Origin of the sequence: Sphingomonas sp. OV641 (genome assembly GCF_900109205.1) — a bacterium.
Taxonomy (GTDB): Bacteria; Pseudomonadota; Alphaproteobacteria; order Sphingomonadales; family Sphingomonadaceae; genus Sphingomonas.
In genome coordinates, this window is the sequence record NZ_FNZB01000003.1 from 1 (window position 1) to 57,671 (window position 57,671).

Genomic DNA, 57,671 nt, shown 5'->3' on the forward strand with positions numbered 1-57,671 from the left:
GCTCAGCTAAAGGTGACGCGGGGTGGAGCAGCCCGGTAGCTCGTCAGGCTCATAACCTGAAGGTCACAGGTTCAAATCCTGTCCCCGCAACCACCTCAAACTGCGTTTCCCCAACCCTGCCTTTGGCGGGGTTTTTTGCGTTTTGGCCCTGCGTCTTGTTTCCCGATGCGGCTGTCAGGATGCCGGCGAGGTCGCCTTCCACATCCACGACCAGCGCGTCAGAACGATCGCCGAGATGAGTGGGCGCAGGATTTCCGTCGCCGCGTCCGTGGCGCGGACGTTTGGTAAACTCGGCGGACGCCATGCCGCCGAGGCTGTTGTGCGGACGCACGGTGCTGTAGTCCGTCCGCCATGGCTTGATGATCCGCCTTGCCGCAGCGAGCGAGGGGAACAGGTCGGGTGCGGTTGGCTTCGACGCACTGCGTATCTCGCGTCGATGTTTGTGCGAGTCCCGCGCCGTGTCACACTCCGCCCTCAGGGGCTAAAACGGCCTTCAGGATTGCCCGAGATGCCGCCGGTTATCCCCCGCTAAATCGATCCGCCAATACACGGGGCCCGTCGGCGCTCCCGAGCACATATCGGCATCTGGCTGAGCGTGAGAACCGTTGCCAGTCGTCAGCTCTGAACCACCCATCTGTCGGCATCGATCGCGGCCGATGATAGCGACAATTGCTCGATCAACCACAAGGTCGCGGGATCGCGCGCGCTATGCTCGTGCCAGAGCACCCAATAATCGAAGCCACCGATCTCCGCCGGCGCGTCCAGACAGGCGAAGTGCTGCGCGGTGGCGAACTGCCGTGCAGCGCGGGTGGGGATGGTCAGGATCGCGTCGGAGGTGCCGATCAGGTCCGAAGCGGCGTAGAAATACGGCAGCCGGGCAACCACGCGCCGCTCGTCAGCCCGATCGCCCAGGCATTGGTGCACATGGTCGACGGCCGGGTCGCCGATGCTGATGCCGATATGCGGCCAGCGGAGATAATCATCCAGCGGCACCGGCCCGTCCTGATGGTGCCTGGCGAGGGGATGATCCGCGCGGACGATCACCGACTGGCTTTCGCGAAACAGGTGGCGTGAATGGGTCGCCGACAAGTCCGGCGCGAACCCGTATACGATCAGGTCTAGATGGCCCGCCGCGCACTTGCGGACCATGTCCGACGTGAAGGGCGTGATTTCGATCCGGCAATCGGGGGCATAATGCCGGATGGTTGGAAGCACCGGCGCGATTACTGACAGCACGCCATAATCCGTCGCTGCGATCCGGAACACGCGCTTGATCTGGTCTGGCGTGAAGCGCGCCGGCTCCAGCACGCTGGAGGTCAGCGCCAGCCACTTCTCCAGCGGTCGGGCAAGCTCCACCGCGCGTGACGTCGGCGTCATGGCTGCTCCCGAGCGGACCAGCAGCGGATCGCCGACCTGACGTCGCAGCTCGCTAAGCGCCCGGCTAACGGTGGGCTGGCTGATCCCAAGCTGCTGCGCCGCCCGGCTGACGCTTCTGGTCTGAAGCAGCATGTGAAGCACGACCAGCAGGTTGAGATCGAAGTGCTTGATCGGACCACCCCTATTGAGAGTGGCTTGCATTAGCGTTGCGTAATCAGCGGCGCAAGGTCGCAGGTTCGCGCCCAAGGACCCACGCTTCGTCCTGCCGATGAGGCAGCGCAGCCGTGCTGCAACCTGGGTGAAATCAAACCTACGTTACCCCGTCACAATCCTCCTCGAGAGCCCTCGCGCACCGGTCCTTCTACCTACGACCGAATATTTGCGACTAAGTCCTGAATGGGGGGAAACATGCGTAAGTCTCTTTTGGTCGGCGGCGTTGCCGCCGCCGCGCTTTGCACGCTGTCCGGGGGGACGGCATGGGCGCAGAGCGCTGCCGAAAGCACGACGCCGACAGCAGGCAATGTCACCATCGACCGCACGACCGATGGTACTGGCGAAGATGCGGGCGCAGGGTCCGAAATCATCGTCACCGGCACCGCGCGCGCACAGCGCCGCTTTGACGCCTCCTACGCGATCAATACGCTGAACCAGGCGGAGATCGAAAAGATCGCGCCGGTGAACTTCGCCGATCTGATCGGCCAGCTGCCCGGCTTCCAGACGGAGATTACCGGCGGCGAGGTGCAGAACATCTATCGCATCCGCGGCCTGCCGAACGATGGCGGCTTTGTCTCCTTCCAGCAGGATGGCCTGCCGCTGTTCCATGAGAATGACGGCGTCTTCTTCCGCGGCGATGCGATCCTGAAGCAGGATCTGATGACCCAGCGGCTGGAGGTGGTGCGCGGCGGCCCTGCGCCGGTCTTCTCCAGCTATTCGGGCGCGATCATCAACGCCATCACGCGCGAAGGCAGCGCCACGCCGAAGGGCGGCGCGCAGGTCACGCTGGGCGACACCGGCCTTTACCGCCTGGATGCCTTCCAGTCGGGCCCGCTCGGCAAGGACACGTATTATGCCATTGGCGGCTTCATTCGCCATCATGACGGCTATCGCGACAACGGCTTTCCCAATGATCGCGGCGGCCAGATCCGCGCCAACATCCGCCACGATCTGGACAATGGCTTTGTCAAGCTGAGCGCCAATTACGTCAACGACAAGAACGTCTTCTACCTGCCGATCCCGATCGCCGATCCGCGCGATCCGTCGGTTAGCCTCGATCCGTACATTGATTATTTCACCGGCACGATGAACTCGCCGGCGTTCCGCAACGTCACCATCCCCTTCCGCAACGGGCAGGGCCAGACGGAAAGCCGCACCACCGATCTGTCGGACGGCCGCTACATGCGGATGTTCAACATCGGCGCGCAATATGAAGGTGATTTCGACGGCTGGCTGGTCTCGGCGAAGGCCGGCTACACTGAGGGCAAGAACCGCTTCACCGCTTTCTATTCGACCACCAATCCGGCCGATGCGGCCAGCTTCGCCGCGGGCTATCTCGCCCGCGCGACGACGGCGTTCGGCCCGGTCGCCTCGTTCGGCTACACGCTGGCTGGCACCAACACGGTCTATGACCCGTCCACCGCCTCCGGCCTCGTCATGCAGGGCCAGTATCGCGACATCGCGTCCGATTTCTATTCGGCGCAGGCCAATCTGTCCGTCGCGAAGCGGCTCGAGACGGGGTTGGGCAGCCATGACCTCACGCTCGGGCTCTACGGCAGCCTTTATGGGCAGGACCGTTTCTACGCCTATCAGAACTATCTGATCGAGGTCGCGGGAACGCCGCGCACGCTCGATCTGGTGGCGTACAATGCTGCCGGGACGGAGATCGGCCGCGTCACCGACAATGGCGTGCTGAATTACGCCGCAACGCTCAACCAGGGCGATTCCGACGCCTCCATGTTCGCGATCTACGCCAACGACACGTGGGAAATCGTGGACGGGCTGCGGATCGATGCCGGCATCCGGCACGAACGCTATGATTACCAGGGCTGGGGTGCGTTGACCGACCAGGTCAATCTGGGCGACTCCACCACTCTGGCGGACGATGCGACCCGCGGCTTCACCGGCGTGATCGTCGATCGCGACCTGAAGACGGAGGCGACCAACTGGACGGTCGGCGCCAATTACGACTTCAGCAACAATGTCGGCATCTACGCCCGCGCATCGCACCTCGAAACGCCGCCCAACGTTCAGTCTGCGATGGATGTGAACCCTAATCCGGTCTACATCACCACCATTGCCGATCAGTATGAGGTCGGCCTGAAGCTGGCGAGCGGCCGCTCCTACCTCTACGCAACCGGCTTCTATTCGAACTTCGATCCGCTCAACGCCTCGTTCCTGGCGTTTGACCCCACGACCGGCCGCAACGACGTGAACGTGCCCTTCATCGGCGAAGCGCAGATCCTGGGCGTCGAGCTGGACGGTGCGCTGGCGCTGACGCGCTGGTTCACGCTGAACGGATCGCTGACCATCAGCGACCCCAAGTATAAGAACTTCGCCAGCACCACCGGCGCCGATCCGGAGCAGGTGGAGGGCAACCAGATCGTCCGCCAGCCCAAGGTATATGGCAATATCCGCCCGTCGTTCGACTTCACGACCGGCGAGACCGACGTCTCGGTCTATGGCCGCTACACCTATATGGGAAAGCGCTTCGTCGATCTTTACAACAACACCGCGCTGCCGGCCTATGGCACGATCGGCGCGGGTGTCACGGTGAACCATGGCCGGTGGAAGCTGCAGGTCGTCGCCGACAATCTGTTCAATGAAAAGGGCCTGACCGAGGGCAATACCCGCACGGACTCGCTCGCTGGGCAGGGGAGCACGGAGGCCATCTACGGTCGCCCGATCTTCGGCCGCAACTTCCGCCTGGTGGTGGGTCTGGACTGGTGATCCGCGCCGGCTTCGCGTGGCAGGCGGCGGCGCTGGTCGCCGCCTGCGCCGTCCCGCCCGGAGTCGCATCGGCCACGCCTGCCGCTGCCGCTCAGGCACCCGTGACGGATGCGGCCTTCGCCGCCCTGTCGCAGCGACTCTTTCCGCTGTTCACGGCGCTCGGCGCTGATCGAGGGGCGACGGAGGCGCTCGCGCGTCAGCCGGCCGTCGCCACGCTGCTCGCTGCTCGCGCTGATCGGGTTGCCAGCTGCCAGCAGGAGCCGGGCTGCGCGGCGCAGGTGCTGGTCTGGCGAGAGGATGAGATCGCTGCGCTGACAAAGGCGTTGCCGGGCAGTCTTCCGGCGTTTGACGACGGTGTCGCCGCGCAGGCGAGGCGGGAGCTTCAGGGCGTCAACATGATCCTTGGCACCTATGGCCTGGGCGAGGTGCCACCCTATCCGGCGATCGACGGCGCGGGCACCATCAGCCCGGCCGAGCGCCGCGCCTGGCTTCAGGCGGCGCATTGGATGGCGCAGACGCCGCGTGCGGGATCGCTCAACGCCGTTGATCCGTCATTCGATTTCACCCTCGCCTTGCTCGATGGCAGCAACCGCACCGATGCGGTTGCCTTCCTGCCGCTGGACGGCGGGATGAACGCCGCTGCCTTTGCCCGTGCGCGGCGGACGAACTGGGGCGCGTTCCGCTACACGGCGCTGATCGTCACCGGCATCGGCCCGGAGCTTGCGGACATGCCGCTCAGCCCCGGTGGCAAATATCATTTGCGCCTCGCGGCTCAGCAGTTCGCGCGCGGTGACGCTGCGTTCATCATCGTGTCGGGTGGACGGGCGCACCCCTTCAACACCCGCTTTGCCGAGGCGGTCGAGATGCGCCGCGCGTTGATCGAACGCTATGGCATCCCGCCCGACCGGATCGTGATCGACCCGCATGCGCGGCACACGACCACCAACATGCGCAATGCCGCCCGGCTGCTGATCGCGATGGGCGCGCCGTTGACCCAGGACACGCTGGTTGTCTGCAATACGGTCCAGAGCGCCAATATCGGCAGCGCCGCCTTTGTCGATCGGAACCAGCGGGAGCTTGGCTATGCGCCGGGCACGGCCGGCACCCGGCTCAGCCCGACAGCGCTAGAATGGCGGCCTGCCGCTGCTGCCGCGCGGATCGACCCGCGCGATCCGCTCGACCCCTAAGGAGGTGCCTGTGCGCCAGTTGCTCGCCGCCGTCACCGCCGGTCTCGTCGCCCTTCTCCCCCAGCCCGCGTTTGCCTGGGGAGAGCGCGGCCATGCGGTGATCGACACCGCCGCGATCCACGCCATTCCGGCGGACGGCCCTGTCTTTCTGCAAAAGCACGTCGATTATATCGCCGCTTCCGCCTCGCAGCCCGATGGCTGGCGCGGCAATGCGGAAGGCTTCTCGAAGATCGTCGAGGATCCCAATCACGGCTGGTTTCGCGAACAATTCACCTTTCTGAAAACGATCCCGCGCAGCCGCTACGAATTCGTGCTGGCGCTCTACGACCAGCATCTGCGCATCCGGGCGAGCGATCCGGAGACGGCGGCGCGCACCAACGTCCGCTGGACCGGCACTTTGCCCTATGCCGCGATGGAGGCTTACGACCGGATCGTGGTGTGCATGCGCCAGGTGCGCAGGCTTGCTGGCGAGGGGCGCGATCCGGCTTTTGCCGAGCGGAACTGCGCCTTTGATGTGACCCGCCTTGGCCATTATATCGGCGATGCGGCCAACCCGCTGCACATCTCGGTTCATTCCGACGGATGGCGCGGTGAAAATCCCGATGGGTTCACCACCGACCGGAGCGTCCACGGCCGTTTCGAAAGCCGCTTCGTCGACCTGATCGCGCTTACCCCGGCGGACGTGCGTGCCCGCATCGGCGCGCCCGCGCGGCAGACGGGCGACATGTTCGATCATGTCCTGCGCTACGTCGATGCCTCGGGGGACAAGGTGCGGCAGGTCTATACGCTGGAAAAGCGCAGCGGCTTCGCCGACGCCAACGACCGGGACGTGCGCGAGCTGGTGCATGAGCGGATCGCCGCCGGCGCTTCCATGCTGCGCGACATGCTGGTTCGCGCCTGGGTCGAAAGCGCCCGCCCACCCGCGCAGATCACGCCCGCCCCGCTCGATTTCGCCAATCCCGCCTTCAACCCCGCCACGGGCTCGGCGCCAGCCGGTCCCCGCTGAGCCTGTTGGCGAGGGCCCGGTCATGGCGCTCGGCACGGATCACGTCATCATTCACGCGGGCGGCCGCTCGCAGGCGTGTCGGCGGTGGGCTGCCAGGTGGCGAGCAGGGCGCCGTCGCCCGGGTTCTGGAACGCCACCTCCTCCAGCGACACCGCGATCAGGCAGATCGGCCGCTGTTCGCGCCCGCCCGCCTCTCGGCAGCGCACCGGGCTGCCGTCGGGAAAGCGATCCACCCTTCCGGTCAGGCGCAGGTGCAGCCCGCGCCCGGGCGCCACGACATTCTCCGTCATGCGGACGACCGCCTCATATGGCTTGTCGTCGCGGCGCATCTGGCGCGGCGTATCGGCCCTGATCAGCTGGACGATGCCCAGCGTCTGGCCCGGCAGCGTCACCGGTGTCGCATCGGGCGCGGCTGACACGGCCGACGCGGCGGGGCAGGTTTCGCTGGAGGACCAGGGGCGGCCGATCCAGAAGCCTTCCATCGCCTCGATCGCGGCCGAGGGCTCCTGCCACCATTGCGCCACCGGCCAGCTCGTCGGGGCGACATGGATGCGCAGCGCCTCCACGTCCGCATCATAGCGCCAGCGCATCGGGAGCTGGGAGTCGCCGGGCGCCGACCCGTCGCAGCCGAACGGCACGATCAGCTCGAACCGCTTGCCGACCGTCGCGGTGGCCGTCGTCGGCAGCTCGGTACCGGAGGCCGCCGCGTCCGCGGCTGCCGCGCCCAGCGCGATCAGGTCGGATCGGCGCAGCACCTGTTCCACCGGCGGCGGCGCCTCCGCGCTCGGCGTCGGGGCAGGGCGCGGCGGCAGCACCGGGGCCGGTGGCGGAGGAACAGTGCTGCGGCCCAGCAGGAAACCGCCGCCGCCGATCGCGACCATTGCCGTGAGGCCGGCGGCGATGGCCAGCCGGCTGGTGCGAGGGGTCGGCTCAACCATGTGGGAACACTAGCAACATCCGTGCGATGCTTCATAGCGTCAATGCACAGGCTTTGCTGGAGGACATGTGACGGTCGACCAAGCCCTGACGCTTGCGACTTTGGTGGCAGTGGTGGCGGCCCTGATCTGGGATCGGGTGCGCGCCGATGTCGTCGCGCTGACCGGCGCGGCGGTGCTGCTGATCACGGGCGTCATCCGGCCGGTCGAGCTGCAGGGCGCCTTTGCGAGCCCCGCCATTGTCGCGCTCGCCTCGCTGTTCGTCATCGCCTACGCGCTGGAACTGTCCGGCCTGCTCGATCGGGCCATCGCCGGCGGCGTCGCGATGTGCCGCCGCATGGGCGCGGCTGGCCTGTGGCTGTTGCTGGCGGCGATCGGCTGCGGGTCGGCGTTCCTCAATTCAACCCCGATCGTCGTGCTTGGCGCGCCGGTGATCCGGGATATCGCCAAGACGCTTGGCCTTTCCCCCAAAAGATATCTGATGCCGCTGTCGTACATCACCGTGCTCACCGGCTGCTGCACGCTGATCGGCACCTCGACCAATCTACTGGTGGACGACATGGCGCGCGTCGCCGGCCAGCCGCGCTTCGGTTTGTTCGAAATCACGCCGGTCGGCCTGTCGATCGCGCTCGCCGGCGGGCTCTACCTGTTCCTCTTCTCTGGCAAGCTGCTCGATCGAAGCCTCGCCGCCAGCGCGGAGCCGCGCGAGACCGGCGACATCGATGTGCCAAGCGCCCAGGTCGGCCATGCGGAGCTATTCGCCGAACCGCGCCCGTATCAGCCGGCCAAGGCCGCGATCGCCTTTGCCGTGTTCGTCGGCGCCATTGCGATCGCCGCGCTCGAGCTGGCGCCGATCGCCGCCACGGCCTTTGCCGGCGCGGTGCTGCTGATCCTCCTGCGCGTCATTTCGGCGGATGAGGCTTATGGCGGGCTGCGGCCGCAGATCCTGATCCTCATCGCCGGCATGGTGGTGATCGGCATCGCCATGGAGGAAAGCGGCCTCGCCGCCGCCGCCACCAATGCGCTCGTCGGCGCGCTGCACGGGATCAGCCCGCTCGCCGCCCTTATCATTCTGTACGGGTTGACGATGGTGCTGACCGAATTGCTGTCGAACGCGACCGTGGCGGTGCTGGTCACGCCGGTGGCGGTCGCTTTGGCGGAAAGCCTGGGGGTCAGCCCGCGGCCGTTCATCGTGGCGGTGATGATGGCGGGCAGCGCCGCCTTCGCCACGCCGTTCGGCTATCAGACCAACGTGATCGTCTATCAGATGGGCGGCTATCGCTACATGGATTTCGTCCGCGTCGGCCTGCCGCTCAACCTCATCACCTTTGCCGTCGCCATTGCCGCGATACGCACCTTTTTTCCGTTTTGACGGTGCACGGCGGGCAGGTCGACCCGCCACCGAATCCTTTGACAAAGGTGTAACGTGTTATAGGTTCTTCCGAAAAGCGGGAGGATGCCATGGCGATCGACTGGGCAGAGAAGCGCGCTGCGTACAAGCGGGACGGTGTGGTCCATATCCCCGGCCTGCTCGATCGCAACCAGCTCGCCGAAACGCTGAAGGCGTGGGAATGGAGCCTCGCCAACCCCACGCCCGCCAACGCGCCGCTGCTGAAGCGTGATGGCGCGCCCCTGTTCTACAACGATTCGTTCCATCCCCGCGTGCTGGATGGCTATCGCGACATGCTGGATGGCTCGCCCATCCCGGCCGCCTGCGCGCAGCTCTGGGGCACCGATCCGGTCTGGTTCATCTACGAACAGGTGTTCCTGAAAGAAGGCGGCGATACGCGGCGCACGCCCTGGCACCAGGACGGATCCTATATTCCGATGGATGGGGAGGATAACGCCGTCGCCTGGATCACCTTCGATCCGCTGCGCCGGGAGGACAGCCTGGAATTCATCCCCGGTTCGCACCACGGCCCGATGTTCAACACCTCCGCCTTCGATCCGAAGGATGATACGCGCCCGATCGACGATCGCCTGCCGCTGCCGCGATTGCCCGATTTCGAGGCGGAGCGCGATCGTCACGAGATCGTCTCCTGGGCGGTCGAGCCCGGCGACGTCATCTTCTTCCACTTTCGTACCATGCATGGTGGCGCGCCGACACGCCCCGGCCAGCGCCGCCGCACGCTGACGCTGCGCTTCTTCGGCGAGCGGACCCATTATGATCCGAAGGCGGCGAAGTCGCTGCCGAACTTTCCCGACATGGCGACGAAGCTGAAGCCCGGTGAAACGATGCGCGCGCCCGGCTTCCTGCGCCTCCACCCCAAGGAAACCATGCCTCTGCCGGAGGCGGCAATGGCTGGCTGAGCCGGAGGCGACTCAGAACAAGGCTGAGCCGGAGGCGACAACAGAACAAGGCCGAGCCGGAGGCGAAAACAGAACAAGGTCGAGCCGGAGGCGACAACAAAACAAGGAGAGGATGGCGATGAAGGACTTCGGCGGAAAGGTGGCGGTCGTCACCGGCGGGGGCACGGGCATGGGCCGCGAACTGGTGCGCCAACTCGTCGCCGAGGGCGCCAGCGTCGCGATGTGCGATCTGTTTGCCGAAACCATGGCCGAGACGGTGAGCCTGTGCGAGGCGGATGGCGTGCCGCAGGGCGTGCGCATCACCAGCCATGTCGCCGATGTCGGCGACGAGGAACAGGTGAAGCGCTTTGCCGCCGAGGTCGCGCGCGATCACCAGACCGATCACATCCACCTCCTCTTCAACAATGCCGGGATCGGCGGCGGCGGCAGCTTCGTGCTCGACGACCGCGAGGAATGGGATCGCGTGTTCCAGATCTGCTGGTTCGGCGTCTATTATTCCTGCCGCGCCTTTTTCCCGATGCTGGAGCGGGCGAGCGAAGGCCATATCGTCAACACATCAAGCGCTAACGGCTTCTGGGCGGCGCTGATGCCCGGCGTGTCGCAGACCGCGTACAGCGCGGCCAAGTTCGCCGTGAAGGGCTTTACCGAGGCGCTGGTGACGGACCTGCGCAACTATGCCCCGCACATCAAGGCGTCGATCGTCATGCCCGGCGGCGTCGGCACCCCGATCGGCCTCAACTCGCGCCGCGTCCTGTCTGGCGAGATGACGGAGGTTTCCCGTCGCAAGCTGCGCCAGCATCTGAAGATGATCGGTGTCGAGGGCGCGGACGCGATGGACGACACAGCGCTGGAGGCGGCGCAGGCGATGCTGGCGAAGCGTTTCCAGGAACTGGCGCCGACCAGTGCCGCGCGCGCGGCGACGATCATCCTTGATGGCGTGAAGGCCGAACGCTGGCGCATCCTGGTGGGCGAGGATGCCGAGCGGCTCGACCGCCGCGTCCGCGCCGAGCCGGAACGCGCCTATGATCCCGATTTCCTCGCTTACGCCGTGGAATAAGGGCGCGGCGACATCATCATCCCAACGATAGAAGACAATGGAGAGGCACGATGAGCAACAGCGACAGCCAGGAGGCAGTGCTCGACGCGGATCTGGACATCGAGGCGCTGCGCGCGCGCTACAAGGCGGAGCGGGACAAGCGCCTGCGCACCGATGCGGACCGGCAATATAAGGAATTGTCGGGTGATTACGCCCGCTATGCCGAGGAAGATCCTTATGTGGCGCCCGGCTTCACCCGCGAGGCGCTGACGGATTTCGTCGAGGTGGCGGTGATCGGCGGCGGCTTCAGCGGCATGCTGGCGGCCGCGCGCCTGAAGGAGAAAGGCGTCACCGATCTTCGCATCATCGAGGCGGGCGGCGACTTCGGCGGCACCTGGTATTGGAACCGCTACCCCGGCGCGCAATGCGATATCGAAAGCTATTGCTATCTGCCGCTGCTCGAGGAGCTCAATTACCTCCCCAAGGAGAAATACTCCTACGTCACCGAAATCTACGAGCACTGCCAGCGGATCGGGAAGCATTACGATCTCTATCCCATCACCCTGTTCCAGACGCGCGTCACGGAACTTGCCTGGGACGATGCGGACAAGAGCTGGATCATCCGCACCAATCACGGCGATGCGATGCGTGCGCGCTTCGTCGTCTCGGCGCTCGGCACGGCGAGCCGCGCCAAGCTGCCCGGTATTCCCGGAATTGAAAGTTTCGAAGGGCACAGCTTCCACACCAGCCGCTGGGACTATGACTATACCGGCGGCGACACGACCGGAAACCTCTGGAAGCTGGAGGACAAGACCGTCGCGATCATCGGCACTGGCGCCACCGCGATCCAGTGCATCCCCGCGCTCGGCCGGCACGCGAAGAAGCTTTATGTCTTCCAGCGTACGCCGTCCTCCGTCGACACGCGCGGCAACAGGCCGACCGATCCTGAATGGGCCCAATCGCTTGAGCCCGGCTGGCAGCGCGCACGGCGGCACAATTTCGCCGACATCATCGAAGGCCGTCCGTTCGAGCATGATCTCGTCAACGACAATTGGACGTCGATCTTCCGCGAGGTGCAGTCCTTCGTCATCCGCAATGCGAAGAGCATGGGGCCGGAGGCGGCCATCCGCCATGCAGAGGTCGCCGACTTCCGCAAGATGAACCGCATTCGTCAGCGCGTTGACGAGGTGGTGAAGGATCCGGAAACTGCGGAGAAGCTGAAGCCCTGGTATCGTCAGTTCTGCAAGCGGCCGACCTTCAACGACGAATTCCTGCCCACCTTCAACCGTCCGAACGTCGAGCTGGTCGACGTCAGCGAAAGCAAGGGGGTGGAGCGGATCACGCCCAAGGGGCTCGTCGCCAACGGCCGGGAATATGCGGTCGATTGCATCATCTATGCCTCGGGCTTCGAGATCACCACTTCGTTCAAGCGCCGCGTCGGCTTCGACATCAAGGGGCGCGATGGCGTGCTGCTGCACGATTATTGGGCCGACGGATATAAGACGCTGCACGGCTTCGCGACGAACGGCTTCCCCAACTGGTTCTACATCGGCGTGTCGCAGAACGGCCTGTCGGTGAACATGACCGCGATGTTCGACGATCAGGCGCAGCATATTGCCTATATCATCGCCGAAGCCCGCAAGCGCGGCGTCACGGAAGTGGAGCCGACTCCCGAAGCGCAGGATGCCTGGGTCTCCACCATCAAGAAGCTGTCGGTGGTGAACCGCGCCTATCTCGAAAGCTGCACGCCCGGCTATTACAACAACGAAGGCGATCTGGAGGGCGGTCAGGCGGGCCAGACCTATGCGCCGGGCATCAACGCCTTCAACGCGCTGCTCGCCGACTGGCGCAACAATGGCGAGCTGGAAGGACTGGCGCTGCGCGGCTGACGCCGGCCGTTTGCAGGTGAGGCGGCGGCGATTTTCCACGCGAACAATCGCCGCCGTTGCCCCTTGCAGATGATGTGGCCGACTCTAATCCGTTACAGGCCGATTTGCGCCAATACTGGTCCGGGCGCTCGGCTGTAGCTGGCCGGACCAGGCCGATCACACGCCGGCTGCGGTCGCCTCGCCAGCCGATTCCAGCGTGTCGACAAGAAACGCGAGTGCTGCCTGGGCGAAGGCGCCCATGTTGACGATCCGGTCGTTCGTACCGCTTTCGAAGGTCATCGATACACATAGGCTGGGGCCGCTCACCGCGATGCAGCTTCGCCCAGCCGGTGCGCCGCGTGGGTGCTGGTCCGGCCCTGCCGCGCCGCTTTCCGCGATGCCCCAATCGGCGCCGAAGCGATCCCGGATCGCCTCCGCCTGAACCCGCGCATAGCGCTCGGTCACCGACTCCATGCCCGCCAGCTCATCGCGCGATAGCCCCAGCAGCACATCGCGCCCGCGCAGCGAATAGACGACGCCCCCACCCCGGCAGAAGCGTGTCGCGCCCGGCACGGTCAGCAGGCCGGCGAGGATGAGACCGCCGGTGGCGCCATCAGCAACGGCGACCGTCTGCCGCCGCTCCACCAGAATGGCGCCAGCCCGCGCGGCAACAGGGGCAAGGTCGTTCAGCATCCTCCAGCCATTCTCCAGTTCGTCGTTGGCGTTACCCTAAACCAGCCCGGATCGCCTGCGTAGCCCGGAAGCGGACTTGTTCGCGCGCCGTCAATACGTTCGTGTTCCTGATACGTTCGCAACGTGGTACAATGGTCGCCATGACCTTGGACTTGTTCGATCTTCCGGTTCTGCCCGGCCTTCGTTCGCAGGCCGATCTTGTCGACAAACATGAAGAAGTGGCGCTGATCGCGGCCATTGATGCCGCCAGCCTTTCGCCATTCCGGTTCCGAGGCTGGGAAGGGAAGCGACTGACGATTTCCTTCGGCTGGAGCTATGATTTCGAGCGCATGCGCCTCGAACATGCGGACGCTTTGCCCGATTGGCTGCTGCCGCTCCGCGATCGCGCGGCGGCCTTTGCCGGGTTGCCACCAGCCGACTTGGTGCAGGCGCTTCTGATCCGTTATGATCCCGGCGCTGGCATCGGATGGCATCGGGATCGTCCCGCCTTCGAACATGTCGTCGGCCTGTCGCTCGGCGCGCCTGCCACCATGCGCTTCCGCCGCCGCGAGGGCGAGCGTTTCGCACGGGTCAACGTTCCGCTGGCGCCGCGCGGCGCGTATCACCTTTCCGGTGAGGCGCGGCACGATTGGGAGCATAGCATCGCCGAAATGGATCAGACCCGCTGGTCGATCACCTTCCGCAGCCTGGCGCGTCGGGAACTCGCCCGTTTGGCCAACGCCGGACCAGCGACGGCGTGAATACAATGACTTGCTGATCGATCGCCGATCAGGCGCAAAATGATCCACCGTCGCGCAATCGTAACCTGACCGCCGCCGCCGTTTCACATTCCCCGTCCAACCGCCGGGCAACAACTCGGGGGATAAAATGGGTTATCGTAAGTCGTTCGCGGTCCTGCTTGCCACCACTGCGTTCGTCAGCGCGCCAGCGTTTGCGCAAGCGGTGATCCAGGATCCGGCGGCCTCGGAAGGGGCTGGCGGCGACATCATCGTCACGGCGCAGAAGATCGAGCAGCGCGCGACGGACGTGCCGATCACCATTTCGGCCGTGACGGGCGAACGCATGGCGGAGATCGGCGTCAGTGATCTGGATGAGCTGTCCAACTACATTCCCGGCCTCAACATCCAGGAGCAGAGCGCCAATAACCCCGGTATCGTGATCCGCGGCATCACCTCGGATTCCGGGTCGGCGCAGCAGGGGCCACGCGTGACGCTCTATTACAATGGCGTCGACATCTCGCGGTCGCGCGGTTCCTACCAGGCGATCTATGACATGGAGCGCGTGGAGGTCATCAAGGGGCCGCAGGCGACCCTGTTCGGCACCGCTTCTGCGGTCGGCGCGATCAGCCTCACTTCCGCCCGTCCGCGCGCCGGCTTTTCCGGTGCGTTGACCGCCGGCTATGGCAATTACGATGCCACGCTGCTTTCCGGCTATATCAACGGCGGCTCGGATACGCTTGCCGGTCGCATTGCCTTCGAATGGAAGAAGCGCGACGGCTATGTCGAGAACCTGTCCGAGCGGCAGGAAGAGGAACTCTATTCACAGGACCAGCTCGGCATTCGCGCGTCGGTGCGCTATGCCCCCACGGACGCACTGACCGTCGACCTGATCGGCACCTATGATCAGCAGCGCAACGGCGGCACTCCCTTCATCTCGCGCGTGCTGCCGACGGAGGCCGGGCCCGGAGATCCGTTTGGCAAGGCGCATCTTGGCGGCTCGCCCTTATCGGCTCAGGTGCTTGGCGACGACCAGCTCGGCCTCAACCGTGAGGTATATGATCTCAATCTGACTGCGACCTACGAATTCGCGCCTGGCTTCACCTTCACGACGGTGAACGGCTATCGCGAGTTCGACAGCCGCGAGGTCTTCGATGCGGACGGCTCCGCGGCCTGGTTCCTTGAATTTGCGGAGATCTCGAAGGGCTGGCAGGCGAGCCATGAGGGGCGCTTCTCCTACAGCGATCCGCAATGGCGCGCGTCGTTCGGCTGGAACGTCTTTGTCGAGGACAATTTCCAGAACGTGCCCTTGTCCTCGGAAGAGGGTACGTTCCTGCAATGCGCCTCATTCTTGCAAGGGGCGCCGCTTCTTCCGGGCCTGGGATGTATCAACGCCGCTGGCGTTGTCACGGCGGCGCAGGCGACGGCGCTGGCGACACGCGGTGCAGCGACCCAGATCCCTTATTCGTCCGAGTTCGAGAACCAGGGCGAGAATGACAGCTATTCCGTTTTCGCGGACACGACCTGGATCCCGACCAGTGCCCTTGAGCTGACCGCGGGCGTGCGCCTGCTGATCGAACAGCGCAAGTCAGGCTATTTCGCCCGCGTTCCCCGTCCGATCCTCAACCCCGCGGCGACGTCGCTCGTCCCGGGTCAGATAGACACGGGCGGCCAGACCTTCACGGCGCAGCGATCCTATGCCGCCGTGCTGCCGCGCTTCAACGCGCTCTATCGCGTCAGCCCGGACGTCAACATCTTCGGCACCATCTCCAAGGGGCGTCGCTCGCCTGTGGTGCAGCTCAATGCACGCCTCTCCGGCGGTGTGGGCGTCCCCAACCTGCAACTGGTGCCGGAAGAAAACGTCTGGAACTATGAGGCCGGGCTGAAGGGTGCGCTGGGGCCGGTCTCCGGCTCGCTGGGTGTCTATTACCAGAAGTACGATGGCTTCCAGGTCAGCGTTCTTCAGCCGAACGGAACTTCGCTGACGCAAAGTGCCGGTACTGCCAGCAATCTGGGCGTCGAGGCCGAGCTCAACGTGCGCGCAGCGTCATGGCTGAACCTCTTCGGCAACGTCGGCTTCATCGATGGCGGCATCGACGAGAACGATTCCTTCGCCTCGACCTTCTCGGGCGCGCGCTTCCGCTTGCAGCCGGAGTGGCAGGCAGCGGCCGGCTTCACCATCGACGCGCCGTTCGGCAACGACATGCGCTTCTTCATGACCCCGACGGTCACGTATCGTAGCCGCATCTTCTTCGAAGTGCCGAACAACATCGCCCTGTCGCAAGGCCCCGTCACGCTGGTCAACGCCCGGGCTGGTGTCAGCTTCGCCGACGAACGCTTCGAGGTGGCCGGCTTCATCCGCAATGCGACGGACGAACGCTATTTGCTTGACGCCGGAAACACCGGCGGCAGCTTCCGGACACCGACGTTCATCCCGGCCGAGCCGCGCTTCTACGGCGTCCAGCTCACCGGCCGCTTCTGAGGAGACGGGATATGACGGTCAATCGACGTGGCGCGCTGGGCCTGATCGGCAGCGGTACGGCGCTGGCGCTGCCGGGCGCGGCTCTGGCAGCCCAGGCGGCGAAGATCCGCTTCGATCATGGCGTCGCGAGCGGCGATCCGGCGTCGGACGGCGCGGTCATCTGGACGCGTGTGACGGCAGACGGCACCACCGCGGACGTGCCGGTGACGTGGCACGTCGCCGCGTCGGCAGATGGAAAATCCATCGCGTCGGGCAAGGTAACAGCTCGGTCGGCAGCCGATCACACGGTGAAGGTGGAAGTCACCCGGCTCCAGCCCGGCCGCGACTATTGGTACTGGTTCTCCGGTGAGGGCGAGGAGCGCTCGCCAATGGGCCAGTTCCGCACGTTGCCGGTGGGCGCGGCCGACGATCTGGTGCTCGCGATCGCCTCGTGCCAGCTTTACCCAGGCGGGCTGTTCAACGCCTATGCCGACATGGCCGCTCTGCCGCGGTTGGACGCGGTGGTCCACCTTGGCGACTATATTTATGAATATGGCGCAGAGGGTTACGGCGTGGAGATCGGGCGTCGGCTCGGTCGCCTGCCGGATCCGCCACACGAAATCCTGACCCTTGCGGATTATCGGCGCCGCCATGCGCAGGTGAAGTCCGATGGCGACATGCAGGCGGCCCATGCCCGCGCGGCCTTCATCTGCGTGTGGGACGATCACGAAGTCGCCAATGACGGGTGGATCGGCGGGGCGGAGAACCACGATCCTGCAACCGAGGGTGATTGGAAAGCGCGCAAGGCTGCTGCGATGCAGGCCTATTTCGAATGGATGCCGATCCGGGATCCCAAGGCTGGCAAGCCATGGGAGGCGATCAACCGCAGCTTCGAATTCGGCGATCTGGCGACGCTCGCTATGGTGGAAACGCGCTTGCTGGCCCGTTCGCGACAAGCCGAGGTGAAGGGCGGCACGCCTGGCAAGGAGCAGTTCGCGGCGGTGATGGCTGAACGCGCGCGGCCCGATCGCGAGTTGCTGGGCCCTGATCAGCAGCGCTGGCTGGAAGGCGTGCTGGCGCAATCCGTCCGAGCCGCCAAGCCATGGCAGCTGCTGGGCAATCAGGTGATCATGGCGCGGGTGGCCGGCCCCGACCTGACCACCGGCCCGAATGCTGCAGCCAGTGCCGCGCGCATTGCCGCGCTGCCGCCTGCGTTTCGGCAGCGGATCGAGCAGGCGGCCGCCGGCTACAAGGCTGGTCTGCCGTTCAATTTCGACGCTTGGGACGGCTACCCCGCCGCGCGAGAGCGCCTGTACGCCGCCTTCCGGCGCGCCGGTTCGAAGCCGGTCGTGCTGGCGGGCGATAGCCATGCGGCCTGGGCGAACGACCTGTATGACGATGGTGGCGCGCTCGTCGCGTCCGAGTTCGGCGCCACGGCGATCACCAGTCCGTCTTACGGCTCGCTGCTGCCCGGCATTGGCGAGGCGCTGGCCGACGCGAACAAGGAGGTCGCGTTCTGCGATCAGGACAGTAAGGGCTACACCCTGCTGACGCTGACCCCGGCTGCGGCGACTGCACAGTTCGTTGCCGTGTCGACGGTGCTGGCCAAGCCGTTCGACCGCCGGGTCGCCGCCACTTATCGCGCGCTTCCTGGTCAGGCGCGAACCACGCTGGAGAAGCTCTGAGCCAGGCGGATCGGCCCGGGGGCGTAGTGCACCGCCGCCCGGGCCTGAACCATGTTGCAGTAAGTGGCCGTCTTCCCTGGCCGGGAAGCAGCTGTGTCGCATCGGCGCATCAAACGCTATTGATAATCCCTCGCATCAATGTAGGAGGCGCCGCACCGGGGCAGGTAATGCCGATGAGTGGGGTGTATGATGGCGAAGTTGATCGTGGCTGCGGGGCTGGCGGGCGTGTTGTTGAGCTCGGCTGCGTGGGCGGAAGAGGGCCTGCCCGCGCCCGCTCAGACCACGGAGCGGGAACAGGCGCCGGGGCAGGTGCCTGAGGACGACATCATTGTCACTGCCGCCAACGCCGGCACGAAGACGGATACGCCGCTAATCGAACAACCGCAGCCGATCACGCTGATCACGGCGGATCAGTTCACTGCCCAAGGCGCAATCAATATCAGCGACACGGTGAAATATGCCGCTGGTGTTCTTGCCAATCCTTATGGCCGCGACACGCGCGTGGACGGGTTCAACATTCGCGGCATCGATGCCCTGCAATTTCGCGACGGCATGCGCGACATCTTTTCTTATTATGCCAGCATCACGTCTGATCCGTACAACTTCTCTCGTGTGGAGATCGTGCGCGGGCCGGCGTCGGTTCTATTCGGTCAGGGCTCGATTGGCGGCCTGATCAATCTCGTGTCCAAGACACCGGAGTTTCGGACAGGCGGCGAGCTAAGCCTCGTTTATGGCAGCTATGACCGCAAGGAGGCGCTGGGCGACGTCAATCTTGCCCTGACCGATAATCTGGCGATCCGCGCCGTCGGCCGGGTGCGTGACGCCGATACCTATGTCGAACACGTTCCCGATGATCGCGTCATGTTCGCGCCCTCGATCCGCTGGCAGCCAACACCGGACACGGATATCGTCCTGACGGGCCTCTACCAGGAGGATGATACCGGCTCGACATCGCAATTCCTGCCGATCGTCGGCACGTTCCTGCCCAATCCCGGCTATCCGACGGGACAGCTCGACCCTGATACCTTTGTCGGAAAGGCTGGCTGGGATCGTTACGCGGGCCGCTCGCTGCAGGGCGGCGGCGCCATCGTTCACAATTTCTCGGATAATGTGCGCGTCAGCCTGAAGGCGCGCTACATCGATAGTGATCTGGAATATTTCACCCATTACGCAGATAGTTACTCGAACCCGACCAACCCTTTCGCCGTGTATGGCACGGACGGGCGGACGATCGGCCTGACCGCCGATGCCAGCGATGCGCGGATGAACGTCTTCTCGACGGACAACAATGTGCAGCTGAAGTTCAACACCGGGGCGAATGTCGAGCACACGTTGCTGCTCGGCATCGACTATAGCTGGAACAAGGTGGGCAAGCGCTACGCCGACACGGCAGGCGAAACGATCGACCTCTACGACATCGATTACGCTTCGCTGCAGACCTATGATCCCAGCGGGCCGTTCGCTTTCGATTCGCAGAAGCAGCTCGGCGTCTATGTGCAGGATCAGATCCGCTTCTTTGATCGCGTGTCGGTGATCCTGGGTGCGCGCCGCGACCATGTCACGAGTTCGACCGGTCAGGAGGACAATGCCACCACCTTCCGCGCCGGCATCATCGGTGAGGTCGGCGCGGGATTCTCGCCCTTCTTCAGCTATACCGAAAGCTTCCTGCCGATCGCAGGTCTCAACAGCAGCGGCGAGAGCTTCACGCCGCAGACGGGCACGCAGTTCGAGGCGGGCGTGAAGTGGCAGCCGGGCCCAGCCACGTTGGTGACGGCGACGGCGTTCCACATCAAGGAACGTAATCGTGTGCTGTACCTTGCCAATGACGTCATCACCCAGTCGGGCGAACTGACGACCAAGGGTGTCGAGTTCGAAGCACGGCATACCTTACCGGAAGACTTCGAGCTCCTGCTCAACTATGGCTATAACGAGCTGAAGTCAGAGGTTAACACCAGCCTTGACTATATGCCGCGCCATACAGCTTCGGTCTGGTCGACCAAGACTTTCGGCGACTTCGACGGGCCACGTCTAAAACTGGGTGCTGGTGTCGTGTATAGCGGCAAGAGCAAGTCCACCGGACCACTTGATCCTTACGGACTTAATCCCGGAATTCCGGTCGGCACGCTCTATACGATCGTGACGCCGTCGCGGACGACGGTGGATGCGCTGGCCGAGATCAGCTGGGACAAGTGGCAACTCGCGCTGAACGCGACCAACCTGTTGAACAAGCGCTATTTTGCGTCCTGCCTGGCGCGCGGTGACTGCTTTATTGCGGCGCCGCGCAACGTGATGCTGTCGCTGGGCGTGCGGTTCTGAGATCCGGTGCGGGCGTGACGATGTCGCGCCCGCCAGCGGGGCGGGATCGGCCACGATCACGGCGCCACCGGCCTGTTTTCAGGTAAGTAACGGCCTGTCGCTGGCCAGTTGTTCCAAGTGACTGGCCAGCAGTGCGACGAGGGAGCCGGCCTGTACGCCCGATGGCAGGCAGAGCAGCATCTGCCTTGTCGCCCAAGTGTCGGAAAGCGGCACCACATCGAGCTTCATCGACGCGGCAAACCCGCGCGCCGCGATCAGCGGCAATATGCCGTGGCCGAAGCCCGCTTCCACCATCCGGCAGACGCCATCGAAGCTGCGGACCTGCATGCGCAGGCGCAGCGACACTTCGGCGCGTGCCGCCTGCTCCACCAGCGTCCGGGTCAGGGCGGTCGAGTTGAGCAGCCCGATGAAATCCTGATCCTGCACTTCGGCGAAGGCGATTTCGGTGCGGCCGGGCAGATAGCCGCGCGGCGCGAGCAACGCGAGGTGATCGGTGCGATAGGGAAGCGTATCGAGTTGCGGCGCCGGCGTGCCGCCGATGATGATGCCAAGATCGGCGCGCCCGTCCGTCACGGCGCTGACGATCTCCGAGCTCATATTCTCCTCCAGATCGAGCCTCACGTCCGGTCGCTCCGCGGCGAACGCGGCCAGATCGGCCGGCAGAAACTGAATGATGGCCGACGGATTGGTCTGGATCCGGATCGTGCCGCGCATGCCGCCCGCGAAATCCGCCAGTTCGCCCTCGATCGAGCGTACCTGTTCCAGCAAAGCCCGTGCCCGCTCGAACAGAACGGCGCCCGCGGGCGTGAGGGCGAGCCCCTGCCGGCTTCTGCGAAACAGGCGAACGCCGAACCGCTCCTCCATCATGGCGATCCGTCGCGACGCCGCGGCGAGCGCGAGATTTGACAGCTCCGCAGCCTCGCTGAGCGTTCCGCTTTCCGCCGCGCGGACGAACAACCGAAGGGTGACGAGATCTCTGATCACCGGCGCACTCATCCCATTGTTTCGCGTTTTGCGAAATCATGATTGTCGATTTGGCGATATACCGCACCTTCTAAGCGTTCAATACGCCCCCTCCTCACGCTTTTCGAAGCGGAAAAAATGCAAGCAAGGGGAGGGGATCGATGAGGGTTCGACATTGCGTGGCGCGGATCGCCGCCACGATGGCGCTGGGGATTGGATCCGCCACGCTCACAACCGCTGCTTATGCACAGGCGATCGATGCCGGCGACTACGTCCCGGCACCCGACGGCACACAGCTCGGCCTCGTCTACCTGCAATATTCGCACGCTGGCGCCCTGTATCAGGACGGAAAGAAGATTGATGACGAGGCGGAGCTCGAAACCGCCATCTCGATCCTGCGCTACGTCGGGTTCACCAAGATCGGCGGCATGACCTTCGACTATCAGGTGCTCCAGCCGTTCGGGCATCTGGCAGGAGGCGGCTCGACCGCGAGCCTGGGCAAGACGACCGGCTTCGGCGACACGATCCTGGTCGGCACGCTGTGGCTGCACGAGGATGCCGAGCGGCAGTCCTATTTCGGCGTCACGCCCTATCTCTATCTGCCGACCGGTGACTATCGCGCGTCGCGCGCGCTCAACCTGGGCGAGAACCGTTGGAAGGGATCGCTTCAGGCCGTCTATTCGCAGGGGTTCGGCAAGCATTTCATCGCCGAGCTTTCCGGCGATGTGATGATCTACGGCAAGAACGATGACGCTGGCGTGGCTTCGGACGATCTCACCCAAAAGGCGACCGTTCGGATCCAGGGCTTTGCCCGCTTCCCGCTCGACGATCGCAACGAGCTCAATGCGCGCATCATGCACGTCACGGGCGGCGAAACGAAGATCAACGGGATCGAGCAGAACAACGTGACGCGCACGACGTCGCTGCTCGGCACGTGGCGCCACAATTTCACGCCCAAGTGGCAGATCATGACCCAGGTCGGCGCCGATGTCGCCGTGCGCAACGGCTTCAAGGAGGGTTTCCGCGGGCAGATCCGCCTGTTGCGTGTGTTCTGAAAACAAAGAGGGGAGAGGCAGATGGACAATATTCTCGACACGCGCCGGCTGACCGAAGCGCTGCGCGACCACGCCGCGGGCAGCATCGACCGGCGTGGCTTCATCAGCCGCGCGATGGCGGCGGGCGCCGCATTCGCTCTGGCGGATGCGCTGTGGATCGGTGGCGGCACGGCCTGGGCGCAATCGACCCGCACGGCAGCCGCGCCGCGCGCAGCCGATTATATCGTGATCGGTGCTGGCTCCGCCGGCGCGACGCTCGCCGGGCAGCTCGCCCAGCGCACGGGCGGCTCGGTGCTGGTGCTGGAGGCCGGCCTGTCGGACCAGACGCCGCTTGTCACAGATCCGTCGCAATGGCCAGCCGCGCTCGCCTCTCCCTTCACCAAGACCTATGCGACGACGCCGCAGACGCATGCGCAGAACCGTGTCGTTCCCTATCCGCGCGGCGAGGGGCTGGGCGGCTGCTCCAGCATCAATTGCATGATCTACTGCCGTGGCGCGACGCAGGATTATGACGATTGGGCCTATAACGGCGCGACCGGCTGGGACTGGAACAATGTCCTTCCCGATTACAAGGAGCTGGAGGATTGGCAGGGAGGCGCGAGCGCGCTGCGCGGGGCTGGCGGCCCGTTGCACGTCACGCGCCCCGATCCCGCCAAGGGACATGAGGGCGCGGTAGCGTTCATGGAGGGCGCAAAATCGCTCGGCTATCGCGAAACCGAGGATTTCAACGGCGGCACGCTGGAGGGGCCAGCCTGGGTGAACTTCACCGTCCATGCCGGCAAGCGACAGAACAGCGCCGTCGCCTTTCTGCGCCCGGCGATCGCGGCCGGCGCCAAGCTGACGGTGCTGACCGAAGCGCCGGTGCTGAAGCTGCTGATCGAAAAGGGCCGCTGCGTCGGCGTGCAATATCTTCACGCGGGCAAGCCAGTGACGGTGCGGGCGAACAAGGAAGTGATCCTGTCTGCCGGTGCGATCATCACGCCCAAGCTGCTGACGCTGTCCGGCATCGGCGATCCCGCGCATCTGCGCCGCCTGGGCATCACGCCGGTCGCCGCGCTGCCGGGCGTTGGCCAGAACCTGCAGGACCATGTGCTGGGCGCCGGCGTGAACTTCGAGGCGAAGCGGCCGGTGCCGCCGACCAACTACAATCACTCCGAAGTCTATTTCTGGTCCAAATCCGCGCCGTCGCAGCCGGTGCCGGACATCAACGCGCTCTACGTCAGCGTGCCGTTCGCCACCAAGGAGCTGAACCTCCAGCAGCAGCATGGCTATGCCATTCTTTGCGGCGTGATGCGGCCCAAGTCGCGCGGCGCCGTGACGGTCACGTCGGCCGATCCGCGCGTCGATCCGTTGATCGATCCCAATTATCTGCAGGTCGAACAGGATATGGTGGCGCTGAAGGCTGCAACCGATCTTGCCCGCGCGATCGGCAACAGCGATGCCTATAAGGACATTCGCAAGGCCGAGCTGCTGCCCGGCCCGGCGGCGGACAGCCCGGCAAGCTACCGCGCGTTCCTGCAAAAATCGGTATCGACCTATTTTCACCCGGTCGGCACGGCGAAGATGGGTACCGACGAGGGATCGGTGGTCGATCCGCAGCTTCGCGTTCGCGGTGTGGAGGGGCTGCGCGTCGCCGACGCCTCGGTGATGCCCACGATCACCACCGGCAACACCAACGCCCCCTCGATCCTGATCGGCTATCGCGCCGCCAAGCTGATCGCCGGCCAGGCTTAGGCATCATTCGTCGGCGGTGACGCAGCTCATGAAGTTGCGCACCGCCGGCGGCAGCGGCCCATCGCGGCGGTGCGCGACGACGAGCTGCGCCCGGGGGCCGTCGCCTGCGATCCGCGCGTAGGTGACGCCCTGGGCGTGCAGCTGCCGCATCGACTCGGGCACCAGCGCCACCCCCACGCCGGCCGCGACGAGATTGACGGTGGACGCCATTTGCGGCGCCTCCTGCGCGATACGCGGCGAGAAGCCGGCGTTGCGGCAGGCGGCAATGATGCTGTCGTAAAGCAGCCGTCCGTTGCTGCGCGGATAAAGAATGAAGGGATCGCCGGCGAGATCGACCAGTTCGATGCTCGCGCTGCCGGCCAGCCGATGCCGTGCCGGCAGCGCGACCCACAGATCCTCGTCGGGCAGCCGCCGCGTCACCAACCCGTCCGTCTCGCCGAGTGCCGGGCGCAGGAAGGCAACGTCCAGCCCGCCATCGGTCATCGCCTCCAGCAGCCGCACGGTGGTCTGCTCGACCAGCCGGATCGTGAGGTCGGGATGGCGTTCACGGAAGCGCCCGATGATCCGCGGCACCAGCGGGTTGAACGATGCCGAGCTGGTGAAGCCGATCGTCAGCGCGCCGATCTCACCCCGTGCCGCGCGCTTCGCCGCCTGCGCGGCCTGCTCCGCCGCCGCCACCGCTGCCTGCGCCAGCGGCATGAACGCCTCGCCGGCGTCGGTCAGTTCCACCCCGCGCGTCAGGCGGTGAAACAGTTGCACGCCCAATTCCTGCTCGAGAAGCTTGATCTGCTGGCTGAGCGGCGGCTGGCCGATGCCGAGACGGGCGGCGGCACGCGTGAAATGCCGTTCCTCGGCAATGGCGAGCGCATAACGGAGATGTCGAAGTTCCATATCCAAATCTAATCGAAAATGCCTGAAGCCGCTATTAGACGTTATGGTATGGCCGCACTACCTCCGTAACCAAGCTTATGCCGGCCGAGCGCCGCAGCGGGTCGGAGGATGTATGAAGGTCGATTTCAGCCGCAATTTCATCGGGGGTGCGTGGGTGGACCCGCAGACCGACGCGACGCTGCCGGCGATCGATTCCGCTACCGGCAAGGCATTCGGCGCCATTCCGGACAGCAGCGACGCCGATGTCGATCTTGCGGTACGCGCGGCGCGGCGGGCCTTTGACGAGGGCGCCTGGGGCCGCACCACCGCGACCGAGCGCGGGCGGATGCTGACCCGGCTGGGTGATCTCATCCTGGCCAATGCGGCGGAGCTTTCCGCGATTGAGGCGAGGGACACCGGCAAGCCGAAGAGCGTGGCGGATGCCGATATCGTCGCGCTCGCCCGTTATTTTGAATTCTACGGCGGCGCGGCGGACAAGCTGCACGGCGAAACCATCCCGTATCTCACCGGCTATCACGTCGGCGTTGTACATGAGCCGCACGGCGTAACCGGCCACATCCTGCCGTGGAACTACCCGGCGCAGATGTTCGGCCGCACGCTGGCGCCGTCGCTTGCGGTGGGCAATGCCACGGTGCTGAAGCCCGCGGAGGATGCGTCGGCCAGCGCGTTGCGGCTCGCCGAGCTGGCGGCGGAGGCGGGCTTTCCGGAGGGCGCGCTCAACATCGTCACTGGGCGGGGCGCAACCGCCGGCGCGGCGCTGGCGGCGCATCACGGCGTCGATTTCATGTCCTTCACCGGATCGCCGCAGGTCGGCCAGATCATCCAGAAGCTGTGCGCGGACCATTACATCACCTGCACGCTGGAGCTGGGTGGCAAGTCACCGCAGATCGTGTTCGCCGATGCCGATTTCGACGCGGCGATCCCGGTGATCGTCAAGGCGATCGTCCAGAACAGCGGGCAGACCTGCTCCGCCGGCAGTCGCCTGCTGATCGAGCGATCGGCGCATGACGCCTTTGTCGCACGGCTGGCCGAAGCCTTCGCCAAGGTGCGGGTGGGCGCGCCGGACATGGACCTCGAGTGCGGCCCGATCATCACCGCCAAGCAGCAGGGGCGCGTGCAGGCGTTTCTCGATCAGGCGCGGGCGGATGGCATTCCGGTGCTGGCGGAAGGCGTGCTGGCCGACGGGATCGCCGCCGACGGCTTTTACGTGAAGCCGACGCTGCTTGGGCCGGTGCCGCGCGACAATGTGATCGCGCGAGAGGAGGTGTTCGGCCCGGTGCTGACGGTGCTGCCGTTCGACGATGAGGCGGATGCCGTGCGGCTCGCCAACGATACCGACTACGGCCTGGTCGCCGCCGTCTGGACGCGCGATGGCGGGCGGCAGATGCGCATGGTGAAGAAGGTCCGCGCGGGGCAGGTGTTCGTCAATTGCTATGGCGCGGGGGCGGGCATCGAGCTGCCGTTCGGCGGCGCCGGCAAGAGCGGGCACGGACGCGAGAAGGGCTTCGCCGCGCTCCACGATTTCAGCAAGACCAAGACGATGGTGCTCAATCACGGCTGATCGCGCCGCAAGATTTTCCAGGAGAGTGTAATGGATTTGAACGGCAGAACCGCGCTGATTACCGGCGCGGCGAGCGGCTTCGGCGAGGCGATGGCGCATCGCTTCGCGGCGCAGGGCGTGCGGGTCGCGATCGTCGACCTCAACCTCGACAAGGCGCAGGGCGTCGCCGATGCGATCGGCGCCGACCGGGCCATCGCGCTGCGTGCCGATGTCAGCAAGCGGGCGGATATCGAGGCTGCGGTCGCCGCCACGACCGAGCGGTTCGGCGTGCCCGACATCGTCGTCAACAATGCCGGCTACACCCACAAGAACCAGCCGGCGCTCGAGGTGGACGAGGAGACGTTCGACCGCGTCCTCGCCGTCAACATCAAGGGCATCTACCTCATGGTGCAATCGGTGGTGCCGGCGATGCGCGATAATGGCGGCGGCGTGATCCTGAACGTCGGGTCGGTGTCCGGCATCCGCCCGCGCCCGGGCCTCAGTTGGTATGCCGGGTCGAAGGGCGCGACCAATGTCCTGTCGAAGGCACTGGCGGTGGAGTTCGCGCCGATGAACATCCGCGTCAACGCGATCGCGCCGGTGATGGGCGTGACCGGCATGCTCGCCGACTTCATGGGCATGGCGGACACGCCCGAGAACCGCGGCAAGTTCCTCGCCTCCATCCCGCTCGGCCGGCTGTGCGAGCCGAGCGATGTCGCCGAGGCCGCGCTCTACCTTGCCAGCGCCGATTACATCACGGGCGTCGAACTGCCGGTGGACGGTGGCCGCTCGGTCTGAACGGAGAAGATAGACATGAAGGAAGGCAAAGCAGCCGTTATCCGCGAAAAGGCGTCGCCGCTCGCGGTGGAGACCGTGACGTTCGGCGCGCCGCAGGCGGATGAGGTGCTGGTGCGGATCGTCGGCACCGGCGTGTGCCACACCGACATGGTGGTGCGCGACCAGGGCTATCCCGTGCCGCTGCCGCTCGTCGCCGGGCATGAAGGTGCGGGCGTCGTGGAAGCGGTGGGCGAGAACGTCCGCAACCTGGCGGTCGGCGACCATGTCGTGCTCGCCTTCGGACATTGCGGCGCGTGCGGCAACTGCAAGGCGGGCAAGCCGGGCTATTGCGTCGAATTCTACGACCGCAATTTCAAGGGCGCGCGCATGGATGGCAGCCAGGCCATCTGCGACCACGGTGGCCATGAACTGGGCAGCGCCTTTTTCGCGCAATCCAGCTTCGGCACCTATGCGATCGCCACGGAGCGCAACGCGGTGAAGATCCGCAAGGATGTGCCGCTGGAGATGATGGGGCCGCTCGGCTGCGGCATCTCGACCGGCGCAGGCGCGGTGCTCAACGCGCTGAAGCCGCATGCCGGCGCGTCGATCGCGATCTTCGGCGCGGGTTCGGTCGGGCTGTCGGCGGTGATGGCCGCCGCGGCGATCGGGTGCACGACGATCATCGCCGTCGACCTGCATGACTCGCGCCTCGACCTGGCGCGCGATCTTGGCGCGACGCATGTCATCAATGGCGGCTCGGCCGACGCGGTGGAGGAGATCCGCAAGCTGACCGACGGACGCGGCGCAGAATTCACGCTGGAGTGCACCGGCAATGCCAAGGTGCTGGTCCAGGCGGTGGAGGCGCTCAGCATCCCTGGCATGTGCGGCCTGATCGGCGCTGCCGACATGGGCGTCGCCGCCAGCCTCGACATGAACACCCTGCTGTTCGGCCGCACCGTGCGCGGCATCATCGAAGGGGACAGCGTGCCGCAGGTGTTCATCCCACAGCTAATCGAATTGTGGCGCGCCGGGCGCTTCCCATTCGACAGGCTGATCAAATTCTACCCGCTCGATCAGATCAACCAGGCCATCGAGGATTCAGAATCCGGCCGGGTGCTGAAGCCGATCGTGCGTCCCTGACCATCATCGCAAGGAGAATAGACGTGAGCGCGGATACCATGGAACGCAGCACCGTCACGGTCGATTTCGCCGGCCCTTATGCGCTGTCGATCGACGGCAAGCTGGTCGAGACCAACAAGAGCTTCGACGTCTTCAACCCGGCGACCAACGCAGTGCTGGCACAGGCGCCCGAGGGTACGGCCGAACATATGGAAGCGGCGATCGCCGCGGCGAAGCGCGCCTTTCCCGCCTGGTCGGCAATGGACGCCGATGCGCGCGGCGCGCTGATCGAGCGATATGCCGACGCGCTCGACGCGCACAAGGATGAGCTGATCACGCTCCTGACGCAGGAACAGGGCAAGCCGCGTCATTCGATGGCGACGGGCGAGGTCGAGGCGGCGATTCACTGGGTGCGCGAGGTCGGCAAGCGTCGCCTGCCGGTGGAGGTGATCGAGGACACCGACGAGCATATCGTGGAGGTGCATCACACGCCGCTCGGCGTGGTGGGGGCGATCACGCCGTGGAATTTCCCGGTGCTGCTGGGCCTGTGGAAGGTCGCGCCGTGCCTCGTCACCGGCAACACGATGGTGATGAAGCCGTCGCCCTATACGCCGCTCTGCACGCTGCGCTTCGGTGAGATCGCGCAGCAGGTGTTCCCGGCCGGCGTGCTCAACATCGTCTCCGGCGGCAACGATCTTGGCCAGCAGATGACCGAGCATCCCGATATCGCCAAGATCAGCTTCACCGGATCCACCGCGACCGGCAAGAAGGTCATGGCATCCGGCTCCACCAACCTGAAGCGCATCACGCTGGAACTGGGCGGCAATGACGCGGCGATCGTGCTGGCGGATGCGGACTGGCAGGCGATCGTGCCGACGCTGTTCTGGGCCGCCTTCGGCAATTCGGGGCAATGGTGCATCGCCTCCAAGCGGCTGTACGTGCACCGCTCAATCCATGCCGAGTTCGTCAAGGCGTTCGTGGATTATGCCAAGGACATCAAGGTTGGCGACGGCATGGATCCGGAAACCGGGCTTGGGCCGATCCAGAACAAGATGCAGTTCGGCAAGCTCAAGGACCTGTTCGCCGACGTGAAGGCGAACGGATATGCCGTGCCGCTGGGCGGCGAGATCGACGAGAGCCTCCCCGGCAATTTCGTGCCCGTCACCATCGTTGACAATCCGCCCGAGGACAGCCGCATCGTCAAGGAGGAGCCGTTCGGCCCGATCCTGCCGATCATCGCGTTTGACGATGTCGAGGAGGTGATTGCCAAGGCCAATGACAGCCCATTCGGGCTCGCCGGCTCCGTCTGGGGCCGGGATCGCGACGCGGCGATCGCGGTCGCCAAGCGGCTGGAGACCGGCACTGTCTGGGTGAACGAGATCCACATCCACGGCATCGACGTGCCGTTCGGCGGGCACAAGCAATCGGGCATGGGGGTGGAGAACGGGCAGGAGGGCCTGGCCGAGTTCACCAACACCAAGACTTATATGTTCAAGAAATAGGCGCGGGCGGCGCTCTCCTGCGCGGAGGGCGCCCCGACCGCCAACATGGATTATCAAATGGGGAGGGACGGGAGCCATGCGCCCGCTCGAAGGGATCACTGTCGTCAGCCTGGAACATGCGATCGCCGCGCCGTTCGCGACGCGCCAGCTCGCCGATCTGGGCGCGCGCGTCATCAAGGTGGAGCGGCCCGGCACCGGGGATTTCGCCCGCGCCTATGACGAACGCGTCAATGGCCTCGCGTCGCACTTCGTGTGGACCAATCGTTCCAAGGAAAGCATCGCGCTTGATCTGAAGAGCGAGGCCGGGGTCGAAGCGCTGCGGCGGCTGGTGGCGAAGGCGGATGTGCTGGTGCAGAACCTCGCGCCCGGCGCCACCGCGCGCATGGGCTTCGACGGGCCGACGCTGGCGGAGCGCCATCCGCAGCTGATCGTGTGCGAAATCTCGGGCTTCGGGCAGGACGGCCCGGATCGTGACCGCAAGGCCTATGATCTGTTGATCCAGGCGGAATCCGGCTTCCTGTCGGTGACGGGCACGCCCGACGAGGTGGTGAAGGCGGGCTGCTCGATCGCCGACATCGCCGCGGGCATGTATGCGTACACCAACATTCTCGCCGCGCTGATCGAGCGCGGGCGTACCGGCAAGGGGCGGCACATCGACGTGTCGATGCTGGAGGCGATGGCGGAGTGGATGGGCTTTCCGCTCTATTATGCCTTCGAGGGCGCTCCCCAGCCGCCCCGCACCGGCGCCGCGCATGCCACCATCTATCCTTATGGTCCGTTCGAGACGGCGGACGGCGTGGTGCTGTTCGGCATCCAGAACGAACGCGAATGGGCATCCTTCTGCGACAAGGTGCTGGGCCTGCCCACCTTGATCGCCAATCCGCTGTTCGCGACGAATTCGGCGCGCTCCACCAATCGCGCGGCGCTCGCAGAGACGATCGCGGCGGTGCTGGGCAAGCTGCCGACCGCGCAGGTGATCGACGCGCTCGATGGCGCCAACATCGCCAACGCGCCGGTCAATGACATGGCCGGGCTGTGGTCGCATCGGCAACTGGCGGCGCGGCAACGCTGGCGCGAGGTCGGCACACAGGCCGGGGCGGTGCCCGCGCTTCTCCCGCCGGGAAGGGACGATGCGCGGATGGATCCGGTGCCCGCGCCGGGCGAGCACAGCGCGCGCATCCTGGCCGAGATCGGCATGGCGCCAGACGCCGACGCATGAAGGTGCCCGCGGCGCGCGACAATGGCGTCGCCGCGGGCATTCCTGTTCGTCACGGGCAAGCGCGCCGGCCGAACGCAGAACTTCGGCCACTTGCCTTTGCTACAAAGCTCCTTCCGGATAGCTGGCTGACGGGTCAGAAACTCGCCGTGACGCCGAAGGTGAAGATCCGCCCGCTGTTGGTGTTCACCAGGATGCGATCGGCCTCGATGTCGGTGAATTGCTCGATCGCCTGATTGGTGATGTTGATGCCCTCCATCACGAAGCGCAGGTTCGGCGTCGCGCTGTAGCGGATCTGGAAATCGACATTGTTGGTCGGGCGGATGCCGGTGCCGATATTGGCATTGCCGCCCGCGCCCGTCAGGTAGCGGCTGCGGTAAGCGGTGGAGACTCGGGCGCCGAACCGCTCCGTCTCGAAATAGAGCGTCGCGTTCGCGGCCCATTTCGACAGGTCGTACAATGCGATCCGCTGGCTGACGCCGTTGAACACCGCATTCTGATTCCCGTCGATCCAGGTGCCGTTGGCGTTCACGCCGAAATGGTTGAACGGCTCGGGCAGGAAGGTGAAATCATGCTGTGCGGCCAGCTCGATGCCGCGGATGCTGGCGCCCTCGCCATTGATCGGGCGGGTGTAGTTGTACGGCGTGGTGCCGTCCTGACCTGGCAGCAGCAGCGACACGGGGAAGCCGGTGGCGCTATATGGCACCTGCGACGTCTCCGAGGTGATGTTGCTTTCGATGTCCTTCCAGAAGAAGCCGGCGGATACGAAGCCGTGGCGGCTGGGGTAATATTCGAGGCCAGCCTCAGCCATCGTGGCGCGATAGGGCTGGAGATAGGGGTTGCCGACCGAGACGGTGCCGCCGAACGGCGCGACCGTCAGCGTGCCCGCCGCGGCGAGCTGCGGCAGGCCGGGGCGGTTGACGTTGCGGCTGGCCGAGACGCGCGCGATCAGGTCCGGGCGGATATCAAGCGCGACGTTCAGCGCGGGCAACCAGTCGTCGCTCTTGTTCACCACCGTCACCGGCTCCAGCGTGGTCACGCCGTTGGTGGCCGTGGCGAGCGATCCGCTGGAGGTGAGATCGGTGTGGTAATAGCGCACGCCGGCATTGCCGCGCAGCCGCATCGAGCCAAGGTAGGTGTCGAGATCGAATTGCGCGAAGCCGGCCCAGGTCTTCTCGACGATGCGGAAGTCGCTGCCCGCGGTCAGGTTCGCGCGGGTGAGGTTCCGGTTGTTGCCGAGCAGGGCGTAGATCGCGTCGACGTCGCCGCCGATATACGGGATCAGGCTGTCGCGGTTGATCACGTATTTCATCGCATCCGGCACGGCGCGGTCGCTGGTCGCTGCAGTGCCGTAGAAGATGTTGGTGAGATACTGATAGCCGCTGTTGGTGAAGCGCTTGTACTCGCCGCCCAGCTCAAGCTTCAGGATCGGCGTCAGCTCATAGGCGGCGGTCAGCTGGCCGTTGGTGTAATCGCTGTCGATCGCATTTTCCTGCGTCACCAGCCGCTGCACGTTCCAGTTGGCGGGATTGGTGAGGTCGAAGCCGTAGCTGTTGACCGGCATGTCGGGCCGCATGTCATAGCCGAAGCCGGTGTTGCGCGCCTGAAGGAAGATCTTGTCGAAGGTCGGCTGCACGAACTTCGACTTTTGGTAGCCGGCAAGGCCGGTGATCGTCAGCCGATCGGTCGCCTCCCAACTGGCGTTGGCGACCGCCTGGTAGAAATCGGTCGAGTTGACGACATGGTGGTGCTCGGTGCGCTGGTCGACGCCGGTGTAGGTGGCGGCGACGAGCGAATTGCCCTGGATCGTCGCCGAGCGGATCACCTGCGTGCCGCTGACATTGCCGGTCAGCGCGTTATAGCCGCCGGTCGCAATCGCCCAGTCGTCGCGATCGTCGGCCAGCCGGCCGTAGAGCAGGTCAACGTCCAGCTTGAAGCGGTCGCCGGGGTGATATTGCAGCGCTGCCGTCACGCCGATCCGCTCGCGATCGGTGTACCAGGTTGAGGGCGACTGCGCCTGGGGCGCGAAGATGGTACCGCCGCGCAGCAGCGCGCGCGTGTCGGCGTCGATCTCCGGCCCGATATTGTTCGCGCCGTAGGTGACCTTGCCCCAGTTCCAGTTGCGATAGCCATATTCGTTGTTGCGGATCTTCGAATAGGCGACCGACACCAGCGCGCCGAAATCGCCCTGCCGCTGTGAGAAGAGCCCGACGAGCCGCGGCGTCACGCCTTCGGTGTTGGTGTTATGCTGCGCCTTGGCCGACAGCACGATCTTCTGCCCGTCATAGTCGAAGGGCTTGGCGGTGAAGAGCCCGACGGTACCGGCGATGCCGCCCTCGTCCTGATTGGCGGCGTAGCTCTTCTGGATCGTGACCCGGTTGAACAATTCGGAGGCGAACAGGCTGAAGTCGAAACCGCGCGTGCGGCTGACATTGCCGCGATTGTCCATGCCCGAGGCGGTGTTGCCGAGCACTTCCATGCCGTTGAGCTGGGTGCGCGTGAAGTCCGCGCCGAGGCCGCGCAGGGCGATCTGGCGGCCCTCGCCGGTGTCGCGCGTGATCGCGACGCCGGGCACGCGCTGCAGCGCCTCGGCGAGGTTCAGGTCCGGAAAGGCGGCGATGTCGGAGGCGAGAATATTGTCCTCGGTGCCCACCGCACGGCGCTTCAGGTCCTGCGCGGCGACCAGGCTCTCGCGATAGCCGGTGACGACAATGTCTCCGCCCAGCTCCTCGCCGGCCGGGACGGCCTCCGCCTGCACCGGCGCGGCTTGGGCGACCGGCGCCGCCGCCGCGATCCGCTTCGGCGCGGCCTTCTCCTCGCCGGCGCGCAGCACCATCACGCCGTTGCTCGATACCAGCCGCAGCCCGGTGCCGCGCAGCAGCATGCCCAGCGCAACGCGCGCGGTGTGGCGCCCGCTGACGCCCTGCGTGCGGCGGCCGTTCACCAGCGCAGGCGCGGCGATGACCTGCAAGCCGGTCGTGCTCGAATAGGCCGACAGCGCCGGCGCGAGCGCGCCCGCCGGAATGGCGAAGCTGCGCGTCGCCGCCTGTTCGCTGGGCTGCGCCTGCGCCACTGTCGGCGCGACGAGCGCGAGTGCCATGCTCAGTGCCGACGCACCATGAAACCGCTTCATGTGAAATCCCCCAGAGCGGCGCTCCCGAGCGCCTTACGGGAAGAAGACGGGTGAGGGTGGACGATCCGGACAGAGTTTTTCTGGGGAGTTCGATTTTTCGCACGGGTTGCTTCGCCGGCGAAGGCCGGGGCCCAGTTGGGAAGGCCGGAGTAACGGAGTGCAGCGCCAGCAAACCCGCGTTCCGTAGCTGGGCCCCGGCCTTCGCCGGGAAAGTATGGGATGTGGCTACTTTGCCGCTTCGAGCGACAGCCGACCGTCCTGCTCCCGCACGGTGAAGCCGAACCCCTCGCCGATGGCGCCGAGCAATTGGCGCGGATTGTCCGTCCGGAACCGCCCGAGCACCCTCACCGATGCCAGCGGCTCCGCCGGTCGCGCGATGCGCACATTGCCCTGGCGATCAAGCGCCTCGACCAGATCGTCGAGCCGCATGCCCGCGGTGTCGATCCACCCCTGCCGCCAGTCGGGCAAAGCGGCGTCGAATCGCGCCGGTGCGCTCGCCACGCCGCCGGTGATCGCGCTGCGGTAGCCCGCCCGAACCACTGTGCCAGGCGCCTTGCCGACGGGTTCGAACCCCACCGCGCCGCGGTACACCGCCAGCGCGACCTGCCGCCGCGTGAGATCCACGTCGAACGCCGTGCCCAGCACGCGCGCCTGTCCCGCGCCGGCATAGACGGTGAACGGCCGTGCCTTGTCGTGCCTCACGTCGAAGAAGGCCTGCCCTTGCAGCAGCCGCGCGGTGCGCCGGTCGCCCCGGTAGCTCACCTGCACGCGCGTCGCACCGTTCAATCGCACGGTTGAACCGTCCGCCAAGGTCAGCGTGCCCTGCTGTCCGGCCTTGGTAGCCACCTCCCGCGACCAGCCCGCCGGCACGGCCGGCGTGGACGTCAGCCATGGCCCGCCGACCAGCGCCAACACCGCCGCGGCGCTCGCCGAAGCAACCGCCGCCGTTGCGGTTCGCCGCTTGTGCCGCATCGCGCGCACCTGCTCGTCGGAAAGGCGCCCGAACCTGCTCGCCGCCGCCTGCAGCGCATCATTCAGCGCATTCGGATCGACAGTGGGCTGGCGCGCGGCAGGCATCATGCGCCGTCCGCCATGCTGAAGCCGCGCTTTGCCAGCGCAGTCCGCAGATCGCTGAACGCGCGCACGACGTGCTTTTCCACGGCGCCCAGACTCATGTCGAGACTGCCGGCGATCTCCGCGGTGGTGAAGCCGTCCAACCGCTTGCGCAAAAAGATCTCGCGGCGCAGCGGCGGCATCGTTTCCAGCGCGCGCAGCATGATCTCCACGGCGCGGCGGTACGCGAGAATGCGCTCTGCAGTCGGCTGCGGGCAGATGATCTCCTCGTCCAGTTCGATCGGCGCGCCGCGCCGTGCGGCACGATGATGATCGAGCAGCAGGTTGCGGGCGATGGTGAAGCACAGCGCCTTCACGTCGTTGACGCGCGATGCCGCCTGATAGCCGAGCAGGCGCACGAACGTTTCCTGCACCAGATCGTCGCCGTCGGCATGCTGGCCGACGCGGCCATGGACGAAGCGGCGCAACGCCTGCGTCAGCGCGGCGTCGGGAAAGGCGCCACTCTCGTCGCGATAGATCGCCTCGCCTGCCACCATGCCCTCGCGATGTCCCGTTCGCGGGCGAACTATGAGGGGATCGTGAAGCCAGCGTGACGCACCTGTCACGGCACCGCAATGATTGGCCGCCACCAGCCCGCGCATGTCGCATGTCAGAACCACGCTCGGCCTGATGCTGAGCCTCGCCGCCGCTCCCGCTATCGCCGCCGACAAGCAGGAACCGCTTCGGATCAACGACATCGCGGTGATCGGCACGCACAACAGCTACAAATTGCCGATGCCGGCGGAAACGATGGCAAAGGTCCGCGCCGCCGCGCCGCAGATGGCCGACGCGCTGGATTATGGCCACCGCCCGCTTGTGGAGCAGCTCGATGCCGGCGCACGCCAGCTGGAGATCGACGTCAATTACGATCCGAAGGGCGGCCATTATGCCGCCGGCTCAGCCGATCCGCGGCTGGCGAAGCCGGGCTTCAAGGTGCTGCACATTCCCGGCATCGACAATTCGTCGAGCTGCGTGCTGCTCACCGAATGCCTGACGATCATCCGCGACTGGTCGGCCGCGCACCCGCGCCATGTGCCGATCCTGCTGATGTTCAACGCCAAGGACGAGCGCAACGCCGCGCGCGGCGGCATCGATGCGCTGCCGTTCGACGAAGCGGCCTATGACGCGCTCGACGCGGAGATCCGCAGCGTCCTTGGCCCGGACAGGCTGGTCACGCCGGACGACGTGCAGGGCCGCTACCCGACGCTGCGCGATGCGGTGCTGGCGAACAACTGGCCAACGCTGGAGCAATCGCGTGGCAAGTTCCTGTTCGCGCTCGACGAGCCGCCCGCCAAGGTCGCGGTATATCGCGGCAAGCGCCAGTCGCTGGAGGGACGAGTGTTCTTCATCAACACGGACGAAGCATCGCCCGCCGCCGGCTATCTGACGCTGAACGATCCGGTGAAGGAAGGCGATCGCATCCGCCGCGCCGTCGCGGCGAACTACATCGTCCGAACCCGCGCCGACGCCAACACCCGAGAGGCGCGCGCCAATGACACGAAGCCGCGCGACGCCGCGCTGGCCGGCGGCGCGCAATATGTATCGACCGATTATCTCTGGCCCGATCCCCGCCTTGCCGGCGGCTATGTCGTCGAGAAGCCCGGCGGCATGGTCGCGCGCTGCAATCCCGTCCGCCACCCGGCCGGCTGCGGCGATCTGGAGGCGAAGTGATGCGTCGCCTGTTCCTTCTCGCCGTCCCGCTCGCGCTGACCGCCGCCGATCAGGCGCCGACGCCCTATCTCGCCGGCGCAAAGGTGCCCGATCTGGTGCGCATCCTTCCGCCGCCGCCCGTGACCGGCGATGCGCGGAACGAGGACGATCGCGCCACCTTCACCGAAACGCGCAAGCTCGCCGGCACGCCGCGCTGGAAGATGGCGACGAGCGACGTCACCGACGATCGCTACACCGTCTATGCCTGCGCAATGGGGATGCGGCTCGACGCGGCCAAAGCGCCGGCGCTGGCGCGCGTGTTCGCCCGGCTGGGCGACGGCGGCATGGTTGGCCGCGCAAAATCGACCTTTGCTGTGCGCCGCCCGTATCTGAACCAGCCGGGCGAGATCTGCGAGGCGAAGAGCGATCACCTGGCGGGCAACGGCGACTATCCGTCGGGGCACACCAGCAACGGCTGGCTGACCGCACTGATCCTCGCCGAACTGCTCCCCGACCGCGCGACCGAGATCCTGCAGCGCGGCCGCGAATATGGCGAAAGCCGCTACCTGTGCGGCTCGCACAGCCGCAGCGCGGTGGAGGCGGGGTATATGGCCGGCGCGGTGGTCGCCAGCCAGCTCCATGCCAGTGCCGATTTCCGTGCGGACATGGATGCGGCGCGTGCCGAACTGGCGCGGCTGGCGAAGGATGCGGCGCCCGTCGCCGGATGCGCCGCCAACTAACGGGACTTCCGATCCGTTCGAACGATCTTTCGCGATCGTACTGAGCCTGGCGAAGTACGTGCCCGGAACACGCGCTTCGACAGACTCAGGGCGAACGGATCGGGGATGGCAAGAGGAACGACGGGCCGGCAGGATCTGCCGGCCCGCCTGCCCGATCAGAATTGCGCGCGCAGCCCAAGGCTGATGCGGCTGCCGGAAAATTCGTAGGTGGTCGGGAAGCTCGGGTCCATCGTATAGCCCGTCGTCTTCTCGTTGCCCACGTTGATGCCCTGCAGCTCGACCCGGAAGTTCGGGGTCAGCTGATAGCTGGCTGCCACGTCGAACTGGCCATAAGCATCGCGGTACACCGGGTACATGTTGCGTTCGATGCGCTCCACATACTTGCCCTTGCGATTGTACGACACGCGCAGCGACAGTGGGCCATTTTCGTAGAACATCGTGGCGTTGTACGTCTTGTCGGCAAGGCCGATCGGCGCCGTATCGATGCCAAGGTCTGACTCACCCGTAAGCGAGCTGTCGAGGAAGGTAGCATTGGCGTTGATGCCGAAGCCGTCCGCCCAGTCGGCGAACATGCCGAACGGGATCACCGCGTTCAGCTCGACGCCGCTTACCTTGTACGACCCCTCGGCATTGACCGGCTGATAGACGTCGAAGTCATAAACGCCGTTCACCGAACCGTTGGCGTTGTACACCGTCACGTCCTCAACCACGCCGGTCAGTTCGCTCTGTACCACGCCCTTGATCTTCTTCCAGAAATACGACGCCGCCAGGATGCCACCGCGGCCGAGATACTTCTCGACGCCCACTTCCCATTGATCGGCATAGGTGGGCTTCAGCCCCGGATTGCCATCGGTGTAGCGGTAGCTGCTGTAGCTGGCCGTCCGCTTGTAGGCGAGGTCAGTCAGCGCCGGGCGGATCAGCGTCTGCGAGGCGGCGGCGCGCAGGAACAGCGTGTCGGTCAGCTCGGCATGCGCGTTGAACGAGGGCAGGAACTTCTCGTAGCGGCCCTCGCTCGAAATCGGCTCCGGTGACAGTCCGGTGGTGCCGTTCGGGTTCTGGACCTGGTGGAAGCCGGCCGAGTTGATCGTCGTGCGCAGATAGCGGCCGCCCAGGTTGACGAACACCGGCACCGCCACGTCGAACTCGGCGTCGATCATGGCATAGCCGGCGATCGTCTCCTCGGTGACCTTGTAGTAATTGGCATCGCCGAACGGCGTCACGAAGCCGTCAGGGCGGAAGAAGTCGCGGGCGTAATCGTTTGAGACCTGTGCCCAGCTGAGGTCGCGCGCCTGGTAATCCTTGCCGCCGACGATTTCCGTAACGTTGGTGAGGGGGCTGTCTGCCAGCGTGCGCTTGTTCACGTAAGCGGTGCTGCCGCGCGTCGGGCCCTGGATCTTCTCCTCGCCATATTGGCGCTCGTTCGACTTGTTGGTGTAGCGGCCGCCGAAGTTGAAGCGCTTCAACACCGAATTGTCGAAATTGTAGCTGAGATCGACCTGAGCGGCGTATTTGTCGTCCTCGATCCGCTCGCGCGTCGTCTCATACGCCTCGAACAGATACGATGCTGGCGCATTGTACATGTCGATCGTGCGCGGATTGGCGCTGGGGATCGTCTCGCCGCCATTCTCGGTATAGCGGGTACGCGACGGCGCATAGGCGACGTGCTTCAGATTGGCATAGTCGAGCGTCTTCTTTGCGCCCGAATAGCCGCCCAGCGCATTGATCTTCCAATTGCCGGTGACCCAGTTCATCTCGCCGCCGAACTGGCGATAGTCCGTTCCGTTGAGATATTCCTTGCTGAGGAATTCATGCTGAGTGTTGGTGTAGGACACGTCGCGCAGCACGATCAGCCCGTCCTTCGACAGCGTGGTCGCATCGAATTCGTGGATCGTCTCAAGCGTCGAGTTGCTAGACGCCGAATAGCCCGCGGCGTCATATTCGTCCTCGACGGTGTCGTACGAGCCGACGAAGGCGTCGAAGGCGAGACTGAAATCGTTGCTGGGCTTGTATTGCACGGAGCCCGACAGGCCGAGCCGGTCCTGGTCGTTCTGGTACACGCGGTCGCCGACCTTATCGAGAAACACGATGCGGTTCTTGTCGGCTTCGGTGAAGGTCACGCCGGCGTCGCGCTGCAGCACTGCGATCGCCTGGTTGCGATAGGTCGTGTTGGCGCGATCGGTCCAGCGCGCGATCGGGCGGAAGTTGATCCCCGAGTTCGAATCCGTGCGGTTGGTACGCTGCTGCTTGGCGGCCGAAAACAGCACGCCGAAATCGCCGAAGGTGTTGCTGGCGAGGAACGAGAAATTGGGATCGATCTTCTCTGAGATGGAATTGTACGCGCCTTCCGCGCTGCCGACCAGCCGCATGCCGGGAACGTCGAACGGGCGCGCGGTGCGGATGTAGACGGAACCGGCGATGCCGCCTTCCTCGTCCGATGCGGTGGGCGACTTCTGGACGGTGACCGACTGGACCAGTTCCGAAGCGAAGATCTCGAACTCGACATCGCGGCCGCCCGAACCCGATGCGGTGGCGAGCTTGTTTATCGAGACGAGGGTGAACTCGCTCGGCAGGCCGCGCACGTTGACGCGCGTGCCAAGGCCGCGATCACGCTCGATCGTCACGCCGGGCACGCGCTGCAGCGCTTCGGACAGGTTCTGCTCGGGGAAGTCGGCAATGTCGGTGGCGACGATCGAGTCGGAGAAGCCGATCGTGTCGCGCTTCATCTCAATCGCTTCGGCAAGGCTCTGGCGATAGCCGGAGACGACGATATCCTCCCCTGCGGCATCCTCGCCGGGAACCGCGGCGGGCGCGGTCTGCGCCGCGGCGGGCATGGCGGAGAGTGCGGCGAATGCTGCGCCCAGAAGATATGTCGCACGGATGCGACGAACGAAAAGCTTCGGCATGTGTGACCCTTTTGTTATTTCTCGAAAATTCTGGTGCGGCGCGCTCCGGGCGAGCGCCTGCGGCTTCCGAACGACAGCGTTCGGAATGGCGGCGCTTCTGGTAAGCGTGCAGCGATATCGCGCCGTGCTGACCCGTCGGTCCCCGGCGCTTGCTCCCCGAGCGGCGCGGTGGCGAAAAGTTGTTACGTGCCCGTGACGCGAGCGACGATTGTTCGCTTCACAATCGAATCATCGCTCGGGCGATCTGCGCGTGGTGAGGGGCACGGGCGGCGCTCGCCAGGCGTTCGCCGTCCGTCCTTCCAGCCGTCGGGTAAGGCAAGCGCGTCGATGGCGCTCGCCCCCCGTCACACGCCCTTCGGGGCAGCTACGAACCGAAGTTCACGTACACTGGATTGGTGATCAGAACGCGCTTTCCGCCTTCGCGCACTTCGAACCGGATCCAGTGTCGGCCGCCGTCGCTTGTCCAGGGAAGCGAGGTTTGCCCGTCGGCAAGCGCGTTCACGGTCAGCGCAGGGGAGGGCTTGCCGTCAAGCAATCCGACAAGCGTCGCGCCTTTGCTGCCGCCGGCTTCAATTGTCATCTCCAGCGTCTGGCCGGCGGCGAGCGCGAAATCGTCGCCGATCGTCCCGTCCTTTCCAACCGCGCGGGCCGCAAGGTCGAAGCTGCGGCCGGGCTTGCCGGTCATGTCGATCCAGACATGGCCCGCCGCGATCGCGTCAAGGATCGCGCGTTCGGATAGATTTTCAGCGCGCACGACCGTCGTCGGAAAGCCCACGCCCATCCGGCCAAGCTGCGTGTCGTGATTGTCGCTGCCGCCGATCGCGGTGATGCGGCGGCCCTTGGCTATCTCCGCTTCCCAGATCGCGACATCCTCCATCGGATCGGCACCGGCGAGCTGCTTCCACAGATTGCCCGCGTTCATCACCTCGAACGCATCGACCATGCCGCGCGTCGCCGCCGGCGCGATCCAGCCGCAGCCGCGGCAGCGGTGGTCGTTTGGCGCGCCGGGATGGTTGATCGAGACGAGCGCGCCGGCCTTGTGCGAAGCGTCGATCATGGTCGTCATGTCGGGCATCGTCTTCTCGCCCAGACGGTGATCGACATAGTCGGTGGTGCCGAAGATGTTGGCGTGGCCCTGTTCGGTGGTCATCTCCCGGCCGGGGATCAGCAGCACGTCGTCGTAGAACGGCTGGAGCTCACGCATGGCATTGTAATGGCCGACATTGTTGTGATCGGTGATGGCGATGAAATCGAGCCGGGCGTTTTCCGCCGCATCGACCGTGCGATAGATCGGGCAGGGGATCGAGCGGCCGCGGCGGCTGTCGCAGAAGCCGTCGCTGTCGCCGGTGTGGAGGTGGAGATCGCCGCGATACCAGGCGCGGCCGGCCTTGAGCGGCTCGGGCGAGAAGGTGGAGACAGCGGGCACGTCGCCGGGGCGCCAGAACCAGATTTTGGCGGTGTAGGTGCTGGTCGCGCCTTCGTCGATGTACGAGACGCCGAGGTCGAGCGACCAGCGGCGTCCGCCGATCGGGCCGGCAGTGAAGGACGGGGTGGCGCTGGTCTCGTCCAGCACCACGGCGTGCTTGTTGCTGCCGCTCCAGCCGCGGAAGCGCTCGCCGTCGAACAGGCCGAGATTGATGACCGTCTTGCCGTCGGGCCGCGTGTAGGTGAGCTCGATCGCAATGCGGGTCACGCCCTTCGGCACGGTGAAGGGTACGGCGACGTTGCGCTGATAGTTGGCGCGATCGACCGTGCCGGTGAGGACCAGATCAGGCGCCTCCTTGCCCTTGGCGAGCGGGACCTTGTCCCAGGCGGGAAGGGTTTGGGCGTGGGAAGTGGCCGGGGCCACGAGCGCGAGAGCGAGGAGGGCGCGGCGGAGGATGGCTGGCATCGGAGGAGTCCTTTGGAAGGTCGGAACCCCGCAGCCGGGGTGACGGCGTGTGTCGTGTGGATCGCCTCCCCGGCGAAGGCCGGGGTCCAGTCGGGAAGCCGGGCATCGCTGGCCGCTTCGCCTGCCAACAACGTCCCCCAACTGGGCCCCGGCCTTCGCCGGGGAGGCGCCTTGTTCGTGTTGATCGGATGACAGGCCTGGGCGGGGCATTCGCTGCCCCGCCCATCTGGCTTAGAAGCGGAAGGTCACCGCGCCGCGGAAGCTGCGGCCGAAGATCGAGCGAGCGATGTACACTGCGTCGCCCACTTCCTCGTTCTGGATCGAGCCGGCGCGCGGATTGCCCTCGGTCAGGCCGACCGTGTTGGTCAGGTTGTTGACGTAGAGATTGAAGCTCAGCGCGTCGGTCACGTCGAGGCGGGCGTTGAGATCGACCGTCGCATAGGACGGCAGGTTGATCTGGTTCGCCACGTCCGCCCAGCGCTGGCCGTAATAGGAGATGTCGGATTCAAGCCGAAAGCGGTTGTCGAACAGGTTGATGCCCGGCGTGATGCGGAACTGGTGCTCCGGCACGCGGATCAGCCGGTTCTTGGAATAATCAAACTCGCGCCCATTGGCGTCGCGATAGGCGAAATCGGTGAAGCGCGCATGCTGGTAGGTGTAGTTCGCGTGGACGTCGAACCACGGCACCGGCCGCCACGTACCCTCGACCTCCGCGCCCCAGGTCTCCGTGTCGCCGAACACGGTGTTGAGGACATACTGCCCCGACGCATTCTGGCGATAGTCGCTGATCTGATAGCTTTCGTAGATCGTGCGGAAGCCGGTGACGAACAGGTTGAAGTTGCGCCGATCGAACTTCAGGCCGACTTCCTGAAAGTTCATCTGCTGCGTCACCGGGGCCTGGGTCGGGGCGCCGAAGAAGCTCGACACGCCCGGAAGGCGGAAGGTGGAGGTGTAGCGGGCGAAGGCGCCGAAGCTCGGCTGGAACTGGTAGTTCACGCCGACCGACCAGGCGAGATCGTCGTTCGAACCCTTCCATGGCGTGAACACGCCATTGCCGACAAGCACCGCATTGTCGGCGACCGTCGGGCTTTGGCCCAGGTTCGCTGTGCGCGAGCCTTCGCTGATGCCGCTAACGCTGACCTGTTCCCAGCGCAGCCCGCCGTCGAGGCGCAGCTTGTCAGTGATCTTCCACTCGTCGGACGCATAGAGCGCGACCGAGCGCGAGGTGCCTGATGACCAGCCGAACTCGCTGCCGTAGCCGAGCACGCCGCCCTCGGTCAGCATCGTGCCTGGCGCGCCACCCGCGCCGGGCAGTACCGCGTCGAGCAAGGACGCGTTGTTCTTCACGTCGGTGAGGATCGAGGCCGAGGTGGCGCGGTAATCCTCATCGACATGGGCGTAATAGAGGCCGAACGCGACATCGTGCTGGCCGCCGGCCTGGAACGTCTTCTGCAGGCGCGTGTCGCTGATCACCTCGCTTTCGGGCACGGTGAAGGAGCGCGCGAGATTGAGCAGCACCAGCCCGTTGCCATTCTGGTTGGCGGCAAAGGCGCCGCTGCCGTTGGTGTAGCTGAGCCCCAGCGGCGTACCGGACGGCAGGCCAAACGTGCCGCGCAGCGAGGTGAGCACATCGGCATAAGTGAAGATCGAGCGCGGGGTGATGCTGTTGCGCTTCTGATAGCTGTCGCGATAGCGCAGGCTCTGCACCAGGCTGAAATCCTCGCCCAGCTCGAAGCGGCCTTGCATCGTCACCTGGGTGATCTTGGCCTTGTTGGCGACGCCCGCGTCGAAATCATAGGCGCCGGTGGGCGTGCGGAAGCTGAAGTAGCGCGTCTCCGGCCCGGCGATCGTGTCGTTCAGCGCGTCAAAGCCGGGGACGCCGACGGGATCGCCATCCTCATTGTTGACGAAGGGGGTGACCATTGCGTTCTCGACCCGCTCGTCGAGATGCTTGACGCTGACCATGAACGAGCCGCCGTCCCATTCGGTGGACAGCGTGCCGCGGATCTGGCCGCCCTCGCCGAGGCGGTAGCCGGTGTGCCGCTGACCGTCCGAAATGCGGTAGAAGCCGCCGACGAAGAAATTCCAGCCGGTGTTGGCGATCGGGCCGCCGATCCAGCCGTCGACGCGGTGGGCGTTATAGTCCGCACCCTCATAGCGGACGAGGCCTTCCAGCGTGTCGCCGCCGCGCCGCGTGATGAAGTTCACCACCGCGCCGGGCGCATTGGAATAGAACAGCGACGACGGGCCGCCGCGCACCACTTCGACGCGCTCCAGCGACTGGTCGATGCGCAGCGACTGGTCGCCGTTGAGCCAGCCGAGGCCCGGATCGTGCTGGATGGTGATGCCGTCCTCGAGCAGCGCGACCTGCGAATAGCCATCCGTCGGGATACCGCGGACGCGGATGTTGCCGCTGGTCTCGCCCGACGAGCTTTCGACCCAGAAGCCCGGCACGTTCTTCAGCGCCTCGCCGACGCCGACCGGCGCCTTCATCTTCAGCATCTCCGACGAGATGGTGGAGATGGCGTAGCTCGCCTCCACCTTGGCCTGGTTCTCGTTGCCGGCGCGCGCGGTGACGATGATTTCGCTGCCGCTTTCCGGATCGCTGGCCTGCGCGCCGCCGGTGCCGCGCGCCGGCTCGTTCGCCGGGATCGCAGCGCCGTCCTGCGGCTGGTTGCTGGTCTGCGCCCACGCGGGCGCGGCGACGGCGAGCGCGATCGTTGCCGTCGCACCCAGCAAGGTGCGACGCAGAGGAGGAACGAACATGATGATAGACCCCTTTGCCTTTGTATGAGGCGGCCATATGATAGCGATCGCTATCAGTTTTATGACACTTCGGTTCCGGTTTGATGGCAGCAGGGAAGATGGGCTTGGCGACACACAGAAAGCCGGTGCAGGCGCGTGCGCAGCGCACCTATGATGCGCTGCTGGATGCCGCAGGCGTGTTGCTTGGCGAAGTGGGGATCGAGCGCATCTCGACCAATCTGATCTGCGAGCGCGCCGGCATGAGCCCACCGGCGCTCTACCGCTATTTCGACGACAAATATGCGGTGATCGGCGCACTGGCGGAGCGGCTGATGCTTCGGCAGAACGTGGCGATGCAGGCGTGGGTCGCGCGCTATGCCGATGCCGGGCTGGCGGTGCTCGCGGATCGGACGGTGGAGCTGCTGCGCGAGATGCACGCGATCACCAGTGCGGAGCCGGGCGCGCTATGGATCATGCGATCGCTGCACGCGGTGCCGAACCTGACCCCGATCCGCTTGTTCTCGCACAATCTGGTCACGGACCTGCTGACGGATTTGTACCACGTCTATCTGCCGCATGTGGACCGGGCGCTGCTGCGACGGCGGACGCGCCTGTCGGTGGAATTCGCTTATTCCCTTGACGAGATGTTGAAGGAAGAAGCGGTCGATGTCGAAGGAACCTTCGAGGACGCCCACTTCGTCTTCAAGGCGATGTTCACTTATCCCGATTACCAGCTGCCGGCACGTATCTGACAGGTCAGCTATGCGTCATCGATGGATCCCATCCGCGACCATGAGAGCGTTCGTCCGGTCTGTCCTGTTCGGCGCTATCGCGGGAGCAGCACCGTTTCTGCTCATGTCAACGATGCTCGTGCTCATCGGGCTTCCCCGCGCATTGACCGATAGCCGCGAGTTCGCGGCCATGCTGATGCTGTGGACAGCGCCGCTTGCCGTGGCTCTGCCAATCGTCACGTGCGGCAGCATCTTCATCGGCCTTCCGGTGGCGGCGATGCTGAGGCGGCGGGGCGCGGAAAACGCCATTTCCTATGGCAGCATCGGTGCTGCCTCCGGCGGAGTTCTGACTGCGGCCCTCGTATTCGTACTGGAAGTGTTCGACGGCTATTGGTTGACGCTTCTTGGAGCCATTGCTGGCGCTGTCACCGCGTTGACCTGGTGGCGATCGCGATCGCGATACGGTGATGCCTCGGGCAAGCGCCTTTCCAAGCATTGAGGGCTGCAACGCAGGCCAGCTAAGCCAAATGGCTTAGCTGGCGTCCGAGCAGCGAAAGGCCTAGCATCGCGACGACAAACCGTCCGGCAAGGATGGAGCCTAGGGGAGGGATGCTGTGAAAGACATGCGCGGGAAGACTGCCTTCGTCACCGGCGGCGCGAGCGGGCTGGGGTTCGCAATGGCGCAGGCCTTCGGCGGGGAAGGCATGAACGTCATGATCGCCGATATCGAACCCGAGGTCGCCCGCACCAAGGTGGAGGAACTGCGCGCCCGGCAGATCAGGGCCGAATGGGTCTAGGTCGACGTCACCAGCCGGGATTCGATGCGCAAGGGCGCGATCGAGACGATCGCCAAGTTCGGCAAGGTGCACCTCGTCGCCAATAACGCAGGCATCGGTGCCGGCGGTCCGCTGGGCAGCGTGCCGGAGGGTGACTGGGACTGGGTGATCGACGTCAACCTGAAGGGCGTGGTTTATGGCGTCGAGGTCTTTGCTCCGCTGATCGAGAGCCACGGGGAGGGCGGCCACCTCGTCAACACCGCCTCGATGGCTGGGCTCATCAGTCCGGCGGGAATGGAACCGTATTGCGCCAGCAAGTTTGCTGTCGTGGCGATGAGCGAAGGCTGGCGCCAGCAACTGGCGCCGAAGAACATCGGCGTTTCGGTGCTGTGCCCCGGCCTGGTGAGCACCAACATCTATGCGGGCCGACGAAATCGCCACAATGCGGTCTATGGCGAAAGCGGCAGGGACTTTGGCCAGGCCGATATCGACCGGCAGCGTGAGTGGATGGCCGGGGGCATCGACCCGCTGGTCGTCGGACGCCGTGTCGTGGAGGGGGTCAGGGACAATGACCTGTATATCCTGAGCCACGTCGAATATGAACAGGTGGTGCGCGAGCGCTTCGAACAGATCATGGCCGCTTTCGCGAAATCGAAGCAGAGCGCCGCACTGGGCACGCTCCCGAAGGATCGTCGCCTGGATGTGGTAAGCGTCGGCCCCTGACCTGTCGGCCGGCTCGATTACAACAAGCCGGATCACCTCCGGTGAGGAGTTGAACCGGCGACACGGACGGGGCGGCTTGGCTCTCGATCGGCGGCTCATCCAGCTCCGCTCAAGCAGCGCCGCCTACTTTGCCTCCTCCGCAGCGAGCACCGCGAGTGCCAATCCGAGTCCGTCGCGCGAACCGCGCGAGTTCGGTCGGTGTTACCGCTGCCCGTGTCCTCTCGCTCTCGCATTAGAGTAGAATGCGCGGCGCCCTTGATTGGCATGCGATCGTGCTCGGCTATCGTCCGGTGAACAATGCTTACACGATCAACAAGCGCGTTTCGCATGCGCCACGATCACTCGCTCGACTGTTTCGTCGTCCAGTTCGAGTTGCCCGTCGATCAGCAGCATGGCCAGCCCATGTGCAATCGACCAGCATTGCAGTGCAAAGACGCGCGGCTCGATCTCGGGTGGTGCGAGCGCCACGGCATTCGCCATCAGGAAGCGCATCGCATCGGTCGGCATCTCCGTTGGATCGACAGCCTCGCTGCGCAGGGGGGTAGCGAAGATCAGCCGGAACAGCGCTGTGTTCTCCAGCGCGAACCGAACATATGCGGCACCCGTCGCGTTGAAGCCCAGCGAGCCGCCGCCCGCCGCGTTGAAGGCTGCATGTTGCGCCTTGCCGAGCATGTCGAGCCCGGCGGATGCCAGCGCAGCCATCAGTGCCGCCTTATCGGGAAAGTGGCGGTAAACCGCTGTCGGGCTGACGCCGACCTGGCGTGCGACCTCGCGCAGCGACAGGTCTTCGGCGTTGCGCGTGGCCAGCAGCGCCAGCCCCGCTTCAACCAGCGCGGAACGAAGCTCGCCATGATGGTAGGAGCGTTTGATGGATGTTGACACTGTTATCATTAAGCCTATGTTGACGCCGTGCACATCTCGCATTGGAGAGTCGCCATGGCAAGCAAAGCTGAGACCATCATTCGCAATACCGTTGGTGCAGGCATCAATTTGTTGGCCGATTTCAACCGCAAACGGCTCCCCAAGACCAAACACCCGTTCCTCACCGGCATTCATGAACCGATGACGGAGGAGAAGACGCTTACCGATCTTGCGATCACCGGCACGATCCCAGCCGCTCTTAGAGGGCGATATCTGCGCATCGGACCAAATCCGACGACGCCCGACCCGGCCGGCTATCACTGGTTCACTGGCGACGGGATGGTCCACGGCATCGCGCTCGGCGAGGGCAAGGCGATCTGGTACCGAAATAGGTGGATTGGGTCGAAGCGCGTCGGTGCGGCTCTCGGTCGTCCGGCGGCTCCGGGGCCGCGGCACGGCGGCTTCGATACAGTCAATACTAACGTCCTCGGCATCGCCGGGCGCACGTTCGCGCTGGTCGAGGCCGGCAGCTATCCGGTCGAACTCAATGACACGCTCGACGAGCAGACCTACAATCCGTTTGACAATACGTTGATGGGCAGTTTCACCGCGCATCCACATCGTGATCCGCTAACTGGCGAGTATCACGCGATCGCGTACGAAGCGACCGATCCCAACACCATCCGCCACGTCGTGCTTTCACCTGACGGCCAAGTCACGCGCGAGGAGCCGATCGCCGTCCGGCATGGCCCCTCGATCCACGATTGCGCAATCACGCAGCGCTATGCGGTAATCCTTGATCTGCCAGTGACCTTCTCGATGAAGACGCTGATCGGCGGTCACAGCTTCCCCTATAGCTGGAACCCGGACCATCCCGCCCGGGTGGGCCTGCTGCCGCGTGCCGGCAGCAACGACGACGTGATCTGGTGCCCGGTCGACCCGGCCTATGTCTTCCACGTTGCCAATGCCTTTGATGCGCCGGACGGCACTGTGGTGATTGACGTCGTCGCCTATGCCTCGATGTTCGCCGAAAGCCTGCAGGGGCCGGATGCAGCTGGGCAGTTCGAGCGCTGGACGGTAGACCCGGTCGAACGCACCGTCAGCCGGCGCGTGATAGACGCGGACGCCCAGGAATTTCCCCGTCCCGACGAACGGCGCTTTGGCCAGCCTTATCGCTACGCCTATACGATCGCGCTGCCTGAGAACTCGTTCACCATCGCCGACACGCGGCTCTACAAGCACGACATGGAGGCCGGTACGCGCGAAACGCATGAGTTCGGTGCCGGTCGCCACCCCGGCGAGTTCGTCTTCGTTCCCGCCCGTGTCGATGCGGCCGAAGACGAAGGATGGCTGATCGGGCTGGTCATCGATCTGCCGCAGCAAACGACCGATCTCGTTATCCTCGACGCGCAGCACTTCACCGCCCAGCCGGTCGCGAGCGTTCAGATCCCGCACCGCATTCCGCCCGGCTTCCATGGCAACTGGATTGATGACCTCTGCCAAAGTGCTTTCTAGCACATGGCCGGCCAATGCTGATGTCAGCTACCGGATCCCTGCCGCCGTCCGCTGGCTGCTAGCCAGACTTCAAAAGCGGTCGTTGTTCACCAAGGGTCGTTTCTTGAACACTGGGATCCACCAAGTGCCTGAAAAGGCGTGCTCCGCGACGATCTTATCGGACGGCAGCGTCTGTCCAGAAAACAGGCGCTTCTGGACAGACGCTTACGCGTAGAAGCGATCAGTCGTGCTCCACCGTCTCGATTGTGTCGACCCGATCGTGATAGAAAGCGAGATGATCCTTGATTGCGACCATAGCGTCGAATGGATCCTCGTATGACCAAGCTACGTCCCTCGTCCCGCCACCGGCGATGCTGAAATAGCTAGCGTCACCTTTGAAGGGGCAGTGCGTGCTGGTTGCGCTGGGCTCGAGTTCGTCCATCGCGATCTCTTCCCGGGGAACGTAAATCACAGGCGGATAAGTGGCCTCCCGCAGGACAAGTGCGTTGACGCTCTCAGCCAGGACCGTGGCGCCGATACGCACGATAACGCGCGCGTCCGCCGGCTCGATGGTGATGGGATGGTCAGGACCGGGCTGCCTGCCGCCGTGCATGATGTCATTCTCCAATCGTGAGCCGCCAAGATGGGAAGAGCGGAACGTAACCAAGGCTGCGATCGCGTCACGAACACTGAATGATAGTTCGGTAGATTACTTGAACAATCTAAACGCTCTTTAGATTGCGCCTTTATCGGAACGTCGCGCACTCGCGCCGAGGTTGCCGGCAGGTACCGTTACATGCGGATGTCAGATCGAGATGAACGAACGGCCGCTCTAGGGGAGCGGCAACGGCGTCGTGAATGTTCGAATATGGGCCTCAGTCCGCCGGGGCCCTCAGCTTCTGACCGATGTCTTCCGCAAGTCGGAATGTCGAAGTGCATCCAGCACGACCGCGAACGCGGGAGACGCGTGCCGTCGGCTGGGATAGTAGAGATGATAGCCCGAAAACGGCGCGCACCAGTCCTCCAGCACTCGTATGAGGCGTCCTGAAGCGACGTGGTCGACGATCTGGTCTTCGGGCACGTAGGCCAAGCCTAGGCCGTCGAGGACCGAGGCGAGCCGTACCGCCCCGTGGTTGACTACTATTTGCCCTTCGACCCGCACGCGGAGTTCGCGACCGTCGCGTTCAAACTCCCAAGCGAACAGTCCGCCATAGGTCGGCAGGCGGATGTTGATGCAGTTGTGAGTGGTGAGGTCCTGTGGCGTCTCGGGCCGCGGGCGCGTCGCAAAATAGGCGGGCGAGCCGACTACTGCCATCCGCATGTCGGGGCCGATCCGGACCGCGATCATGTCCTTGGCGACCTGCTCGCCCAGTCGCACACCGGCATCGTAGCCCTGCGCCACGATGTCGGTCAGACCGTAATCGACCACGATCTCGACATGGATGTCCGGGTGGTAGGGAAGGATGCGTTGCAGGGCGGGCTGTAGGATCGAGACTGCCGGATGCTCGCCGGCGGTGATCCTGACCGTGCCTGCGGGCTTGTCGCGCAGTGCGTTCAGCGCACTCAGCTCCTGCTCGATTTCCTCGAAACGCGGCGCCAGGGTGCGCAGCAGCCGCTCGCCCGCCTCGGTTGCCGACACGCTCCGAGTGCTACGTGTCAGCAGTCGCACGCCAAGTCGCGCTTCCAAGGCCTTGACCGTCTGGCTGAGCGCCGATTGGGAAACACCCTGCTTCGCCGCGGCGCGCGTGAAGCTGCGCTCCCTTGCGACCGCCACGAAAGCGGCGAGGTCGTTGAAGTTCTCGGCGCCCATTGATTAGCTGACCTTATCGCGGCTTCCTGATTATTGGCTCTAATCGATGACCGCCGTTATCGCTATCTCTCGCAAGCGCAAGAAGGCCCCTCGCACACGCACCACTTATGCACTCAAGGAGTCAGATGATGCAGAACCGAGAACTCGGCCAATCCGGACTTGAGGTTTCGGCGATCGGCCTCGGCTGCATGGGCTTGAGCTACGGCTATGGCCCAGCGACTGACCGCAGCGAAGCGGTCGCGCTGATCCGTGCCGCGCACGAGCGCGGCGTCACCTTCTTCGACACTGCCGAGGCGTATGGCCCCGGCGACAACGAGGAGGTGGTCGGCGAGGCGCTGGTGCCCGTGCGCGACCAGGTGGTGATCGCCACCAAGTTTGGGTTCGTGAACGGCGTGCCGGCCCAGGGCCTCGACAGCCGGCCCGAGCGCCTCCGGCAGGTCGCTGACGAGGCGCTAAAGCGCCTCCGGACCGACTACATCGACCTGTTCTATCAGCACCGGGTCGACCCGAACGTGCCGATCGAAGAGGTGGCCGGAACGGTCAAGGAGCTGATCCAGACAGGAAAGGTCAAGCACTTCGGCATGTCGGAAGCCGGTCCCGACGCGATCCGTCGTGCTCATGCGGTGCAGCCGCTCGCCGCTCTCCAGAGTGAATATTCGATGTTCTGGCGTGAGCCGGAAGCGGAAATCCTGCCGCTGCTGGAGGAACTCGGCATCGGCTTCGTGCCGTTCGCGCCGCTCGGCAAAGGCTTCCTGACCGGCAAGCTCGATCCCAAGGCGGTGTTCGGGCAGGATGACTTCCGCAGCACCGTTCCCCGCTTCCAGGCCGACGCGATGGCGGCGAACCAGGCGCTGGTCGATCTTGTCGGCACGATTGCGGCCGAGAAGGGCGCGACGCCTGCGCAGGTCGCGCTCGCCTGGCTGCTCGCGCAGCGACCATGGATCGTGCCGATCCCCGGCACCACCAAGCTCCATCGGCTTGAAGAGAATCTCGGCGGCGTCGACGTGGTGCTAACGGCTGACGACCTCGCGCGCATCGAACAGGCGCTCTCCGGCATCCAGGTGGTGGGCGGACGCTATCCCGCCTCGCACCAGGATCTCATCAACCGCTGAGTTGCTCCTCAAGGAGACCGAACATGACCAGCAACATCCCCACCGTCACGCTGAACAACGGCGTCGCCATGCCGAGCCTCGGGTTCGGCGTGTTCCAGGTGCCCGACCCCGCTGAGTGCGAGCGCAGCGTGCGCGACGCGATCGACGTCGGCTACCGGCTGCTCGACACCGCTGCCTCCTACGGCAACGAGGAAGCGGTCGGCACCGCGATCCGCAACCACGGGATCGATCGGGGCGAGCTGTTCGTCACCACTAAGCTGTGGATCGAGGACGCCAGCTACGAGGGCGCCAAGGCCGCGTTCGAGCGCTCAATGAACAAGCTCGGGCTCGATTATCTCGACCTTTGGTTGATCCACCAGCCCTATGGCGACGTGTACGGCGCGTGGCGGGCGATGGAGGAACTGCACAAGGCCGGCCGCATTCGCGCGATCGGCGTCAGCAACTTCTACCCCGATCGCCTCGTCGACTTCGTGCTCCACAACGAGGTGACGCCGGCGGTCAACCAGATCGAGACGCATCCTTTCCACCAGCAGCACGAGGCCGAGGCGATCCTGGCCGAGTACAAGGTCCAGCAGGAAGCCTGGGGGCCGTTTGCCGAGGGCAAGAACGGGCTGTTCTCCAACGACGTGCTGCAATCGATCGCGAACAAGCACGGCAAGAGCATCGCGCAGGTGGTGCTGCGCTGGCTTAACCAGCGCGGGATCGTCGCCATCCCGAAGTCGGTGCGCAAGGAGCGCATGGCCGAGAACTTCGCGATCTTCGACTTCGAGCTGGACGGCGACGACATCGCTAAGATCGCCACCCTCGACCAGAAGACCAGCAGCTTCTTCGATCACCGCGATCCCGAAAAGGTCAGGTGGCTCGGGACCCGCAAGCTCTGAGCCCGTCAACCCACCCTGCATAACAATTGACCGGGAGCGATGGTCATGAACGACGCTGTATCAGGACAGGTGAGCCGGCGCGGCCTACTCGGCGTTGCGGGCGCGGGGCTTGCCGCTGCGTCGTTCAGTCCGGCGGGCGCCGCAAACACTGCGCCGCCTGCGACGCGGACCGCCGGCGCGCGCCGCAGGCTCGGGTCGCTGGAGGTTTCCAGCGTCGGCCTGGGCGTGCAGAACATGCACCGAACATACCAGACCACGATCCCCGACCGCGCGGAGATGATCCGGATCATTCGCGCGGCCTACGAGCGCGGCGTCACCCTGTTCGACACTGCCGAGGCTTACGGCCCGTTTGAGGACGAGCGTATCTTGGGGGAGGCCGCACAGCCTTTCCGCAACCAGGTCGTCATCACCTCCAAGTTCGGGTGGAACATCGGCCCGGACGGCAAGCGGGATGCCGGCGACCCTCTCAATAGCCGTCCGGAGCACATCAAGGCAGCGGTTGAAGGATCGCTGAAGCGGTTGCGAACCGATCGCCTTGACATGGTGTACCAGCACCGCGTCGATCCCGCCGTGCCGATTGAGGACGTCGCCGGCGCGATCAAGGACCTGAAGGCGCAAGGGAAGGTGCTTCACTGGGGCCTGTGCGAAATGGGGCTGGAGACGCTGCGCCGCGCCCATGCCGAGCTGCCGGTGACAGCCGTTCAGAACGAATATTCCATGCTGTGGCGTGGCCCCGAGGCCGAGGTGCTGCCACTGTGCGAGCAGCTCGGCATCGGCTTCGTCTGCTGGAGTCCGCTCGGGGTCGGCTTCCTGACCGGCGCGATCGACGCGCAGACCGCCTACGCGCCCGGCGATATCCGCGCCGGCGAGACCCGCTTCGCTCGGGAAAACATCACGGCTAATCTGGCGCTGGTATCGCTCTTGAAGCGCTGGGCGGCCGCCAAGCAGGCGACCTTGGCGCAGATCGCGCTCGCCTGGCTGATCGCGCAGAAGCCCTGGATCGTGCCGATCCCCGGCACGACGCAGATGGCGCACATGACCGAGAACACGGGCGCGATGGCGGTCCGCTTCACGCCTTCCGAGCTACGGGAGCTGAACGCGGCCGTCGCGGCGATCAGGGTCAAGGGCGATCGGCTGCCGCCGCCCGTGCAGGCCTTTTCCGGCGTCGAGGCGCCGCCGAGGCGGTCGTGAGGGGGCCAGAAGGTTTTTCACGCCGCACCCTGCTCGCCACCCCTGCGATCCTTGCCGTCGCGAGCGCATCGGCTTGTGCCCAAGATAGAGGATCAAACCCGATGACTGGCGCAAAGACGCTCGTCGCGTACCTGACGCGATCGGGCAACACGAGGGTGATCGCAGAGACGCTGCAACGCCAGCTCGGTGCCGACCTGTTCGAGATCAGGCCGGCGCGCCCGTATCCGGCGGATTACGAGCAGCATGTCGCGCAGGCGACGCGCGAGCGCGACAGCGGCTTCGAGCCGCCGCTCGCCGCCCGGGTCGACAACATCGCCAGATATGACGAGATCTACCTCGGCTTCCCGATCTGGGGTGCGACCACACCGCCGCCGATCCGCTCGTTCCTTAAGGCGCACGACCTCGGCGGCAGGACACTGCGACCGTTCATCACCCATGGTGGCTACGGCGTGGGTGAGGCCCCGTCCGTACTCGCCAGCCATGCGCCGGCTGCGCGCATCGAGAACGCCCTTGTGCTGGAAGCCGATCAGGAACGCAGGACTTTGAACCAGGTGCGTGACTGGCTTGGGCGTCTTCAGGCCTAGAGCAGGCCTTTGCGTTGACGCCTCGCCATCAATCGTAGCCGACGCGCTGCCTTTGCCGTTCTTCAATCCGTTTCACGGAGCCGCTGGGACCCAGGCCCGGCTTTATCACCTCCGAACCGAGATGAACGAATGGCCGAAGTCGGGGAGCTGAGAACGGTCGCGAATGACCGCGTCGGGATCAAATATCAGTCGGCAGGGGCGACGGCTAGCAACCAACATACCCCGTTCGCCGCATGGGCGGGAAATGCCGCTGCAGTCGTATCGACCCGCCACCTTCACGACTTATGTCGTGACTTCGCCCTGGTCCTCGCCGTCCCAGTAATGCAGGTGGTCAGCATGAGCTTTGATCAGCACTAACCCCGGTGTGTCGACGCCCTGTTCAAACCAGCGCTCGAGATCTTTGACCCAGTGCTGCTCAAAAGCGGCCTTGTCGCGGATGATCTGGGCTGTGCCCGCGGCTGCGATGAACAGCGGCGGCTTGCCAAGCAATCCGCTGTTGCCGTGTAGCGTTAGCCCAACCCGAGGGTTGGCCTCAATTTCACGCACGGTGTCGGCGTCTTCCAGCGCGAAAAAGTAGCTGTCACCGTCGTATTCCACATCCTGGTTGTTGCTCATCGGCCGCGCAGCGAGCCCCCCGTCGCTCGCGACTGTGGTCAGCATGGTGAAATCGATCTTGCGCATCGCCTCGGATAGCTGTTCGAGCGTCTTCATCGTCTGATCTCCATGCTTGATCCGCTGTTGCGCACAACAGCCTGTTCAAGCGCGCGTTCCCAACACCCAAAGGGCAAGCGACGGCTAGGCTCGCGTCCCTCCCATCCCCGCAGACGTTTCGAGTGGCTCGCCGATGCGGGGCTTGCCATCGCCATCGATGACTATGGCGTTGGCCTGTCTTCGTTAACGTATCTGCGTCAGATGCCGGCAAGCGAACTGAAGATCGACATGAGCTTCATTCGCGATGTCGCCGAAAGTCACCGTGATCCGCTGATCGTGCGCTCAACCATCGATCTGGCACATGGCCTTGGTTTACGCGTGACCGCCGAGGGCGTCGACAAGGCCGAAACGCTGGCATTGTTGACGATCATGGGCTGCGACTACGTGCAGGGCTTCCACATCGCCCCCGCATACCCGCTCGATCGCTGTATCGACTTCATGCTGACCTGGACGTCACCAGAGCTCCAGCTCCCGGATTTTGCCCAAGAATTGCGGCGCTTCATCCGTTCCTAGTAGCGCTGGCAGCTGCTTTTCATTGTTCTTCAAACCGCACGCGACGATCACGTAGCAACCTGAATGGATCGGGGGCGTTAGCGGCGGCATGATGTGGCTCGCTCCGCAGACATTCGTCACCGAAGCGGAGCGAGAGCGTGGCCTGCGCCTGCTGGTGATGGAAGCGGCCTTCTCCGGCGGAACGGCGGCGCTCACCACCGGCGTGATCCTGACCGCCTTTGCGCTACATCTGGGTGCGTCAAACATCATGATCGGTGTGCTCGCCAGCACGCCCTTTCTGGCGCAGCTGCTGCAGCTGCCTGCGATCATGCTGGTCGAGCGCTGGCGCCGCCGGAAGATGATCGCGGTTGTCTCCAGCCTGATCGGACGGGCGATGCTGGCGATCATGGCGGCGCTCGCTTTTTTCAGCGGCACGCTGCCGCTGCTCCTGTTTCTCGCCGCGCAGATCATCCTGTGCGGGTTCGGCGCAGTGGGTGCGTGCGCGTGGAATGCGTGGATGCGCGATCTGGCGCCGGAGGAGCGGCTGGGTCGCGTATTCGCGCGGCGGACGATGCGGCTGAGCGCGATCAGCCTGCTGCTCGGGCTGGCTGCCGCGTTCGCGCTCGACCTGACGCCCGCCGGCTCCTTCGCACGCAATCTGGTGTTCGCGGGCATGTTCGCGATCGGCTGCGTCACGGGGATGATCAGCGCGCGCGTGGTCGCTGCCATGCCCGAGCCGCTGATGCCGGCCGCGCCGGGCCCTGTGCGGCTCGGTGCGCTGCTCCGCGAGCCGCTACGCG

Annotated in this window: 45 protein-coding genes, 1 tRNA gene and 1 pseudogene (1 of these 47 running past the window's edge); 31 read left to right on the top strand and 16 right to left on the bottom strand. The window is 65.2% G+C overall.

The genetic code is table 11. From position 1 onward, the window contains the following. Positions 1-16: 16 nt before the first annotated feature. A tRNA-Met gene (locus tag BMX36_RS14000) sits at positions 17-93 on the top strand. On the opposite strand, the gene BMX36_RS22380 is transcribed toward BMX36_RS14000, so the two are convergent. Beyond that, on the bottom strand, positions 50-478 hold the full coding sequence (locus BMX36_RS22380; protein ID WP_218142184.1) for an integrase core domain-containing protein: 429 nt from the start codon (positions 476-478) through the stop codon (positions 50-52). The genes BMX36_RS14000 and BMX36_RS22380 overlap by 44 nt on opposite strands. A 137-nt stretch (positions 479-615) precedes the next feature. Next, positions 616-1,578, bottom strand: a complete 963-nt coding sequence (locus tag BMX36_RS14010; protein ID WP_093066472.1) for a LysR family transcriptional regulator — start codon at positions 1,576-1,578, stop codon at positions 616-618. 207 nt (positions 1,579-1,785) lie between these two features. Between BMX36_RS14010 and BMX36_RS14015 the strand changes: the two genes are divergently transcribed. From BMX36_RS14015 to BMX36_RS14025, 3 genes are read left to right on the top strand one after another with little or no spacing between them, the layout of a single operon-like run. Next, positions 1,786-4,320 carry a TonB-dependent receptor gene (locus tag BMX36_RS14015; RefSeq protein ID WP_093066474.1) on the top strand — a complete coding sequence of 845 codons (2,535 nt, stop codon included), beginning with the start codon at positions 1,786-1,788 and terminating at the stop codon, positions 4,318-4,320. After that, a complete protein-coding gene (locus BMX36_RS14020; RefSeq protein WP_256210816.1) occupies positions 4,317-5,507 on the top strand; it encodes a YdcF family protein in 1,191 nt (396 codons plus the stop codon). The genes BMX36_RS14015 and BMX36_RS14020 overlap by 4 nt, the downstream gene beginning before the upstream one ends. Positions 5,508-5,517: 10 nt before the next feature. Continuing rightward, entirely contained in the window at positions 5,518-6,513 is a 996-nt protein-coding gene (locus BMX36_RS14025; RefSeq protein WP_093066476.1) for a phospholipase C/P1 nuclease family protein, read from the top strand. A 47-nt stretch (positions 6,514-6,560) separates the two neighbouring features. Here the strand turns inward: BMX36_RS14025 and BMX36_RS14030 are convergent, their stop codons facing one another. Next, positions 6,561-7,451 (bottom strand): hypothetical protein, encoded by an 891-nt coding sequence (locus tag BMX36_RS14030; protein ID WP_093066478.1) that lies wholly within the window; start codon positions 7,449-7,451, stop codon positions 6,561-6,563. 67 nt (positions 7,452-7,518) lie between these two features. Between BMX36_RS14030 and BMX36_RS14035 the strand changes: the two genes are divergently transcribed. The 4 genes from BMX36_RS14035 to BMX36_RS14050 all read left to right on the top strand — a co-directional run bounded on the left by BMX36_RS14035 (position 7,519) and on the right by BMX36_RS14050 (position 12,683). Next, the gene (locus BMX36_RS14035) at positions 7,519-8,820 is read left to right on the top strand and encodes an SLC13 family permease (protein WP_066779447.1); all 1,302 of its coding nucleotides are present in this window, start codon (positions 7,519-7,521) and stop codon (positions 8,818-8,820) included. 89 nt (positions 8,821-8,909) lie between these two features. Next, a complete protein-coding gene (locus BMX36_RS14040; protein WP_093066480.1) occupies positions 8,910-9,758 on the top strand; it encodes a phytanoyl-CoA dioxygenase family protein in 849 nt (282 codons plus the stop codon). 118 nt (positions 9,759-9,876) lie between these two features. Continuing rightward, the gene (locus BMX36_RS14045) at positions 9,877-10,815 is read left to right on the top strand and encodes an SDR family NAD(P)-dependent oxidoreductase (protein WP_093066482.1); all 939 of its coding nucleotides are present in this window, start codon (positions 9,877-9,879) and stop codon (positions 10,813-10,815) included. 50 nt (positions 10,816-10,865) lie between these two features. Next, positions 10,866-12,683, top strand: coding sequence for a flavin-containing monooxygenase (locus BMX36_RS14050; protein ID WP_093066483.1), 1,818 nt, complete (start codon positions 10,866-10,868; stop codon positions 12,681-12,683). Between the two features lie 156 nt (positions 12,684-12,839). On the opposite strand, the gene BMX36_RS14055 is transcribed toward BMX36_RS14050, so the two are convergent. After that, positions 12,840-13,355, bottom strand: coding sequence for a CinA family protein (locus tag BMX36_RS14055; protein ID WP_093066485.1), 516 nt, complete (start codon positions 13,353-13,355; stop codon positions 12,840-12,842). A 140-nt stretch (positions 13,356-13,495) separates the two neighbouring features. Here BMX36_RS14055 and BMX36_RS14060 point away from each other — a divergent pair, with 140 nt between their 5' ends. The 4 genes from BMX36_RS14060 to BMX36_RS14075 all read left to right on the top strand — a co-directional run bounded on the left by BMX36_RS14060 (position 13,496) and on the right by BMX36_RS14075 (position 20,533). Continuing rightward, entirely contained in the window at positions 13,496-14,095 is a 600-nt protein-coding gene (locus BMX36_RS14060; protein WP_093066955.1) for an alpha-ketoglutarate-dependent dioxygenase AlkB, read from the top strand. 127 nt (positions 14,096-14,222) lie between these two features. Further along, positions 14,223-16,553: a TonB-dependent receptor gene (locus tag BMX36_RS14065; RefSeq protein ID WP_093066487.1), complete on the top strand. Its 2,331-nt coding sequence runs from the start codon at positions 14,223-14,225 to the stop codon at positions 16,551-16,553. 11 nt (positions 16,554-16,564) lie between these two features. Next, entirely contained in the window at positions 16,565-18,217 is a 1,653-nt protein-coding gene (locus BMX36_RS14070) for an alkaline phosphatase D family protein (protein ID WP_093066489.1), read from the top strand. Positions 18,218-18,406: 189 nt separating this feature from the next. Next, on the top strand, positions 18,407-20,533 hold the full coding sequence (locus BMX36_RS14075; protein WP_093066957.1) for a TonB-dependent siderophore receptor: 2,127 nt from the start codon (positions 18,407-18,409) through the stop codon (positions 20,531-20,533). 78 nt (positions 20,534-20,611) lie between these two features. On the opposite strand, the gene BMX36_RS14080 is transcribed toward BMX36_RS14075, so the two are convergent. Further along, entirely contained in the window at positions 20,612-21,517 is a 906-nt protein-coding gene (locus BMX36_RS14080; protein WP_177179155.1) for a LysR family transcriptional regulator, read from the bottom strand. Positions 21,518-21,657: 140 nt separating this feature from the next. On the opposite strand from BMX36_RS14080, the gene BMX36_RS14085 reads away from it, so the two are divergent. Further along, complete coding sequence (locus tag BMX36_RS14085) at positions 21,658-22,551, top strand: transporter (RefSeq protein ID WP_093066493.1); 894 nt, start codon at positions 21,658-21,660, stop codon at positions 22,549-22,551. A 21-nt stretch (positions 22,552-22,572) separates the two neighbouring features. Beyond that, on the top strand, positions 22,573-24,285 hold the full coding sequence (locus BMX36_RS14090; protein WP_093066495.1) for a GMC family oxidoreductase: 1,713 nt from the start codon (positions 22,573-22,575) through the stop codon (positions 24,283-24,285). Between the two features lie 3 nt (positions 24,286-24,288). Here the strand turns inward: BMX36_RS14090 and BMX36_RS14095 are convergent, their stop codons facing one another. Then, positions 24,289-25,176 (bottom strand): LysR family transcriptional regulator, encoded by an 888-nt coding sequence (locus tag BMX36_RS14095; RefSeq protein WP_093066497.1) that lies wholly within the window; start codon positions 25,174-25,176, stop codon positions 24,289-24,291. 112 nt (positions 25,177-25,288) lie between these two features. On the opposite strand from BMX36_RS14095, the gene BMX36_RS14100 reads away from it, so the two are divergent. The 5 genes from BMX36_RS14100 to BMX36_RS14120 all read left to right on the top strand — a co-directional run bounded on the left by BMX36_RS14100 (position 25,289) and on the right by BMX36_RS14120 (position 31,333). Further along, on the top strand, positions 25,289-26,737 hold the full coding sequence (locus tag BMX36_RS14100) for an aldehyde dehydrogenase family protein (protein WP_093066499.1): 1,449 nt from the start codon (positions 25,289-25,291) through the stop codon (positions 26,735-26,737). Between the two features lie 30 nt (positions 26,738-26,767). Next, entirely contained in the window at positions 26,768-27,514 is a 747-nt protein-coding gene (locus BMX36_RS14105; RefSeq protein WP_093066501.1) for a glucose 1-dehydrogenase, read from the top strand. A 15-nt stretch (positions 27,515-27,529) separates the two neighbouring features. Beyond that, complete coding sequence (locus tag BMX36_RS14110; protein ID WP_093066503.1) at positions 27,530-28,633, top strand: NAD(P)-dependent alcohol dehydrogenase; 1,104 nt, start codon at positions 27,530-27,532, stop codon at positions 28,631-28,633. Positions 28,634-28,656: 23 nt separating this feature from the next. Then, positions 28,657-30,114: an aldehyde dehydrogenase family protein gene (locus BMX36_RS14115; RefSeq protein ID WP_256210818.1), complete on the top strand. Its 1,458-nt coding sequence runs from the start codon at positions 28,657-28,659 to the stop codon at positions 30,112-30,114. 76 nt (positions 30,115-30,190) lie between these two features. Then, entirely contained in the window at positions 30,191-31,333 is a 1,143-nt protein-coding gene (locus BMX36_RS14120; RefSeq protein WP_093066507.1) for a CaiB/BaiF CoA transferase family protein, read from the top strand. 133 nt (positions 31,334-31,466) lie between these two features. Here BMX36_RS14120 and BMX36_RS14125 read toward each other — a convergent pair whose 3' ends face one another. From BMX36_RS14125 to BMX36_RS14135, 3 genes are all read right to left on the bottom strand, one after another. Beyond that, positions 31,467-34,463, bottom strand: a complete 2,997-nt coding sequence (locus tag BMX36_RS14125) for a TonB-dependent receptor (protein ID WP_093066509.1) — start codon at positions 34,461-34,463, stop codon at positions 31,467-31,469. 225 nt (positions 34,464-34,688) lie between these two features. Beyond that, the gene (locus tag BMX36_RS14130) at positions 34,689-35,543 is read right to left on the bottom strand and encodes a FecR family protein (RefSeq protein WP_093066511.1); all 855 of its coding nucleotides are present in this window, start codon (positions 35,541-35,543) and stop codon (positions 34,689-34,691) included. Then, on the bottom strand, positions 35,540-36,196 hold the full coding sequence (locus tag BMX36_RS14135; protein WP_218142176.1) for an RNA polymerase sigma factor: 657 nt from the start codon (positions 36,194-36,196) through the stop codon (positions 35,540-35,542). Before BMX36_RS14135 ends, BMX36_RS14130 begins: the two co-directional genes overlap by 4 nt. Between BMX36_RS14135 and BMX36_RS14140 the strand changes: the two genes are divergently transcribed. Continuing rightward, positions 36,177-37,247 (top strand): phosphatidylinositol-specific phospholipase C1-like protein, encoded by a 1,071-nt coding sequence (locus BMX36_RS14140; RefSeq protein ID WP_177179157.1) that lies wholly within the window; start codon positions 36,177-36,179, stop codon positions 37,245-37,247. The genes BMX36_RS14135 and BMX36_RS14140 overlap by 20 nt on opposite strands. Further along, a complete protein-coding gene (locus BMX36_RS14145) occupies positions 37,247-37,966 on the top strand; it encodes an acid phosphatase (RefSeq protein WP_093066517.1) in 720 nt (239 codons plus the stop codon). The genes BMX36_RS14140 and BMX36_RS14145 overlap by 1 nt, the downstream gene beginning before the upstream one ends. Before the next feature lie 155 nt (positions 37,967-38,121). Here the strand turns inward: BMX36_RS14145 and BMX36_RS14150 are convergent, their stop codons facing one another. The 3 genes from BMX36_RS14150 to BMX36_RS14160 form a co-directional block, all read right to left on the bottom strand. After that, positions 38,122-40,869, bottom strand: a complete 2,748-nt coding sequence (locus BMX36_RS14150; RefSeq protein ID WP_093066519.1) for a TonB-dependent receptor — start codon at positions 40,867-40,869, stop codon at positions 38,122-38,124. 364 nt (positions 40,870-41,233) lie between these two features. Continuing rightward, positions 41,234-42,760, bottom strand: coding sequence for a CehA/McbA family metallohydrolase (locus BMX36_RS14155; protein WP_093066521.1), 1,527 nt, complete (start codon positions 42,758-42,760; stop codon positions 41,234-41,236). A gap of 231 nt (positions 42,761-42,991) precedes the next feature. Further along, complete coding sequence (locus BMX36_RS14160; protein WP_093066523.1) at positions 42,992-45,526, bottom strand: TonB-dependent receptor; 2,535 nt, start codon at positions 45,524-45,526, stop codon at positions 42,992-42,994. Between the two features lie 104 nt (positions 45,527-45,630). On the opposite strand from BMX36_RS14160, the gene BMX36_RS14165 reads away from it, so the two are divergent. From BMX36_RS14165 to BMX36_RS14180, 3 genes and pseudogenes are all read left to right on the top strand, one after another. Continuing rightward, positions 45,631-46,257: a TetR/AcrR family transcriptional regulator gene (locus tag BMX36_RS14165; RefSeq protein WP_066779537.1), complete on the top strand. Its 627-nt coding sequence runs from the start codon at positions 45,631-45,633 to the stop codon at positions 46,255-46,257. A 103-nt stretch (positions 46,258-46,360) separates the two neighbouring features. Continuing rightward, positions 46,361-46,735 (top strand): hypothetical protein, encoded by a 375-nt coding sequence (locus tag BMX36_RS14170; RefSeq protein WP_093066525.1) that lies wholly within the window; start codon positions 46,361-46,363, stop codon positions 46,733-46,735. 124 nt (positions 46,736-46,859) lie between these two features. Continuing rightward, positions 46,860-47,735 (top strand): annotated as a pseudogene (locus BMX36_RS14180) (SDR family NAD(P)-dependent oxidoreductase). Between the two features lie 309 nt (positions 47,736-48,044). Here the strand turns inward: BMX36_RS14180 and BMX36_RS14185 are convergent. Next, entirely contained in the window at positions 48,045-48,791 is a 747-nt protein-coding gene (locus BMX36_RS14185; protein WP_256210819.1) for a TetR/AcrR family transcriptional regulator, read from the bottom strand. Positions 48,792-48,797: 6 nt separating this feature from the next. On the opposite strand from BMX36_RS14185, the gene BMX36_RS14190 reads away from it, so the two are divergent. Next, the gene (locus tag BMX36_RS14190) at positions 48,798-50,111 is read left to right on the top strand and encodes an 8'-apo-carotenoid 13,14-cleaving dioxygenase (RefSeq protein WP_305825950.1); all 1,314 of its coding nucleotides are present in this window, start codon (positions 48,798-48,800) and stop codon (positions 50,109-50,111) included. A 220-nt stretch (positions 50,112-50,331) separates the two neighbouring features. Here the strand turns inward: BMX36_RS14190 and BMX36_RS14195 are convergent, their stop codons facing one another. After that, positions 50,332-50,718, bottom strand: coding sequence for a DUF427 domain-containing protein (locus BMX36_RS14195; RefSeq protein WP_256210820.1), 387 nt, complete (start codon positions 50,716-50,718; stop codon positions 50,332-50,334). Between the two features lie 264 nt (positions 50,719-50,982). Beyond that, positions 50,983-51,900, bottom strand: coding sequence for a LysR family transcriptional regulator (locus BMX36_RS14200; protein WP_093066535.1), 918 nt, complete (start codon positions 51,898-51,900; stop codon positions 50,983-50,985). Positions 51,901-52,028: 128 nt separating this feature from the next. Between BMX36_RS14200 and BMX36_RS14205 the strand changes: the two genes are divergently transcribed. The 4 genes from BMX36_RS14205 (at position 52,029) to BMX36_RS14220 (ending at position 55,668) form a co-directional block, all read left to right on the top strand. After that, entirely contained in the window at positions 52,029-53,012 is a 984-nt protein-coding gene (locus BMX36_RS14205) for an aldo/keto reductase (RefSeq protein ID WP_093066961.1), read from the top strand. Positions 53,013-53,035: 23 nt separating this feature from the next. Then, positions 53,036-53,893 carry an aldo/keto reductase gene (locus BMX36_RS14210; protein WP_093066536.1) on the top strand — a complete coding sequence of 286 codons (858 nt, stop codon included), beginning with the start codon at positions 53,036-53,038 and terminating at the stop codon, positions 53,891-53,893. A gap of 45 nt (positions 53,894-53,938) precedes the next feature. After that, positions 53,939-55,084 (top strand): aldo/keto reductase, encoded by a 1,146-nt coding sequence (locus BMX36_RS14215; RefSeq protein WP_093066963.1) that lies wholly within the window; start codon positions 53,939-53,941, stop codon positions 55,082-55,084. 101 nt (positions 55,085-55,185) lie between these two features. Further along, positions 55,186-55,668 carry a flavodoxin gene (locus BMX36_RS14220; protein ID WP_093066538.1) on the top strand — a complete coding sequence of 161 codons (483 nt, stop codon included), beginning with the start codon at positions 55,186-55,188 and terminating at the stop codon, positions 55,666-55,668. A 282-nt stretch (positions 55,669-55,950) separates the two neighbouring features. On the opposite strand, the gene BMX36_RS14225 is transcribed toward BMX36_RS14220, so the two are convergent. After that, the gene (locus BMX36_RS14225; protein ID WP_093066540.1) at positions 55,951-56,379 is read right to left on the bottom strand and encodes a pyridoxamine 5'-phosphate oxidase family protein; all 429 of its coding nucleotides are present in this window, start codon (positions 56,377-56,379) and stop codon (positions 55,951-55,953) included. Positions 56,380-56,391: 12 nt separating this feature from the next. Between BMX36_RS14225 and BMX36_RS14230 the strand changes: the two genes are divergently transcribed. Both BMX36_RS14230 and BMX36_RS14235 read left to right on the top strand, forming a co-directional pair. Then, on the top strand, positions 56,392-56,892 hold the full coding sequence (locus tag BMX36_RS14230) for an EAL domain-containing protein (protein ID WP_093066542.1): 501 nt from the start codon (positions 56,392-56,394) through the stop codon (positions 56,890-56,892). Positions 56,893-56,980: 88 nt separating this feature from the next. Then, a protein-coding gene (locus BMX36_RS14235; protein ID WP_093066543.1) for an MFS transporter crosses the window boundary here: on the top strand, positions 56,981-57,671 show its start. 824 nt of this gene lie beyond the right edge of the window; only the first 691 of its 1,515 coding nucleotides appear in the window; the start codon lies at positions 56,981-56,983; its stop codon lies beyond the right edge, outside the window.

Coding starts and splice junctions, on each gene's coding strand:
- BMX36_RS14170 (WP_093066525.1), top strand. CDS start 46,361: ATGTCAACGATGCTCGTGCTCATCGGGCTTCCCCGCGCATTGACCGAT.
- BMX36_RS14155 (WP_093066521.1), bottom strand. CDS start 42,760: ATGCCAGCCATCCTCCGCCGCGCCCTCCTCGCTCTCGCGCTCGTGGCC.
- BMX36_RS14190 (WP_305825950.1), top strand. CDS start 48,798: ATGACGGAGGAGAAGACGCTTACCGATCTTGCGATCACCGGCACGATC.
- BMX36_RS14140 (WP_177179157.1), top strand. CDS start 36,177: ATGTCGCATGTCAGAACCACGCTCGGCCTGATGCTGAGCCTCGCCGCC.
- BMX36_RS14160 (WP_093066523.1), bottom strand. CDS start 45,526: ATGTTCGTTCCTCCTCTGCGTCGCACCTTGCTGGGTGCGACGGCAACG.
- BMX36_RS14125 (WP_093066509.1), bottom strand. CDS start 34,463: ATGAAGCGGTTTCATGGTGCGTCGGCACTGAGCATGGCACTCGCGCTC.
- BMX36_RS14145 (WP_093066517.1), top strand. CDS start 37,247: ATGCGTCGCCTGTTCCTTCTCGCCGTCCCGCTCGCGCTGACCGCCGCC.
- BMX36_RS14225 (WP_093066540.1), bottom strand. CDS start 56,379: ATGAAGACGCTCGAACAGCTATCCGAGGCGATGCGCAAGATCGATTTC.
- BMX36_RS14050 (WP_093066483.1), top strand. CDS start 10,866: ATGAGCAACAGCGACAGCCAGGAGGCAGTGCTCGACGCGGATCTGGAC.
- BMX36_RS14110 (WP_093066503.1), top strand. CDS start 27,530: ATGAAGGAAGGCAAAGCAGCCGTTATCCGCGAAAAGGCGTCGCCGCTC.
- BMX36_RS14130 (WP_093066511.1), bottom strand. CDS start 35,543: ATGATGCCTGCCGCGCGCCAGCCCACTGTCGATCCGAATGCGCTGAAT.
- BMX36_RS14220 (WP_093066538.1), top strand. CDS start 55,186: ATGACTGGCGCAAAGACGCTCGTCGCGTACCTGACGCGATCGGGCAAC.
- BMX36_RS14070 (WP_093066489.1), top strand. CDS start 16,565: ATGACGGTCAATCGACGTGGCGCGCTGGGCCTGATCGGCAGCGGTACG.
- BMX36_RS14185 (WP_256210819.1), bottom strand. CDS start 48,791: ATGAATGCCGGTGAGGAACGGGTGTTTGGTCTTGGGGAGCCGTTTGCG.
- BMX36_RS14095 (WP_093066497.1), bottom strand. CDS start 25,176: ATGGAACTTCGACATCTCCGTTATGCGCTCGCCATTGCCGAGGAACGG.
- BMX36_RS14205 (WP_093066961.1), top strand. CDS start 52,029: ATGCAGAACCGAGAACTCGGCCAATCCGGACTTGAGGTTTCGGCGATC.
- BMX36_RS14200 (WP_093066535.1), bottom strand. CDS start 51,900: ATGGGCGCCGAGAACTTCAACGACCTCGCCGCTTTCGTGGCGGTCGCA.
- BMX36_RS14230 (WP_093066542.1), top strand. CDS start 56,392: ATGCTTGATCCGCTGTTGCGCACAACAGCCTGTTCAAGCGCGCGTTCC.
- BMX36_RS14055 (WP_093066485.1), bottom strand. CDS start 13,355: ATGCTGAACGACCTTGCCCCTGTTGCCGCGCGGGCTGGCGCCATTCTG.
- BMX36_RS14100 (WP_093066499.1), top strand. CDS start 25,289: ATGAAGGTCGATTTCAGCCGCAATTTCATCGGGGGTGCGTGGGTGGAC.
- BMX36_RS14210 (WP_093066536.1), top strand. CDS start 53,036: ATGACCAGCAACATCCCCACCGTCACGCTGAACAACGGCGTCGCCATG.
- BMX36_RS14120 (WP_093066507.1), top strand. CDS start 30,191: ATGCGCCCGCTCGAAGGGATCACTGTCGTCAGCCTGGAACATGCGATC.
- BMX36_RS14090 (WP_093066495.1), top strand. CDS start 22,573: ATGGACAATATTCTCGACACGCGCCGGCTGACCGAAGCGCTGCGCGAC.
- BMX36_RS14060 (WP_093066955.1), top strand. CDS start 13,496: ATGACCTTGGACTTGTTCGATCTTCCGGTTCTGCCCGGCCTTCGTTCG.
- BMX36_RS14215 (WP_093066963.1), top strand. CDS start 53,939: ATGAACGACGCTGTATCAGGACAGGTGAGCCGGCGCGGCCTACTCGGC.
- BMX36_RS14045 (WP_093066482.1), top strand. CDS start 9,877: ATGAAGGACTTCGGCGGAAAGGTGGCGGTCGTCACCGGCGGGGGCACG.
- BMX36_RS14010 (WP_093066472.1), bottom strand. CDS start 1,578: ATGCAAGCCACTCTCAATAGGGGTGGTCCGATCAAGCACTTCGATCTC.
- BMX36_RS14085 (WP_093066493.1), top strand. CDS start 21,658: ATGAGGGTTCGACATTGCGTGGCGCGGATCGCCGCCACGATGGCGCTG.
- BMX36_RS14065 (WP_093066487.1), top strand. CDS start 14,223: ATGGGTTATCGTAAGTCGTTCGCGGTCCTGCTTGCCACCACTGCGTTC.
- BMX36_RS14150 (WP_093066519.1), bottom strand. CDS start 40,869: ATGCCGAAGCTTTTCGTTCGTCGCATCCGTGCGACATATCTTCTGGGC.
- BMX36_RS14015 (WP_093066474.1), top strand. CDS start 1,786: ATGCGTAAGTCTCTTTTGGTCGGCGGCGTTGCCGCCGCCGCGCTTTGC.
- BMX36_RS14075 (WP_093066957.1), top strand. CDS start 18,407: ATGGCGAAGTTGATCGTGGCTGCGGGGCTGGCGGGCGTGTTGTTGAGC.
- BMX36_RS14030 (WP_093066478.1), bottom strand. CDS start 7,451: ATGGTTGAGCCGACCCCTCGCACCAGCCGGCTGGCCATCGCCGCCGGC.
- BMX36_RS14105 (WP_093066501.1), top strand. CDS start 26,768: ATGGATTTGAACGGCAGAACCGCGCTGATTACCGGCGCGGCGAGCGGC.
- BMX36_RS14040 (WP_093066480.1), top strand. CDS start 8,910: ATGGCGATCGACTGGGCAGAGAAGCGCGCTGCGTACAAGCGGGACGGT.